Raw genomic sequence first — 57,671 nt, forward strand, 5'->3', positions numbered from 1 at the left:
GTTAAAAATGGTGCAAGACAGTTAGAATGCACAATGAACGGTATTGGTGAACGGGCGGGAAATGCAGCACTAGAAGAATTAGTCATGGCATTACACGTCCGTCGCCAATATTTCAACCCCTTCTTAGGACACCCGATTGAATCAGAAGAACCGCTAACAAATATTGATACCAGACAAATTTATAAAACATCCCGCTTGGTTTCTAATTTAACAGGCATGTTAGTACAGCCAAATAAGGCAATTGTGGGCGCAAATGCATTTGCTCACGAGTCTGGAATTCACCAAGATGGTGTGCTAAAAAACAAGCTCACCTATGAAATTATGGATGCCCAATTAATTGGATTAACTGAAAATCAAATTGTCTTGGGTAAACATTCTGGCAGAAATGCTTTCCGCACTCGTTTGAGAGAATTGGGCTATGAACTCACAGAAACTGAATTAAACAAAGCATTTGTTCGATTTAAAGAAATTGCGGACAAAAAGAAAGAAATCACAGATTGGGATTTAGAAGCTATTGTGAATGATGAAATCCAGCAAGCACCCGATCTATACCGCTTAGAACTCGTGCAAGTTTCCTGTGGTAGCAATGCTCGTCCCACCGCAACAGTGACACTACGGACTCCAGAAGGAGAAGAATTAATGGACGCAGCCATTGGTACAGGACCAGTGGACGCAGTTTATAAAGCGATCAACCGTGTGGTTAACGTACCAAACCAGTTGATTGAGTTCTCCGTACAGTCGGTAACAGCTGGCATTGATGCTCTTGGGGAAGTGACTATCCGCCTGAAATACGAGGATAGAGTTTATTCCGGTCATGCAGCCAATACAGACATCATCGTAGCTTCAGCTCAGGCTTACGTAAATGCGCTGAATAGATTATCCGCAGCTTTGCAAAATAAACAACAACAACAAGCAGTTGTGAATAATTAATAATATAATGTTCGACTGATGACTTACTGATGACTTAATGATACACAAACTCTACCCCACCCCGAGGTTCGCTCAACGGGGAGAACCCCAACACGCGACTTCTCTGGGCCTAACGGCACCCTCCCCTTAGCAAGGGGAGCCACTGCGATGGACGGGTTCTCCGGCATAAAGCAAGTGGCGTGAGGGTTAGGGAGGGGTATTTTTATGAAAAATATTTAACCGAATACGATACAACTTGTAATTGATAATTTGTAATAACTTGTCCAATTACAAATTACGAGTTCCGAATTAGAATCAGGCGAAACGTTAAGAGCTTTAGCTTAATCCTGAGGGGTATCCTGAACCCGAGCAAAAGGTTGAGGTTCCCTTAAACGTTGTTGGATTTGATTACGGCGATAAGTTGAAAGTTCTTGGTAAATTTTTTTACGAGATAAATTGACGCTCCCAAGGGGTTCGTGTTCTGGCAAAGTATGCCAAGGATTGAAAGACATTCCCTCATCCAAGCGCTTTCTCTCCTCAAAATCAAACTTTTGGCTGGGAATTCTAATAGTAGCTACCTTAATCAAAGGTGAATCTTCCTGTTTCCACTCTTGCATAGGATTTTCAACCGGAGTTTTATCCTCGTCTACATAAAGCTGAATCAGAAAATCAAAAGTAGCTTCTCTCCCTTCATCGGTCAGATATCTCACCATTGCTTCTCGTAGATAATTATCAGCATCAGGTACTGCGTCGGGAGGAACTTCTGGGCTTTGAGGTTTGACAGAAAATTTAATGGGTTTAGAGCCAAGTTTATAAGGAGTGATACTCCAGTATTGGATGAGAAGTGGATTGCTAACTTTCTTACTGTTAATTTCTTGAATCACCGCAAATGAAGGCTGCATCGCTTGTATTAATTCTGGGTCAGCTTGTCCGCTGGCTACCTTAGCTATATCAACATAGCCTTTGACATCTCGAACAAAAAAAACAGGATGATTTATGAGAACAAAATCTTGAGTTGTCGCTTCATCATCCAAAACTTTTTGCCCTTGAACGTTCATTAACTTTATTGCAAAACCACGAGAATCAGGTTCCTTATCTGCTTTCAATTTACCTCGCTTTTCAGGCTGTCCGCCATTAGATAAGCGAACCCATATGGGATAGATTTGAGGTGCTGCAAATACACCTACTTTGACTGTGGTAGGAATATCATCTTCAACAATGAATTCTCCCCAAACTAAACCGTGACTTTTCGCGTGAACTTGTCTTAAGTCGGGTCCCTTTTGTCGTTGAAGTTCGAGACTAGTTGCTAAAACGTCATCAGTCATTGCCTCTTGCTCTGTAGCAGATAGTTCGGACATACTCATGCTTTTATCCTCATAGATACGCTTAGAGCGACAAAAATTCAGTTTTCAACTTATAGAGAAAATAAAACCATCCCGCAAATATGCTCCCCAAATATAGGGGATTTATGCTAAAAGTACAACCCTGGCATCAGTTTAGCACAACAACTTCCAGCGAGCTGTGCGTTCTAATTACCCATCAAGAACCCACAGAAGAGGATAGATAAATTTTTGGTGAGTATATACATTTTTTCTTTCCTAAGTTAGAACTGATACAGCAAAAACTATTTTCTTAGCCGGGATACTCCCGGTAACAGTTGTCATATTGCTGTTTCAATTAATAAAATAAGAAGAAGAGCTATTTAGTTTGGCTTTATCTATTGCAACTCAAGAAAGAATAAATATATACCTTAGAAGCCTTTTACCAGATGTAGAAAAATCAGTTAATAATCTTAGTTTAAAAGAAATAATGGAGCAGAAAAATCCTTTAGTGCAACAAATGTTTTACAATAATCCAAAAGAATTTATCACGTTTTTTGTTATGGAAAGAGTAGAACGTTCATTCGTAACTCTTATGGGCAATATGATAGAAAAGATAGTGGAAATTTTAGTAGAAGGTCAAAGAGGAGAAATTATTGGCACTAAGAAAGATTGGAAACCGTATGATTTGAAGTTTAAACTGAGTGATGGAAAAGAGTACTGGGTTGAAATAAAATCAATTATTAATCAAAATAATAGCAATAAGAGAAGTATAGATATACACCGAGCAAAAGCGCTCGCTCAAGGGAAAGAGTTTCGCTTATGTATTTATTAGCGCACAAACTTAACTCGTAATAGTGACTATATATTAATTGGAAAGGATTTTTGGAGTTTTGTTGGTGGAGATCCAGAGACGGAGTCATTAGTATTTGAATTAATTAAAAATACTGGCAAAGATTTCTCTTTTGCAAAATTGGTAGAACAAAGAACAGAAAAGCTTTTTAACGACTATAGAAAGTAGAAGCTAGCTTGTAAATTCCCTCCATCAACTGTTGCTCTGTTAGCTCACCGTAGCCAAAAATAAACTCACCTTTTGAATGTGGACTAAGATAATGAGGTGCAGCAGACATCATGCCTACCCCAACTTGAGCAGCTTTTTGAATAATTTCTTCATCACTAAAAGGCGTGTAGAGCTTTACCATCAAATGAATTCCTGCCTGTTCTCCTAAAATTGTTGCTTTTTTGCCAAAGTGAATGTTGAATGCTTTCACTAGGGCTTGACGGCGCTTATCGTAAACAGAGCGCATTTTTCTAATATGTCGTTCTAAATGCCCTTCGGCGATAAAATCTGCCAGCACTTGCTGTTCTAGTATTGGTAGATGGCGATCGCTTAACCATTTAGCACGAACAAAAGGAGAAACCAAAGTTTTTGGTAATACTAAATAACCAATTCGTAAAGAAGGAAACAGCACTTTTGAGAAGGTACCAATGTAAAGGACTGAATCACTTTTATCTAATCCTTGTAAAGCTGGAATAGGGCGATCGCCATAGCGGTATTCGCTATCATAATCATCTTCAACAATTAATGCCCCCGTCTGCTGTGCCCAAGTCAGTAATTCCAAACGCCTTGGCAAAGAAAGTATTGCTCCAGTGGGGAACTGATGAGAAGGTGTAACATATACAAGGCGGATTTGTTCTTGTGCGTAGGTTGCCAAGTCTTCAACAACCAAGCCAAACTCATCCACACTAACGGGTAAGAGTTTTGCACCCTGCGTTTCAAAAATTAACCTTGCACTCAGGTAACCAGGGTCTTCCAAAGCAATAACATCCCCAGGCTCAAGAAACAAGCGCATAATTAAATCGAGTGCTTGCTGCGTACCATTAACGATTAATACTTGGTCTGGAGCGCAATTAACAGCACGGGAACGGGAGAGGTACTGGGAAATAGCTTGCCGTAAAGGTTGATATCCCAGAACATCCGTTGAATAATCAAGCCATTCCGAATTAGAGCAAGAGTAACGAGACAGCAGCTTGCGCCATAGTTTTATAGGAAACTGGTCAAAAGCAGGTCGTCCGTAGCGGAAGTTAATAAGTAATTCAGGCTCGGGAACTCTTGGAACATTCTCTATCTGAAGTAAACCGATTCCATATTTCGAGAGTTTAACTGGTGGACGAGTTATTTTCTCAGGAGACTGAATTGGCGTTGAGTGTAGTAAATCATCGGGAAGTTGAGAGCAGACAAATGTACCGGAACCCACAACAGTCTCTATGTATCCCTCGCTTAGGAGGCGGTCGTAGGTTTGGGTAACGGTAGTGCGAGAAATTCCCAAAGATTTGGCAAGTTGGCGCGTAGAAGGAATACGTCCTCCTGGTAACAGTCGTCCCGTAAGAATGGCTTGACGCAGTTCTTCGTAAAGCTGTTGGTGAAGTGGTATTGGGGAATTGCTGTTCAGCGTAATGGCAAAATCCATAGTCTACTATTGCAATCTAAGTGGACTTATATCAAATCACAAAAGTGGCTCTTGTAAAAGACCACTTGGAAAAAGTATGAAATGTAAAGGGTAAGCGCAAACAGAGCTTTTTTATCCTTTATCCTTCATACTTGATACGTCTTTATGCTGATGGAGCAACAAATCATTATCAAAGAAGCCACTACACGGGAAGATTCACTTATTGCCCAGTACTTTTATAAAATGTGGTTGGATCTTGGTGTTTCAAATGATGATATCAATCCTGATTGGTTTGATATTACTCTTCAATTTATAGAACAAGCACGCAAGCATTTATTTTATAAAGGGTTTGTGGCAGAAGTTGATGGTGTAGTTGTTGGTTCTGCCAGTTGTCAACTCTATAACGGTCTCTACCCAATTATTGTTCAAGAGCAATACCGCAAGTACGGATATATTTGGGGAGTTTATGTTGAACCTCCACGCCGCAGACAAGGAATAGCCAAGCAACTTACAAGTATGGCGGTAAAGCATTTGAAAGAAATCGGTTGTACGCGTGCCGTTCTTAACGCCTCGCCATTAGGAAAACCAGTGTACGAGCAACTTGGTTTTTCTGATAGTAATGCCATGCAATTGGACTTGAATGACACCAATTTTTAAGTTGAAGCAAAGTGGAGTGAGTGCTTACTGATTATCTGAAAAGGTGGGCGGTGCCCACCCTACTTATCGCAGCCGTTTTCTAACAATTTGGACAAAGATTTATGAGTATATTAAACAACCAAAGCCATCAGGAAAAGTTGATGACCACACAACGCAGTCAAATTAAGCGCGTACCTCAACGAGGTCATTATGAAAGTGAGGTTATCTATCAGATTTTAGATGAAGGGTTAGTTTGCCATGTGGGATTTATTGCAGACAATCAGCCATATGTGATTCCAACTGCTTATGGTCGCGTAGGTGACCAACTTTATATCCACGGTTCGCCAGCAAGTCGAATGCTGCGTTCTTTAATTCGTGGTATTGAGGTTTGTGTGACCGTGACTTTGCTTGATGGTTTAGTTTTGGCAAGGTCTGCATTTCATCATTCTATGAATTACCGTTCCGTGGTGATATTTGGTACGGCAACTCTAGTGCAAGATCGCAACCAAAAGCTAGACGCACTGAAAGCCTTTACCGAACACATAGTGCCAGGAAGATGGGCTGAGGTACGCCAACCCAACCGTCAGGAGTTGGACGGAACTTTAGTACTTTCTTTGCCAATAACAGAAGCATCCGCTAAGGTGCGGACAGGACCACCAAAAGATGATGAAGTAGATTATACTTTGCCAGTTTGGGCGGGTGTTCTTCCTTTGCAGACAGTGGTAGGAAATGCGATTCCAGACCCACATTTGGATACCGAAGCGCCTTTCCCCAATTACCTGCAAAAATACACGAGATAGTAGGAAAAGAGCCATCCAAAATCTGAAATTTAAAATTCAGAATTGGTATGAGATACTGGACACACAGCGGAGGGGGTAATAGTAGAAGGTGTAACTTGCGACGCTTGAGCTACCAACACAATATTGCCATCCGCAGTTTTCACCCAACCCTGTGCCTCAATAATCTGAGGAGAATCAACAGGTAAATTGGGATTTGAGGATGCATTTGGTAGCTTACTAAAGATTTCTCCATCTAAACTTGCTAGTGGAATGAGGTTATTTGTACCCACCAGTGGTTCCAAAGGATTGGGGGGTAAGCTACCGCGTCCAGTTACAACAAATCTACCTAAGGGTTTGGCATTGGGGCTTTTGGGACAAGTTTGGGCAATTTGGTTACTGGCGTCAACAACTTCTGTAGGTAGTTCAATAAGGGTTTGGGTAGGTTGGACTTCTGGTTGTTCGATGCTGATTTGCCCCTGCACGCCTAAGTTGGAACTGGCTGTAATATCGCTTTTCTCCGTTTGCTGCGATCGCACTTCAATACCAAAGATACCTTGAGAATTTATTCGGACGCTACCTCCTCTACCTCTAAAAGCATTAGCAGTAATGTCGCTATTTTCTTTGGGAACGGCGATGATAAACTTTGAATTAATGTTAATATTGCCGCCATTACCCCCTTGTTGAGCAGTACCAGCGTTTGTGGAAATTTGGCTGTTGTGACGCATCAGTAAGAAGCCGCGAATGTTGAAATTTATATTTCCACCATCAGCATCAGCAACAGATTCGGATTTTATAATGCTTTGGTTGTTGAGGGTAAGTAGAGAAGCATTGATGTTAATATCACCTGCACTCGCTCCACTAATCTCTGAATCGGCTAATATTTCTGCACCATTAGTTAAAAGTAGGGAATTAGTGTTAATGTTGATATCTCCACCATTACCTCGACCGCCTGGAAGTGTATCAGATGCTTCACGAACACCTACTCCTAATAGTCCACCATTTGTCAAAGATAACGACCTAGCAGTAATATTTATACTGCCACCATTACCCGTAGCTCCAGGTTGTACATTACTAAATGAACCGCTAAAAAATTTATCACTGCCCATTCCATCAAAAGTAACTGCATCCCTTGCTTGAATAGTTATATTTCCGGCATTTCCTTGTCCGCGAGTAAAGCTATTGATTTGACCACTATTTGTGACAGCAACAGAACCTGTTGTAATATCAATCTTTCCAGCATTGCCGACAGCTTCACGAGTGTTGACGTTACTGTAAATACCTCCTGCATCTAGAGAAATCGTATCACGGGCTGTAATCGAAATATTCCCGGAATCTCCCTGACCGGAAGTGCCTGAAAATATTTCTCCATCATCTTTAATCAACAAATTCCCAGCTTGAATGTTGACATCACCGCCACGCCCTACAGCACCAGTGCCAAGGTTAGCAAATATACCACTGTCTTCTCCAGAAATTGTCAATGCATCACGCAGGTTGATATTTAAAGTGCCACCATTACCTCGACCACCCAGAAGTGTATCAGATGCTCTACGAACATCTACCCCTAATTGTCCACCATTTGTCAAAGATAACGACCTAGCAGTAATGTTTATACTGCCACCGTTACCTGTAGCTCCAGGTTGTACATTGCTAAATGAGGCACTGGGAAATCCGTTGGTTCCTACTCCATCAAAAGTAACTGTATCTTTTGCTTGAATAGTTATATTTCCGGCATTTCCTCGTCCGCGAGTAAAAGAATCTATTTGAGCGCCACCTGTTACTTCAAGGGAACCAGTATTTATGGTTATATCACCAGCATTACCTACTGCTTCTAGTTGAACTGAGTTGAAAATTAAACTATTAGTTCCTGCAAGTTTTATTTCCTCTGTAGCATCAATTGTGATATCTCCTGCCAGAGTTCCTGTTGTCCCTAAACCTGGTCTAATACCTCCAAAAAGTTCACTACCCGCCAAAATATCTAAACTTCGAGCGTTAATCGCAATACTACCGCCACCACCACCGATAACACCAACTACAGCCCCATTCGTAAGAGATATATCTCCTCGTTGTACGCTGTCTGGAAAACTTAAACTTAAAGAATTCCCATTTTCACGAATTCCAATGCTTCCCGCTTCTGCCAATCCTCCTAACTCAATTCTTCCACCATTCGCGATCGCCCATCCTCCATCCATGCTGACATTGCCACCAATCAGCAGCAAACTCTTGCCATCTGGAACGCGCAAACCAAGTACATCAATACCCGCAGGGTCTTTTCCTGCATCTGCAATTGAATTATTCTGAATAGATGCAGTTGGATTAATCTGATTAAAAAACAAAGCCGAAGGATTAATAGTCAGTAACGACGAAGGTACCTCTGGATTTGTAGCACTAAAATTACCTAAGTTTTCAAACTGAAGCCCATTCGCTGTTGTCGCTACAAAGGAACTCCGCACATCTAACTGAGCATTTTTTCCAAACAAAATTCCATTAGGATTAATCAAAAACAAGTTAGCATTACCATTAACTCCTAAAGTTCCTAAAATATTTGAGCCTTGCCCACCCGTAACTCGTGTAAAAATATTTTTCACATCAATGGGATTGGTAAAATAAACTCTTTGCCCATCGTCTACATTAAACTGAGTAAAACTATGAAAAAGATTGCTACCACGTTGGGCACCACCATCAATTTGGTCTGCAGGTAAGCCGTTAATGAATGTGTTAGGAGTGACGCGAGAGCTTTCTGTACCCAGGCTATTATCGGGATTAATTTGAGCGCGGGTTGGGGTAAGAAGACAAAAGGTAGAAGGCACCAGACAAAAGAAAATAATGCTGCTTCTAACTGCATAGTTTCTATTGCCACACTGCATTAGCACCGGAAAAACAAATGATAGCCTTTGTTGAAGCCAATGGTGTTTGATTATCATAAAAATAGCCTAAAAGAAGTTTTCTTTAGAACTCTTTACATAAATCAAATTGGCTTTATCTGGCTTGAGAGGTTGTAGAAGATTCCGGTCATGTACGCCCACTAGCAACAAATGCTGCTGTGCGTTTATCTACTAAAAATGGAGAGGTCTATCTAATAAAAATCTAGCCAAGACTCAAACCTAGGGAATCTGTCTAGTTGAGCCCGGTTGTGGGTCACGGGTTGCTGTCGATCGCACGCAATTCATTTTAATCTTTTCATATTCTTCAAGAAAAAGCAATTTTTACTGTTTTTTTGGCTTGAATTCCTTTTATTAATTCCCACCCACATTAAAACATCAATAAATTTCCAGATTCAGGTTCTCGGTAATAGAAAGTGTATTTAATTACTATCTTTTTGAGCCTACTTATGAATCGCCCTGTCACAATATCATGGAACGAAGTTCGTGCTGCATTTCAAAAAATATGGGGTTATGAAGACTTCCGACCACCGCAGGGAGAGGTTGTTCAAAGTTTGTTGGCGAACAAAGATGCACTGATTATCATGCCGACAGGTGGGGGAAAATCAATTTGTTTTCAGTTGCCAGCACTGCTACAAACTGGATTAACGCTGGTTGTTTCGCCTCTAGTGGCACTGATGGAAAATCAAGTACAGGAATTACGAGAACGTAATTTGGCTGCTGCCTTATTACACAGTCAATTGCCACCATTTGAACGACGCAGGACTTTGCAAGCTATAGAAAAACAGCAGTTGCGATTACTTTACCTGTCACCGGAAACTCTACTCAGTCCCCCAGTCTGGGAAAGATTGTGTCAACCGCAAGTGGCAATCAATGCCCTGATTTTGGATGAGGCGCATTGCCTGGTACAGTGGGGAGAAACATTTAGACCCGCTTATCAAAGATTGGAGACAGTGCGAGGGACGTTGCTCAAATCAAAACCAGCAGGAACAAAAATAGCGATCGCTGCCTTCACTGCCACTGCTGACCCTATAGTCAAAACAAAGATTCAAGAAATTTTACAATTAGATCGACCCTCAGTTTTTTGCGTCAATCCTTACCGTCACAATATTAATCCCTCGGTTCGTATAGCTTGGACACCAAGGGGCAGAAAGCAACAGTTATTAAAGTTTATTGAAGATAAAATAAAACAAACTGGGTTAGTTTACGTCCGTACAAGGCAAGATAGCGAAGATTTGGCTGCATGGCTGCAAGAGATGGGTTACATCACAAGTAGCTATCATGCGGGACTGGGAGGAGAGGAACGCCGTGCAGTAGAGGCAAAATGGTTGAGTGGCAAAATACCATTTGTTGTCTGTACTTCTGCCTTGTACCCGCCTTCTTTCACCGTAATTTTTTTACACCACTCACTAAACTCAATGGCGCTACTGGTGCCAGACAGGTTATCCAACAGTATGCTACACAAGTCTTTAGCATTCCTTTTCCTGAAGGTACTCTCGACCTTGACACGCCGCAAGACTATGAAGAATTTCTTAATGGTTAATGGTTAGTGGTTAGTGGTTAGTGGTTATTAATAACTATTAACTACTAACCACTATCTACTAACCAATTCTAATTTCTATCTATCCAAAAATCTCTTTCTAACTCATTGGTAACATCAATCAATTGCAAGGGATATTTTGGCTTGACTCCATTATGCACTGCTTCTGTTTTGAACTTTTCTACGTTAATTTTAATCTTGACTAATTTCCAGATGGATTCTTCCCGTGTGTACTGAAGGTCAAAGTCTAATATTGAAGGATGCCCCATAGGATCTGGAACCTGCCCGCACAATTGAAGCCAATTATTTTCGTTAATAGTTGGAGGTTGAACGAAATCGATGCGACCTGTAACAATACCAGACAAACTAAATTTTTTCTTAAGAAAGTCTTTGAAGGCAACCTCTAATTGAGCAATGCTGGTTTGCTGTTGCCAAAGAAAGGAGATAGAATCATAAAATTTTGCAAAATTATTTGTTTCTATAGTTTCATAAAAAGATAATAATGTATCGTGTGCTAGTTGTTTGGCTTGAATTTCTGTTGGTAATACGGGCTTTTTACGTATACCATTTTCAATCAACCCAGCAGGCAAAAATTCCTCATGCCTTTTCATCATACTAAATTGAGGTTTTTCTAAAGCGTAAATTTTCCAAAATCCATTTTTATTAATAAAGTGAATTTTTAAGGGAATTTTAGCGCCCGACTTAGTGATTGCAGAACCTGCTATCCATCTTTGATTACCGTTAAAAGAACGCGATAACCACAAACCTCGCTTATAATTTATTAAAAAGTTAGCTTGCAAAAATTCAACTAAATCTGCTTGAGAGGTGTTAACCTGGAATTCTATAGCAGTACTTTGATAGGCTTCTTTAATTTTTCCCTGAGCAATTAAGGAAAAAAAAGTGTTGGCTACTTTTGGCAGTTTTTTCGTAGCCAGAAAAATGGTTCCGATGCTAAAAATAGCCAGTAGTATAAGAAATCCCACAATCAGGGCAATAGTAATTCCTATATAAGATAATATCTGAGACATATACAGTTGACTTTCCTACACATACTGAAGCTAATCTAAAAAAGCTTGCCTCACATCAGCACTTTTTCGGAAATTTTGGTCTTGTACCCTTTCATTAAAATTTTGATACATTTTACTCCTCTTGCTCTAGGTGCTCCTCCTGCTTGCCTAAATGTATCAAGAATTAAAGTGAAATGGTATTACACAGTATACGTACCAGTTTAACCCGCCCCTAACAACTCTTGAAATCAATCATCGTTTGCCAGTAAGCGTCTGGTAACCCTATATCAAAAGTTTTGCCTTTCACAACATATCCTGTTATACCTTCATCTTGAAGCAATCTCGCAAGACAAGATGTGAGATGAAATTCGCCCCGTTCGCGAAAGTTTTTATGAATGTGTTCTTCAAGAAAATCAAATACTGTCGGCGTTAGTACGTATAACCCAAATATACAAAGAAAGCGCTCGTCTGTGATTCCTTCTACACGCAGATTCTGGCGTGCGTATTCTACAGTAGGTTTTTCGCAGACTTCTGTGAGGGTCAAAATCTCATTGAAGGATTGCCAAACTCCTGTCACACAACCCGCTTTATGAATTAACGTTGCGGGCAATTCAATTAAACCAACAACACTTTGGTTGGCTTGTTCGTAAACATCTAAAACTTGACGCGCACAGGATTTTTCAGTGTTTGATGAGTAAATATGGTCACCTAGCATCAGAAGAAACGTCTCATCTTTCACCCATTCTCTGGCACAGAAGACCGCATGACCGTAGCCTTCTTGCTCCTTTTGGGTCAAAATGGTAATCTTACTGCCTAAATCTTCAAGATACCGACAATATTCTTGATTTTGAGACGAAAGTTTGTTGAAAAGTTCTTTTGTAGGTGGTTTTTTGAAAAAATCTCCAAAAGTGTCTCGATCGCCCGGTTGTACAACAATCCCAATTTCTTCGATTCCAGCGCTGATGGCTTCTTCAACGATCGCTAGAATCACGGGTTTTGCCCTACCATCTTTACCGATAATTGGGAAAAGTTCTTTTTTAACAACTTTGGTGGCTGGAAATAAGCGAGTACCAAACCCGGCTGCTGGAATCACAGCTTTTCTTACTTTATCTTTTTGCATAAATCGTTAGTTTTAAACATTGCATTTGGGGAAAGTCACGTTCTATGATTTCGAGAACTTTTTGTTGGCTCTCTTGGTTTTTGACGATAAACTGTGCAGTCCCATCCCCCTGGGAACCAACTCCCTTCCCACCAAAAATGTGGGTTTGAATTGGTTCATATTCAAGCAGGTTATGTAATACGGGAGCCATAAGCTGCTCGGGACAAGCAGGAATCAGATGCCGATCGAATTCTGCTTGTGCTTGTTTCATGAAAATACCAATTTGTTCGGCATCGCCCCTTTGTAAGGCTTCAACCGCCGCTTGAGTGATTTGATAGCTGATGGAACCAAGATATTTTTGTACGTTGAGTTGTACTTCATTTGTAGCAAAGGGATAGCACTTATTGAGTTTGCTCAGGATTTCCTGAGTATTTTTACTGCCACCAAGGTCTACTATGACAAAGAATAAGTTTTGTGGTGTATCTAGCTCCATAACACGAGTGCGATCGCCATCAAAGATCATAGCAATGGGGTGATTGCCGTAGGCACAAGCCTGATCCATCCGCCCACAACAAGAAGGTGTCATGACTTCACCCAAGTAAGCTAACTCCATTTCTTCTTGGATCGTCATTTTTAAGTCGTAGGTTTGATTAAATGCTTTAGCCACAAGTACGCAAATAGCTGCACTTGATGACAGCCCCTTCTTAATTGGTAAATCTGTCAAATAATTATCAATTTCCAATCCACCTACATGGCGCTTGGTCAGCTTATCTATCACTTGGTATGCAACACCAGCCACATAACTAAAAAATCCACCCCTCTGTGCTTCCATACGTAAAACCTGCTTTTCCATTGGCAAAGTTAAGGTTTTACGAGTCCCATCATTGAGAGAGGTTTGCAAAATTAGGTGAGAGGGATGGGGCGTGACTTCAGCATAAAGCCCCTGGTTGGTTCCAACAAGCAGGGTGTAACCCACTTCAAGTAAGGGATTGAAGCGGCGATATCCTCCCGCCCAATCACTATGTTCACCGAACAGACAAAGGCGTCCAGGAACAAAAATTTGCATCAACTTTTATCCTAATCAACGGCTTTCTCGAAAAATTAAAAATAAAAAGTTAAATTTGTATTTAAAATTATACAGGTAGTGCGATCGAGCACGCTTGACCGTAACATCAAAAAAAGAATCGGAGATCAATATCCGTAAGTGTTGCTAAACAGATACCTGTAAATTAGGGTCAGTTGACAAACTGTCACTCACTAGATTCCGCATCTTATTCTGGAGGAGATATTCTTTATTTGTGCAAGGAGTGATACCACTTCACCATATGTTTGCCACAAGTTATCTTCGCAATTCTCCTAAGTAAGGGCACTTTGCGATGTTCAAATGTTGCATCAAACAAGTGAGTTGGTATAATATTATACAGAATTTCCGCTTGAGTGAGCAAAACTCTCAAGCGATTTTTCATGTACAAATGAAACCAATGAATCTCTAAGTAAGAATAAATTGCAACAATTGGAAGACTAAACCAGAAGGCTGACAGTCTGGGTAGAGGTATGACTGACAGCGCTCGCCCCTTCCTGGAATCTCAAGTGTGAATGAAGAATCGGGTAGGCAATTGATTTAAGATTGCAAGTGCGGGGCTCTATATCTAATCGGAATTTCAATAATGAGTTGTGCCCCTTGGTTTGGTTCTGAAATGCACTTTAATGAACCGTGGTGTTTTTCCACAATAATTGAGTAACTTATGAATAACCCCAAACCAGTTCCTTTGCCCACAGGTTTAGTTGTGAAAAAAGGGTCAAATAATCGCCGTCTGACGACTTCTGTCATTCCAGGCCCATTGTCTGCAATGCAAATAGCTACATACTCTGAATTTACCATTTTCGTACAAATCCAAATAGTAGGGATTTGGCATTCGCTGTTATTAAGTTCTCCTTTGCGGTTCCCAGTCCCTACTCTTAAAGCATCAATAGCATTGGAAAGGATATTCATAAATACCTGATTAATTTGTCCTGCAAAGCACTCCACTAGGGGTATTTCTCCATACTCTTTAATCACTTGAATTACGCCTTCTTCCATCGTTTCTTGTAAACGATGTTGCAATATTAGTAACGTACTCTCAATGCCCTCATGAATATTTACGGGCTTCATAATAGCCTCATCAAGTCTTGAGAAATTCCGTAGTGACAAGACAATCTGACGAATTCGATTTACCCCCAGTTTGATAGACGACAGGATTTTAGGTAAATCCTCCACTAAGAAATCTAAGTCGATATTTTCTTTTGTAGCAACAATTTTTGGTGTAGGATTTGGGTATTCCTGATGATAAAGATCTATGAGATACAATAAGTTTTCAATGTATTCACTGGTATGAGTAATATTACCGTAGATAAAGTTAATCGGATTATTAATTTCATGTGCTATACCAGCAACAAGCTGACCTAAGGAAGACATTTTTTCAGTTTGAATAAGTTGAGCTTGTGTATCTTTAAGTTCCAGTAAAGCTTTCTGGAGTTGTGTGGCTTTTTCTTTCAATCGCTGATTGTTTTCTTGTAATTCTAGTGTCCTTTTTTCTACTTTCACTTCTAAGGTACGGCTGTACTCTTCCAACTGTTCGTTAGCCTTTTTGAGCTTTTCACTGGTGACCGATAAATTAGCATAAAGACGAGCATTTTCCAAGGAAATAACTACTTGTGAAGACAGTAATTTTAAAACTTCCAATCTATCACTTGTAAAGGCACCATAAGTCAAATTATTTTCCAAGTAAAACAAACCGATAAGTGTTCCTTTATAAATAAGCGGAGTACATAATATCGACTTGGGCTTATTTTTTATAATATAAATATCTGTGACAAATTTTTCCTGACTTGTAGCATCATTTAAAACGACATTTTCCTTAGTTATGCTTACATAATTAATGATAGATAGGGGAACGAGTTCAGGGGAAATTTCAGTTTTCTTATTTAGGAGATTTTTTTTCCAGAGTAATTCTTCATTAGAATTTATATTTCCCACAGCTTCTATGACAAATTTGCTATCTTTTTGCAAGATAAGTAATCCATTTTCTGCCCCAGTATTTTCTATAACAATTCTGATTAAATTATCGAGCAATTTTTCCAAAATAATTTCACTCGATACAGCCAAAGAAGCTTTCATAACTGTAGCTAAATCCAATTTCCCTACAGTGGCTTCTGAAGTTGAAGTTGTTGTCCTAACATCTACCGATGTGGTTTTTCGATTCAGCTCTTGTTGTAACAAATTCGGGTATCTTAACTCTAAGTCTTGAACTTTAGCTTTAGCTCCCCAACGAACATAGCCATAATGTGCTTTCGTTATGTAAACCACGGCAATTTCTGTTTTACCATGGGCTAGGTAGAATTCTGCTGCTTTTTCATAAGCCAGTGCTTCTTCTTGAAGATATCCATGTTCTCTAGCTCCGGTTATTGCGCGATCGTAAAGCTCCATTGCTGACCAATTTTGCCCGAAAACTCGTGCCTTTTCTGCCTCCACTAAATCATATTTGTGTGTAAAATTCATCGGGGCATAGAAAGCCCATAAACGCATTTTTGCTTGATTTTTTTCCACTCGCTCGAGGTATTCTTGTTGCTTGTTGAATTCAACGTTAGAATACTCGGCAAGGAGAGCCAGTGAGTCGTAAAATTTATGGTATGCAACATACACCAATCCCACAGCAGATTGTATATGTTCTTCTGCTAGCGATGCAACAACAACTGCTTCAGTAGAATTTTTGAATAGGTAGAGGAGAATTGTTTTTGCTAGATAAAAATTAAAAAGCGAAAAACTATCTCTACTGCTGTACAATTTAGGCAGACTGTCTGTTTCATTAAAACTTTGACCAATTAACTGGTACTTATCTGCTACCAACCCTCGTAAATTAAAATTAAGTTGTCTCCAAATATTAGCGTAGTAGATAGAAACTTGAATTTTTAATTTAGCCAGTAAATCAATCAGTGGTGATTGCTTCTCCTCGACCGCTTCCAGTGTCTCCTCAACTGCAAACAAGTAAGTGCAATAATTAGCAGCGCAATAGCTGGCATAAACGATATCTCCGGTTTCTAGCCCGCTTTGAAGTGCCTCGATTAATGGAGCAAGACTTTCCCTGATATGCCTTTTCCAAGGTCTAATAAAAATGTTAAATTGATTCATAACCAGGCATTTGAATTCTTTGGCATCATATTTCTCCAACAGCTTTAGAGCTACTAGACCAGAGTGGTATCCAGACTCAATATCCTCCAGCGCACCACATAGCAAGAGACCATACCAACTATACGTAGAAGCGGATAGTGCTGAATACCCGCCTTCCATACAGAGGTTGACTTGAGTGAGGATAATCAGTGGAAAAATTTGGGGCGTGGTTTGATAGGCAGGAGGGCTTAGAGTTATCAGCAACCGCATAGCCGCGAGTTTATAACTATCGGTTATTTCTGAAATATCCTCTAAATCTTCTAATCGCGGTAATGCCACCCCCTCACAACGATCGCTATCGGTGCTTGATAAACAGATGCCCATCCTTTCTAGAGCTTGCACTCCAGTTTCTACGGCTTTGAGCATCTGCTGTTGAGCCGCATACATCTGAATTTTTAACTCGTAAACCTTTACTTGGTCAAGTAAGGAGGTAGCTTTTTGCAGTACAATTTCTCCTAATGCTTCGGCTTGGGAGAAGTTAGTGTTCAAGTATTCCACTTCTACCGCTTCCACATAGAGAGCCAGGGTCAAATTATACTCTTGAGTCCATGAGTCACCTGCCAATAGTCCCATACCTACATGAAAATATCTTCGTGCAGCTTCATAAGCTGTTGCCGACTTAGCATACTGTCCCACTGTTAAATTGAGTGCTGCTAATTCGTGTTTTTGAGCTTGAGAAGTTATTAAATCAGCGCCTATGTTTAGATGATTCACAATTTCAAAAAGATCTTCTGACTTAGGCTCTTCATCTAAATTTTCTAGTAGCAATTGACCAACTTGAAGGTGAAGTGCTTGTTTCTGCTCTTCTGGAATTAAGGCATAAGCTGCTTGTTGCACGCGATCGTGCAAGAACTTGTAATCAATTCGTAATTCACTGACCGCCTTTTCTAAATCCTCCTGATGAAACATCAGGGGAATTTTATATTCAGAATTTAAAGGTAAAACTAATCCCTGTTTAAGTGCTTCAAATAATTCAAAAGCTGTATCTTTAAGAGATTTTTCATTAACAATGGAAAGAATATATAAATTGAATTGATTGCCGATACAAGCCGCTAATCTTAAAACATTCTGAGTTGAAATGGCAAGCTTTTGAATTTGACCGACCATTAAATCAACTACATTATCGGTTATTCCCACCGATTGAATTTGTTCGATATTCCATTGCCAAACATCATTGCTAACATCATATACTAACAATTTTTCTGAATAGAGAGATTTGATAAGCTGAGTTAAAAAAAATGGATTTCCATCTGTTTTTAAAAGCAAAATATCTGCTAAATTTTTTGTTATTTCAGCATCTAAATTTAGAGTTTCAGCAAGTAATTTATTGACAGTATTGCTATCTAAAGTATTCAGGATAATAGTTTTTACAATAGTGCTAGATTTTTGAATTTTATCCACTGTCAGCATCAATGGATGAGTTGCACTGACTTCATTATCTCGATAAGCCCCAATTAAAAGCAAATATTGACTATCGGGGTCTGTTATCAGTAGTTCGATTAACTTTAATGATGCTGAATCTGCCCATTGTAAATCATCTAAAAACAAAACTAATGGGTGTTCTTTTTGACAGAATACATGAATAAATTGTTGAAAAATCCGATGAAATCGATTTTGTGATTCTGACGCTCGAAGTTGGGGTACTTGTGGTTGCGAACCGACAATCAGTTCTACTTCAGGAATAACATCTATAAGGATCTGTCCGATAGAACCAAAGACATTTAAAAGTTTTTGTTTCCAAAGAGCAATCTTTTCAGAATTTTCTGTAAGGATTTGCTGTATTAATGACTGGAAAGCTTTAATTAGAGGACTATACGGAATATTCCGCTTATATTGATCGAACTTACCACTGATAAAATATCCCCGTGCCTCTACAATGGGTTTATGAACTTCATTGACAACTGAAGTTTTGCCAACGCCTGAATAACCGACGATTAGCATCATTTCAGTTTTGCCTTCTCTAACTTCCTTAAAAGCGTTCATCAGTGTGTTAACTTCTGTTGAACGACCGTATAATTTTTGTGGTATGAGCAACCTATCGGTTTTATCCCAACTACCCAGTAGAAAGTTTTCAATAAAGTTTTTGGTTTCAAGCTGAGATAGACAGTTTTCTAAATCTGCCTTTATTCCTAAAGCAGTTTGGTAACGCTCTTCAGCGTTCTTAGCTAGTAATCTCATGATAATGTTAGAGATAGGTTGAGGAATGAAAGGATCTACCTCTATAGGCGGGATTGGTTTTTTAGCAATATGGCAATGAACTAATTCCATTGGGTCGGTGGTTGTAAAAGGTAACCTCCTGGTTAACATTTCGTAAAAAGTAACACCCAGTGAATAGAAGTCGGTACGGTAATCAACTAACCGATTCATTCTGCCAGTTTGTTCTGGTGACATATATGCCAAAGTGCCTTGGATTTCCTTAGGATTGCTGCTTTCTGGAGTTTCTCTTTCCAAATAGGTAGAAATGCTAAAGTCAGTGATTTTAACCTGCCCTGTAGCATAATTAATAATAATGTTTGAAGGTTTAATATCTTGGTGGATGATTTGGTTGAAATGCAGATTGTGCAGGCTTGAGGCTAAGGAAATTACTATATGAAGAATTTCTTTTAATTGAAGAGTTTGTCTTTCCAGTAGTTGTTTCAGGGACTGTCCCCCAAAATCTTCTAAAATTAAAGCCCATCTGTTTTGATATTTTTCCAAACTATAAGCTTTAACAATTCCCTGACAATTAAGTTGTTTTCTAATTATATATTCTTGTTTGAACCGAGTGATTTCTTCCAGTTTAGGATACTCAGACTTCAGAATTTTTAGAATAACAGAGTTAGACCCAGGCTCAAGAGTGGCTCTATAAATAACTGTTTTGTCACTAGTAGCAATTTTTTCAAGCGAGTGGTACTGTACTATCTTTGTCATGCGATTTTTGCCTAAAAACAGAGTATGAGTTTTATAAAGCTAGAACGTGGGGCTGTTATTCAAATTGGGAGATAAAAATTAGGTTTCTTGAGTTTTGTCAACGAAATCTTAGTTTTTACAGAAAAAGAAATCGGGTCGTGTGGGGTGGCTGAACTGCTCTATACATAGGGTATCCTTTGAACTCAGTTATCGCGATCGCTTGAGTATCTGTCTTACTTATCTTTCCCCTTGCGGGCATAAAAATCACATACCTGAGCGATTAACACTAGAGCCAACCAAAAGGTCACTGTTGAATTTAGTGGTGTAATGACAACCACTATAAAAAGAAAAAGGAAGAAGGTATAGTTTTTCACCTTCTTCCTCATGTTTGTGTTGTCAGTGTAAACTGAACTTTTAGCCGACTACAAAATTGACTAACTTTCCAGGAACGATAATGACCTTCTTAATTTCTTTGCCTTCGATGTGACGCTGCACAATTTCTGATTCACGGGCATACTTTTCCAACTCCGCTTTATCAGCTTGGGCTGGAACTTGAAGATCCGCACGCTTTTTGCCATTAACTTGAATCACCAAAGTGATTTCATCGGCTTGCAAGGCAGATTCGTCGTAGGTAGACCAAGCTTGAGTATGAATTGATTCAGTATTACCCAACTGATGCCACAATTCCTCAGCAATGTGAGGTGCAAAAGGTGCTAGCAACACTATCAAAGTTTGAATACCTTCTGCATAAATTGGTGAATCTTTACAACTGGCATCAGCTAAAGCGTTACTCAATTTCATTAATTCAGATACAGCAGTATTGAATTGGTATTCACCTTCCACATCTTCCGTAATTTCTTTGATGGCAATGTGAATCGCCCGCCGCAAATCTTTTTCTGCTTTATTTAATTGTGTTTGGTTACTGCTAACAGGTCTTGGTTGATTGATAAAATCTGTTACCAATCGCCAAACCCTGTTCAAGAAGCGGAATTGTCCTTCCACATCTGCTTAGGGGGACGGTAACTTTCAACATTTCAACTTCCCGTTCAACTCGCCCCTCGGCTTTCGCTTCCCAATAAACCCTCGTTTCTTCTAAAATCAGTCCCAGCATTGTTTCCACTTCCTCTCTATTCAACGAAGAAAACTTGTAAACGGTAATAGTGGTGATAATATCTACTATCTCGTTTTTAGGCAGCCAGAAAATTACCTAAAGATGTAGGGTGGGCACTGCCCACCACCAGCCTTGCTTAATCTAACATTTGAGGGAAAGACTTATTAAATAATTTTGTGGTGTGGCTTGCACGATAGGAGTGGAGATTACTTTGTTGTATACCGTGTAAGTTTTTTTCTTTTATTAATTTTCTTTTGTTGATTTCCCTAATTCATAAACCGTTACAACCCCTACTTTCTTCTTACAATAAATTTTAATATATTATAGAAAAATTTTTTACGAAAAATTCTAACTAAAATTATGTCTGTAAGTTTCTCTAGTGGATTACCTGATAGCATCCGATATTTGTTTATTGATGGAGGGTCTTTAGATTCATTAATCAACCGATTTCAAAAGAATTATTTGGAGTCACTCCAATAGAAATAAATTGTAATCAAATTCCTGATGGTAAGTATCAAAAAATTTTTTATTCTGTTATGATTTCGAGGTAGGTAAGTGCAGGCAGGCTGTGGATTGTAGCTGGAAATTGAAAGCGCCTGCTGTAAGTAGCGAACTATAGACAAACGCTACTCATGTAGTTTTAGAGTATGAATCAATTGCGTGGGCAAACGCTAGAACCCTCATCAGGCAATTAATAAAAGCTATCCTATTAGAAAAAATCTGGTTATCGCTTCTTGTACAAAAGCTCTAGAATCCAGACATGGCAAAAGTTTTCGGAAAGTGGCACAAGAGGGATACTATTGTTTGACACTAAAAGTTCAAGCGTGCCCGCTCGCCCCCCACGTACAACTGCAACAAAACCCAGAAAGTTACATAGGACGCGAATAGAGTGCGTCTAACCTAGTACTTCGTTTGTAGTCTTGAAATGAACTTTTGCAACCTTCTCTAAAATTTCTCTGCCGTTTTCTTCAATCAACTGTCTTGCTACGGTAACAGCTGCTTTAGAAGAGCCTTTTGGTAACTTTATATGGTACTGTTTTCCCAAACTGTCTAGCTTATTGAGAAACCGTTCTCTCGCTAAGATTGAAGCTGCTGCAACAGCTATATGACTTTCAGCTCGATGAGCTTGAATAACTTTTAATTTCTTACCTTGTTGTTGTAGTTTTTCAAGCAAAAGCTTTTCATCAGCGAATTGATCAACGATCGCTGTTTGACATTTAACTTTAGATAAAAGTTCCTCTATTGCTTTAGCATGTGCCCAAGCAAGTAAGTCATTAAGTGATTTTTTCTCGTTTTCGAGTTTGACATATATCTGGTTATATCTTTCAGCAGAAATTTCTACAATCGCAAACTTGTCCTGGCAAATTCTTCGGATATCTTTAGCAATTTCCTGAATTTTATTATCGCTTATAGCTTTACTATCTCTAACGTTAAGCGTTGTGAGTTGACTTGCAATTTTTTCGTCTATATATGTGCTAGCACTGACTAAAGGACCAAAATAATCACCTTTACCAGATTCGTCACTTCCAATAATAGGTAATGCCAACTCATTAGGGAGAGTTGAGCTTACTGCTTGAGAAAGAGGAAGGCTTTTTTCTTCAGAGAAGCTTTTTATCAAGAGAGAGTGTTCACTTTCATCTAATTGGGAACAGTCAACTTTTACCTTGCCTTGCTTATTTTGATAAATTCTAATAATGCCCGACCACTCTCCTTTCTGAATTGAAAATTGTAGACCATAATTGATTTCTTTATAGGCTGAAACTATAAAATCGCTAGTTGAGATTAACTGGCGGAGAACTTCATATTTTTGAATAGCTTTTTCAATTTCACTCACGATTACTCCAAGAAGTTGTTACGTTCTGATGAGCTTTTATAGATACTAACTAATTATGAATTAAATAGTATTTTTCTTCATCTTGTAAGATATTATTATTCTCTACTAACTCCGGATGAGATTTATAAAACTCTTGAGTTCTTTTAATGAAGAATTCATCTAAATTAGAAGAATTAATTACTTTCATTGAGCTTCTATTAACTTTAGTTTTACATACTTCTGCCTCAATAAATCGATTTGAGCTATATCCATTAGAAAGTAATAAATCGAAGATAATTTTTCCACTAAAATTGAGCCTGATTAATTCTTCCTCAATAATTGGCAGGTAAGAAATAGGATTGACATAGGTTGTGCAGAAAATTGCAACAACCTGCTCAGAAATCCTCTCAATTCGATATAGCTCCTTAATATCTATCATTTGTTAGCTTCCTAATCAGTTAGCTATTGTATACGCTTTATCTATTATTTTCACTACCTTTTCAATGATTTGAGTAGCTATTTCTTTTGTCAGGATGAACCTACTGCTGTCAGTGAAATCGTTAGCATGAAAGAGAGTATGCCTTTGATCAACAAAGTAGTTGTAGCAATGCTCTAAAGCATTACAAATTTTATCATTTCCAATTTTAACTTTGAAGTCATTAGTAACTACAAATTTTGTGCCTAACTCCTTGCGAAAGATTCCACTGAAAGAGTTATTATTATATTCAATAAAATATCCTTCATTATACAGAAACTTCCGCATCACACCTTCAAGTGCTCGTAAAGCTGGGAAAACATAGCAGCTATAATCAGGCAAAGGAATTGAGATATCTTTGAGAGTGTAGCTTGTACGAAGCATCTTAAGTATTCCCTCACCTAAGCTAGAGTAAGCGTTTGGCAACGAATTTTTTAACTCAGCCTCGATAGTACTCTTATCTACGTTTATAGTGTTAGGGCTTTCTTCCCCCTTATAAACAATTTCTAGAAAACCATTTAAATCAGTATATTGTGAAAGAAAATAGCTTACCTGATAATAGCCATATAGTGGTTTCCCTTGAATCAATAACTTGTTAGTAGTTCGATAGTGAGTTAACGTTAATGAGTCATTGTATTTACTAGTTGCTCTCATAGTTTTCTTGGTTTGATCTTCTGAATTTTTTACTACTGAAACCTCCGTTACATCTGAATCTTCATTTTTAAGTTCTTGAAGAAATTCAATAAGTAACTCAAAGGCATCTTGATTTATGTTTTTTACAGTGACCCAAATAGATTTTCTATCGTCATGAACCAACTTATCTTTAAGATAAAGAGCCAACTCTTCACCTTTGTCACGGTATCTGCCAATGTTTGTCTGAATGGTTGTAGTCCCGTTCTGATTGAACAAGAAATCTACCATAATATCGCAGCTATCTTTGGTGTACTTCGCTCTATGGCGAGAGGTAGTCTCCACAGAATATTGACCTCCTTGGGTGTTGTTAATTACCCAAAACTCCTCAATACACTCCTTAAGACGAGTTCGGTCTAAGTTGAGATCTTTAAAGTCAGACGGCACAGGCTACCTCCGAACTAAGGCTTTACTATAAGATTAAAATATCTGTTTTAACATCAAAAACCCATATTCTAGTCTAGCCATTCCTAATTAACCCTGTTTAATCACTCTTAGCATAAAAAATAAGAGCCAGTTTCCCCACTATAGACAGAGCAGTAATTTGAGAGTTTGTTTTTTAACAAAATAGCTTAAATTACAGTTTTTGGTAAAAGCCTTATGCTGTAAGAATTTCATATTATTCTCTTGCAAGAGTGATAAAAGAGGGTTAATGAGAAAGTATCATGTGACTGATTACCTCTCTTGAATAGTTTAATTGTACTATAAGTTAACAGTCCCTCTATGCGGCGTCAAAGAAAGTATCAATCAGCGATACACATCAAGTAGAGTGCCTTGACTAAAGCGATGCAGATCGAAACGAACCATCTGAAATACAAAAAAAGTAGTTAAAAAGCTGGTTACCCGGAAAGCTTACCATCCCAACAGCCAAAAGAGAAATTAGCCAAGCGCGAGAATCCGGGCTACATCCAAACATTTGCCATCTTATACTAACCCCTTATATTAGTTTCATTACTAAATATATTTACAAACAAAATAGGTCACTCATTTTCCTGCCTACCTTCTATAGATGACATCAAAATATTAACTAAAGGATGGTCAACAACCTCTTTTCATTGTCTCTGTATATTGTTACCTTGAAAGATTCAAGGCGCTCACCACTTAAGAGCCACAAAATTTCCTCCTCTGACGCACAAATTTTATAGAATGCGCTCGGCAGATAATACAAATCATAGTCTGGAGACGCGCCATGGCGCGTCTCTACACAATTTATATGTATCTAGATTAACGTGAAATGGTATTAATATCCAATTTACATTATCTTTAGATATGAAATCGGACACATCTTTTCAAAGTTATTAATAGCCCATGATTACAAAAGACAGAAACAATCTCAAGTGACTTCTAACGTTAACCTTCTTTTGACCTGACTTTCTACTCGTGTAAACTCCTGTTATAAAATTTCATTATTCGACAGTTCCTCTACTTCAAATTTCCAGAGTATTCCTTGGTTATTCGGACGCTGAATACAGATTTTTGAACGGTTAGCAAGTATCTTTAAATGTGTAAGAAACTGAGGAATAGCTTGGGCAATTTGTGAGTAATTTTCTCTGTTATGGCAAAGAATCACGAGTGCCATTGTACTGCCACTCATCTCGATAGACCATTGGCAAAGTGATAATAAGGCTTGCTGTGTAGAGTCACAGATTTCGTAAAAGCGTTTGCTAGAAACTTGTTCTAGATGTCTGTGCAACAATCGATCGAATAAGGTAACCTCAACAGGAGGCATATCATCTGGAGGAAGAAAGGGTTGATTCATAATGAAGTCCTTCCAGCATTTTATTTATGTGAGCGACTTAGTGTTTTTTCAACGCAGAGTTTTCATCTAATTTGAAATGAATTGAAGAGGGATGAAATGATTTCGTTAACCCCGAAATGGCACGATAGCCGTATACTAACTATCAAATCCGAATTTTTCTGCTCAAACTGTATCAGTTACATCATTTAACCAATTTAGTTGGTCCGATAGCGTAACATAACGTGGTTTTATTTTTTAATTAGAGTTGCGATCTGCCGAAGGCAGTAGCGAAGCTATTGCACTGACTAAAACATAGTGCTTTTGTAGCAATTTTCTATGAAGCTGCACAAGATTTTTACCCCTCCTAACCTCCCCTTATAAAGGGGAGGAAATTGGATTTTTGGTTTCCCCCCTTGATAAGGGGGGAATAAGGGGGGTCAATTCAACTTGTACACCACCACCTTAACCTTGATAAGGGGAAGCCACTGCGAAGAACGCGGGTTTCGGTGACAGTCCCGCAAGTGGCATGGATGAAGGGGGGTAAATTCAACTTCTATACCATTACGGTAGCCGATGCTTTGGGGAGGTGCCGCAGGTGGTGGGCTTCTTTCTACGCATTTTCATCTGGAAACGGTATTAGATATAAGACTATTTTATAAAAAGGATGATACAAATCATAGTGTAGAGACGCTTCAAACAGCGCGTCCCGACATATGTGTATATTCCGATTAACGTGAAATGGTATGACATGACATGATATGGTGGGCAGTGCCCACCCTACTATTAATTAGAAATTTTAATCATTTGAAGAGATTTAGAAAAAATTTCTATGGATGTGGAACAAATTATCAATGCTTTGCGTCTTTTAATAGAAAAGACCCACCCAGTTCCCCTGTTGTAGGGGATGCCGGGGGGTTTCATGTATACTGCAAGGAACAAAAGAAAAAGAAAAAGAAAATTGGTAGCTGCACTATTGGCTTAAAAATCTTGAGTCTAAAGCATCATTGAAAGTGGTTCGGAGGTTAAAACGTAAACGACAACTATTTGTTGCTGCACTTTAGTTGTTTTACGTCAGAATCAACTGGGATGACATTGGGGGCTTTCCATTTCTTCCGTGGGTGAAGGAGTGTGGCTGACTGATATGTAACAAGGGTACTTCTTGCCAACAAGATTGACAGAACCAGTAAACTCCTTGATTACGCACGTGTCGCAGCACTGAATGACCGCAGCAAGGACAACTGTGAGTTGTCGTTCTCATATTGATTCTCCTTGTCAGGTGAAAGCTGTTACCGACAGCTTTATCAAGCAATTGATTTCAAAGAGGTTTTTAGCAAAGGAACTCGTCCGTTCCTCTCATTGCGATCCCTGATAATCTTTTCATAAACTGCTTCATAGCCATTTACCATTTGGGTTACGGTAAAGTTATTTTCCACGTATTCCCGGCAGGTTTGACGATTTAATTCCAAAGCGGCTGGAATCATTGCTGCCATTTCTTCATAGCTTTGGCAAACCATACCTGTTTTACCGTGGGCGATGACTTCCGGTACAGAACCCATATCGATCCCAATGACTGGGGTACCAGTTGCCATTGATTCAATCATCACTAAGCCAAAGGGTTCTCGCCAAGTGATGGGAAAGAGAGTCACAGATGCATTGCCCAAAAGTTCTACTTTGGTACTATGGTCTACTTCACCCAGATATTCGATCTGTTTACCATCAATCTGTGGGGCAATCTCTTTCTCAAAGAATTCTTTATCAACGACATCTACTTTGCCTGCCATTTTTAAATGCCAACCCGTCTGTTTGGCAATGGCGATCGCGTGCTGCGGTCCTTTTTCTGGAGAAAAGCGTCCTAAGAATGCAAGATAATTCGGTTGTTCTGGTTGCGCTACAAATTTATAATCTGCGATCTCAATGCCGTTGTAAACGGTGCTTGCGTAATTGAGGTCTATTTGGCGCTGTGCATTACTAATGCTGATATATGGTTGCGTTCTGTGCAGGCTATATACTTTGCTGCTATCACGAGTAAATGCACCGTGCAAAGTATGAACTGTGGGAGTTGATACCGTGCTTGCCAATGGTAAAGCCCATACTCCTATATGGGAATGAATGATGTCGAATTCCGCCGCTCGTTGGTAAACCAGGCTAGCTTCTAGCATTTCGTACATCATCCCTTCTTTGATGTCCGGGTCCAAGCGCAATGCACGAGGACAAATTGCTTCTAAACTAGCCAATGTTTGCGAATCGCCCGAAGCAAACAAGGTCACATCATGACCCCGACGAACAAGTTCATCGGTCAGACGACTCACTACGAGTTCAATTCCTCCATAAGTTGAAGGTGGAACCCGTTCCCACAAGGGGGCAACTTGAGCAATTTTCATATATTTCCTTGGTTCAGCTGGTTAAGTGGTCGTTGGACAAGGGTTGAGATGCTTTTGCGTAAGGTTTTCATTCCTCCTTTTCCTAAGTTGGAATTAACCAAGCTCGCTTTATACAGCGCTTCTTTGGTTAACTTAGCACCCTTTATGCGCCACCTCCAAATTGATGCTGACCAGCTAAAGTGCAGCTTCTGTGTACTTTATTCTTAAAATTTCTCAATTCGCATCTATCCTAGGACGTATATAAATTAATTTTATCATTAATTGGGATCGTGGTTTTTTGGGAAAAAAAGCTTGGGGATCAATATTGTGAAGGGTTAGTAGTTAGTAATTAAGGGTGCTTATGACTACTAACCACTAACTAATAACCACTAACTCTTAACATCCCTCTCCAAAGGTGCATATTTACCGCCTAAAGCTTCCACCACAGCCCGCGTATTTGACTCCATCATTTTGATATAAGTTTCACCTTCACTTCCTGGCGCACCAATAGAATCAGAATAAAGTTCCCGAGGTGCCAATTTTACCCCCGCTTCTTGGGCAACAGTTTTAATCAAAGCTGGGTTGATTGTGGTTTCAGCAAAAATTGCAGAAACACCAGTCTTTTTGATTTCGTCTACAAGGCGCTGCACCGTTTGTGCGCTGGGTTGTTCCTCTGTGCTGATACCAATTAAAGTGCCTGCAACGGGTATTCCATATGCACGTGCATAATATTGAAAGGCATCGTGTGTTGTGACTAGTTTGCGCTTATTTGCTGGAATCGTCTGAATTTGCTCCTGTATCCAACTATCCAACTGCTTTAACTCTTTTGTCAGTTGCTGTGCATTTTGAGTAAATTCTTCTTTGTCTTCTGGTGACAATTCAATCAAAGCGTCTCGAATAGCGGTGACCATTGCGATCGCATTTTTGACATCACCCCAAACATGGGGGTCTGGTACTTTCCCTTTAGATTTCTCATCCAACTGCAAAGGCTTAACGACTTCCCCCACAGGGACTAGGCGTGCTTTTACGGAGGCTGATTTCATTAACTTAATCAGCCCTGGTTCGAGGTTATATCCGTTATACAAAACTAAGTCAGCTTCTTCCATCACCCTAGTATCTTGGGGGACTGGTTCATAAACATGAGGGTCAGTACCGGGCTTAAGTATTCCAGTTAGCTGAATTTCATCTTTTCCTACTTCCTCCGTAAGGTCAGCAATAATAGTGCTCGTTGCTACCACTTGTGGTTTCCCTCCATTGGAAGTGGTAGGGTTAGAGTTTTGCTGACTACAACTAAATAAAGTGAAAGACAGCAGTATTCCCATACCCAACTTGGATACCTGACTTTTCACCTGATGTGGAAAAATTAGCGCTCGACCTAACCCCCTAACCCCCTTCCCTACAAGGGAAGGGGGAGAATTCAAAGCCTCTCTCCTTGCAGGAGAGAGGTTTGGAGAGAGGTTTTCCAGATCCTGTGAAAAGTAAGACTTGGATACAAGGGGAAATGCATTTTTAAGAAGGCTGCTGCCTTCGTCCTGAAGTATTACTTTCATTTATGACAGGTATTATCCCTAATTATAGATGTTTTCATTATTCTTTCATTTTTATAGTAAGCTCAAGCTAGGAACTATTTAAGCACTGTTATGGAAAGTATCTCTTTTCAACAAAAATTACGGCTTTTTCAGAAAAAAACAAGCGAAATCCCCGTTACACAGACGCGTCATGGGGCATCTGTACAAAATACCAACACTCACGAAGGTATAAGTATTGCTAATTTAACGGTCTATTACCGTTCGGTAGAAGCTTTAACAAATGTAAACTGTCTTGTCAACCCAGGGAGACTGACAGGAATTTTTGGTCCCAATGGTGCGGGGAAAAGCACGCTGTTGAAGGCAATGCTGGGGTTAACCCCCAGTCATGGGATCGTGCAGTATCAAGGAAAACCTCTAACGCAGCAATTGGAGAAGGTAGCCTACGTACCACAGCGAAGCCAGATAGACTGGGCATACCCCGCTACTGTTTGGGACGTGGTCATGATGGGAAGGGTTAAGAAAACAGGCTGGTTGCGCCAGTTTTCAAATGTCAGTCGGCAAGTTGCGAAAAGTGCGCTACAACGTGTCGGGATGAGCGAGTATTGCAACCGTCCTATTGGAGAACTTTCTGGGGGACAGCAACAAAGGGTCTTTTTAGCCCGTGCATTAGCGCAAGAAGCAGAAATTTTCTGTTTTGATGAACCTTTTGTAGGTATTGACCAAAAAACGCAAGCAGTCATTTTTGAAGTTTTCCAAGAACTTTCTGCGGCTGGAAAAATTGTCCTTGTTGTTAACCACGACTTGGGTGAATCTATTACCCATTTTGATGACCTGATTTTATTAAATAAAACTTTAATCGCCACAGGTTCCCGCCAGCAGGTGCTTACCGAAGAAAATTTGTCCCGTGCCTACAGCGGTCAGGTCGTATTTTGGCAAGAAGCAGCATGAAAAAGTCACAAGTCAGAGGTCAAAGGTCAAAAGAATTTTACTAATGACCAATGACCAATGACTACTAACTAATAACTAATAACTAATAACTACTAACTAATAACTACTAACTAGCATCTATGATTCAAGCATTACTTGAACCTTTACAATACGGCTTTATGCAAAGGTCGCTGATCGTGGCTATCATCGTAGGCTTTTTGTGTGCTGTTGTCGGCAGCTACTTAATGGTACAGCGATTAGCTTTGCTGGGTGATGCTATCAGCCACTCAGTTTTACCGGGATTGGCGATCGCGTTTTTGCTAGGAACTAATATTTATATAGGGGCATTTATTGCAGGTGTCGTTAGTACAATGGCAATTGCTTGGATTAAAACGCGATCGCCCATCAAAGAAGATGCTGCAATGGGAATAGTATTTTCCGCATTCTTCGCACTTGGGATCACCCTGATTACTGTTATTCAAAAAGATAATAAAATTGACCTCAATCATTTCCTTTTCGGAAATATTCTCGGTGTTTCTGTTGAAGAAGTGCGTGACACTGCTATCATTGCAGCTTTAGTGTTGCTAGTTGTCTTTTTGCTCTATAAAGAACTTTTGTTTTATACCTTCGATCCTTTAGGGGCAAAAGCAGCAGGATTGCCAGTTAATCGTCTCAACTTTGGTCTGATGCTACTCATTGCTTTAACAATAGTAGCTAGTATGAAAGCTGTAGGTGTCATTCTAGTACTATCACTACATCCAAGTCCAAACGAGATAAACGTCGAGCCACTTGGAGGCACAAAGCGACAATTCAAGCTCAGAAAGCTCTCTCACTTGGCAAGTCAATTTTGACTGGACGTTCCACATTTGTCTACCCGACTGCAGAAGACGAGGAAGGCGAAGAATCGTAACCTAGATAGTCAAAGGTCAATAGTCAACAGCCCATTAACTAATGACTAATGACTAATGACTAATGACTGAAAAGCTATTTTTCTGCGATTATGCTAGGAAAGTTTTTTCAGAAACCAACAAAACAAGAAAACGAACGCGTTCCACCCGGTCAGTACTTGGCTAAAGGTTTTCCCGTATTAACCTATGGAGCCACACCTCAAGTCAATATAGAGGAATGGGAATTTCGGGTTTGGGGTTTGGCAAAACCCACAACCTTGACATGGTCAGATTTCATGGCGTTACCCCACCACGAATTCACAGCAGATTTTCACTGTGTCACCCGTTGGTCAAAACTTGATGTCAAATGGACTGGCATCAAAATAACAGATTTCATGAAACTCATTGAGGTAGACCCCAAAGCAGCCCATGTCATGGAACATTGCTACGGCGGATACACCACCAATATCTCAATGTCAGACTTTGTACGGGAAGAGAACTTCTTTGCCTTTCAACTCTTTGGTGAACCGTTACCTCCAGAACATGGCGGTCCCATGCGGCTAGTTGTGCCTCACCTCTACGCTTGGAAAAGTGCCAAGTGGATTAACGGCTTGGAGTTTCTAGAAAAAGAGGACTTTGGTTTTTGGGAGCGCAATGGCTACCACCGTCGTGGAGAACCTTGGGCAGAAGAACGTTACAGCAGTTAATAAGTTGTAGAGACGCGCCATAGCGCGTCTTTACACAGATTCCAACTCTTGGCTTCAACTAAAAATTCTCTTCAACAGAGACAATTTGTCCTTGTAAGGCGGGTACAGCAAATTGGAGTTGAATAAGAAAGATCTGTGTAAAACACTTTTGTAATGGGAAAAGGTATCAAAACTCGCTTTGCCGTGGTACTTGCCAATACCACTGTCACCCACACCACCAAATGGCAAAGATGAAACACCATAATGCACAATCGTGTCGTTAATACAGACTCCACCAGATGAAGTTTCTTGGAGAACTCGTTGTTGCAAGCTTTTATTATTAGAAAATAAGTACAAAGCCAGTGGTTTTGGTTTGGAATTAATTAAATCAAGTGCTTCTTGTATGTCTGTATATTCAACGATAGGAAGGATAGGACCAAAAATTTCTTCCTGCATAATTGGATCTGTTAGGCCGACATTATCAAGCACCGTGGGAGCAATATAGCGCTCTGTAGGATTTGTTTCTCCCCCAAGGCGAATTTCCCCATCTTTTATCAGATCGACCAACCTATTAAAGTGTCTTTGATTGACAATTCTGGCATAATCAGGACTAGTTGCTGGATTATCCCCATAAAATTCTATCAGGCGTTTTTGAATTTCTTCTAACAAATTATCTTTGATTTTTCTATCAACTAAAAGATAGTCCGGGGCAATACAAGTTTGACCTGCATTTAGAAATTTACCCCAAGTGATGCGTGTAGCAGTGTGTTCAATGTTGGTGTCAGAATCCACAATGCAGGGGCTTTTTCCACCCAATTCTAAGGTAACGGGTGTTAAGTTTTTTGCAGCTGATTCCATAACAATCTTGCCCACAGCCGTTCCACCTGTAAAAAAGATGTGGTCAAACTTTTCAGCAAGGAGTTGTTGGCTGGTTTCTACACCTCCTTCTATCACAGCTATATATGCTGGGTCGAAATATTTATTGATAATTTTATTTAAAACAATCGAGGTGTGGGGTGCAAGTTCTGAAGGTTTGATAATGACACAGTTACCTGCAGCGATCGCACCTATTAGCGGTGAGATAATTAAATGAAATGGATAATTCCAAGGACCAATAATTAAAACAACACCTAATGGTTCTGGATAAATCTTTGCTGATGCAGGGAAGAACTGAACTGAAGCAGCGACTTTCTGAGGCTTGCTCCAAGTTTTGATATGTTTGATAGCATTATTAATTTCTTGAACAGTTCCAATCTCTGTGGCATAAGCCTCAAATTCTGGTTTCCCCAAATCTGCTTTCACTGCTTGCAGAATAGCTTCTTTATTCTCATTGACTGCCTGTTTGAGAACTTTTAGCTGTTCTAATCGAAAATTAACGTCTTTGGTTTTCCCTGTTTTAAAAAATTCCCTTTGCCGAGCGATAATGTCAGCAATTGATACTTGAGCAATCATTTTTTTTCCTCAGGAGGTAACTTAAGACCAGTATTTAGGGTTGAATGGGTAGACGTACAGTAAATATACTACCTTTACCTACTTCTGAATTAACAACAATCGTACCTTGATGTGCTTCAACAATTCGCCGAGAAAGGTATAACCCCAATCCACTACCAGAACTCTTATGGCTTCCTTGGCGAAATCGTTCAAACAAAGTTGCTTGTTCTTCAAGCGGAATCCCCGAACCCGTGTCTGCTACCTCAACAGTTATGCATTCATCAGGTGCGATCGTTTTGATACGCATAGTGACTGACCCACTATCCGTAAATTTGATAGCATTGCCTATAAGGTTGGTAAAGAGGCGATTGAGTTCGAGGCGATCTGCCATAACCGTACCAATACCCAAGCCCTCATCCAACTCTAGTTTGAGTGCGAGTTGCTTGTCTGCAGCTAGGGGGCTCAATTCTCCAACAACCTCATCCAGTAGCTTTGGTAAATCTACTGGTTGAAATGCTAAGGTTTTGCGACCTGCTTCAAAACGGTAAACCTCCAGCAAGGTATTAACCATAGCCAACAGGTTGCTGTTACTGCGAGCCATAATCTCAATGACTTCCTGCATTTGAGCTGAAAGGTTTCCCAAAGCCCCCTGCTGAAACAGCATCAGTATCTTATCGGCTGCTACTAGGGGTGTGCGTAAGTCATGGGTGAGGCGGGAAACAAAATCTTGCCGTTGGCGGTCAATTTCATCACGTTCATCTATGGTATGTTTGAGGCGGAGAAGCGATCGCACTCGTGCCAGTAACTCATCTACCGTCACAGGCTTGCGGATAAAATCATCAGCCCCCAAATCCAAGCCCTGAGCAACATTAGGTGAGTCATGGGCAGTAATCAGCAGAATCGGGATAAAAGGCAATGACTTATTTGCCCGGACTCGCCTAGTCACTTCATAACCATCCATTCCAGGCATCATCAAATCCAGCAGTACTAAATCGCATGTTGATGTTTCAATTTCTTCCAATGCCAAAACACCATTGTCTGCCGTGGCAACCGTATAACCTTCTTCTTCCAAGATAGTCTTAATCAGAAATACATTATCTGGAGAGTCATCCACAACAAGAATTTTGTCGGGTTTAGAAGATAGGGAGTTCATATCAAAAACAGAGCAGTAGTAAAACTAATGTAGTTTAAGCAGAGCTGCATTTGTAAGTAGGTCGGTACAAATTAAGAATCGTCCTTTGTCATTAGAAACCACTGCGTTACTCTGGTTTCCAGAGTTGTAGCAAGTGGCGTTCATTAGAGACGCGCCAAACGTAGAGACGCTTCAAACAGCGCGTCTGGACAACGTGATTATTTACACATCAGCCTTTACTCAACCGTATTGCTTTATAAGGAGGGGATAAAGGGGGGTAAATCCGACTTGTAAACCACCACGGTAGCTCAGTAGGTCACTGCCCACCACCATATCATCCCCAAGTACTACCCTCCTGTGTAAGTATCATGCTGTAGTTCATCAGGGACAACCCTTAGCTTTGTTGTAAGCAAAACCCAATGTAAATAGAGTAAAAGAATTTGCTTTTTCAGAATGTAATGCCAGAATGTGAAATTGCGATCGCTCAGCACCCATTCCCAAACCTGCTTTAACAGCAGAGCAAGAACAACTTCAATGGCACGCAAGAGCGGCGAACGCATGCACTGCCACTACCAACCTAAAAGTATCTTACATTTAATGTGTTTGGGCCACTCAATTTATCTCTTACGTGTTTTTGTCAATTTGATTTTTAACGAATTTTTATATGTTTGCCCTAGAACTCAGTTTAATTTTTATTAGATAAAAAAAAATGATAGTTGATTTTTAAAGAGTTTTTAAAGTCACTTCATATAGCAAATAAGGGGGTTGACAAAACTTAAAAAAAAATAATATATATATGTCATATAACGATATTCGTTATTGCAATTCTTGTGACACTTTCGATTAAACAGATATCGCAAGCTTGACCAAACTTTAGAGCGGAATACAGCTTGCTACCTTGTTCTTTTTTGTCCAAAACAGGAGAATAATATGCTTTTCACCAGGCAAATACTGTTAGGTACTTTGTCAGTGTTGTTAATTGGTTTGACTAGTTTTCCACAAAAAAGTTCCGCCAGTTTTCAACAAGCATCACAGACTTTAGCAATCCTTCCTATTGACGGGCTCTTAGACCTTTTGAAAAAACCCGGTATATGTCCTGTCAAGTTACGAGTGATCAATGCTGCTGTTGAGACTGGAGCGCCAGTTGATGTCATTATCAACGGTCAAAGAAAACTGAGCAATGTGCCTTTTCGTCAAGCCAGTAAATACGTAGATCTGCCACCAGGAAGTATTGATGTCAGTTTTGTGCGAGCTGGTACAAACAATCAACTGGCTTATAGAACCTTTACCGGAGCAGCCAATGGAGCCTATACAGTAGCGATAACAGGTCCAATACAAGGTCCCTCTGGTCAACCATTATTTAATGAATCACCCTTTGTGATTCAAGAGGATTTAACTCAGCCTAATCCTGGTAAATTTAAAGGGCGTTGGTATCGCTTCTCTGAAACTAACGCTGTCATCGATTTCCGTATTAGCAAATCCTCCAGCCCAAATCTGGATGAAACTCGTCTGACAGACCTTATCCCCAAAACTGCTATTGCTTACCCAGAACTCTCTGCTGGTAGATATAACTTCAATCCAGTTTTACCCGATCAATTTCAGCCCTTAGTTAATGATGCCTTTAACCCGCCAATCCAGGTGGAAGTAGTCAATCAAGATGTTCCCGCCGGAGTCATTTTTGATGTGATTGCGACTGGTAATCCCCTAGGTCAAGGACCTAACTCACTCACACTCACCACTGCTTCCACACAAGTAGCACCTCCTAATGCTAATGGATGCAATCAGATTGTGGAGTAAGCGAGATAAACTCAGGGAGTGTCAAGAAACACTTTTGAGTGAGAGAGTGAGGGAGTGAGGGAAGAGTTGCTTCCATGCATAATGGGTGGCACGCCGCCTGTGGGAAAATAAAAAACCTGTCAAAATTTCTTGTGGTGCGGGATTGACGCCCGCCACTCATACAGGACATCAACTCGCCATCCGTTGTGCGTCAACTCGTCCGGCAATACCATTACCCAGCTCGGTAGGGTGGGCATTGCCCACCACCATCTCATCCCTACCCTTCTGTATAAGCATCATGCTGTAGTTCATCAGAAACAACTTTTACCTTTGCTTTAAGCAAAACCCAATGCAAATAGAGTAAAAGAATCTGCTTTTTCAGGCTTTGATGCAGGGATTTGAAATTGCGATCGCTCAGCACCCATCCCCAAACCTTCTTTAACAGCAGAGCAAGAACAATTTCAACAGATTTATTGATGATTATTTCCAGCATTACGATAACTCCAGTGACTCAACTGAGTACACTGTCGCAATTTTCTGTTGTAGTTATTTCCTTGACTTACACTGACTTAGCTTGACTTGTACGGATGTAGCAGTTTTCAGTTGTGTCAAACACAAGTAATTGTAGGAGTGCTCTTGCTCTGCTCCCCTACATCTATATTGCGTCCATTCGAGAATCACTATACGTCTTAACTAACGATGAAATTCCAGAAAACTCTAGCTATACTGAACTTTAAGCAGTTTTAGATAACGGATATGTCGTTACCAGAAGACTTCCTCACCCAACTAGAGCAATATAGCGAATTATCAAAAAGAGAAAAGGAAGTCTTTCTGGAAATATTTGGTCGTGGAAAGAGCCGAATCCAAGTTGCTCAAGCGCTTAACATCTCTGACAGTAACCTCAGTAGCAGCTTAACAGGGATTTACAAGAAGTTTCGCATCAGTGGCAGTGGACCCGTTAAAGAAAACCGCTTGCGGGAGTACTTAGGCAACCGATACGCACAACAACCCTCTGGTGTCTTCACGACGCATATTTTAGATAGTAATATCAATGCTTTAGTCCAGGAAATCCGCGAACAAATTAAATCCAGCATTAGAGAACGGTGTGGCACCATGCGGGTACTGGATATGAACCAGCCAATAGAGTTAACTGGAGAGCGTGGTATCTATACCAACGTCAACATTTTGGAGAAAATTACGGGACGCAGGCGACTGGACATTACAGAACTGCTGCAAAACTGTGATGGCGAAAACTTTGAACGATTTGGACTGAGCGGAGTCAAAGAAAAGCGAGTATCTGGGTTGGAGGCGGTGCGGCAGCACACTAAGCTCATGGTTTTGGGTAAACCGGGAGCAGGAAAGACCACCTTTATGAAGTATCTGGCGATGCAATGCATTGAGGGGCATTTTCAGGCTGACCGAGTTCCCTTATTTATCAGTCTTAAAGATTTTGCAGAAGCCCCTAAACAACCAGACTTGCTGAAATATATTTCCCAGCAGTTATCAATATACGGGGTGACAGATGCTGATGTAAAAGCAGACCAACTGGTAAGACAGAGTAAAGCGTTGGTGCTACTAGATGGGCTGGATGAAGTCCGGGAAGAGGATACTAAGCGCGTGTTGCGTCAAATTCGAGAAATTTCCGAACAGTTTCACACCAATCAGTTTGTTATCACCTGTCGCATTGCTGCAAAAGAATATACCTTTGAAACGTTCACCGAAGTAGAAGTGGCAGATTTTGACAAGGAGCAAATTGCCATGTTTGCCCGAAACTGGTTTCGGTTAAGTGACCCAGTAAAAGGTAAGCGTTTCATTGAAAAACTGAAAGGGGACGAGCAAATTCACGAACTGGCAACTAATCCCTTGCTGCTGACCCTGCTTTGTTTGGTATTTGGTGAAGCTGGAAATTTTCCGACTAATCGTTCCGAACTTTACAAAGAAGGGTTGGATGTTTTGCTGAAAAAATGGGATGCCAAACGCAACATAGAACGGGATGTAGTCTATAAAAACCTGTCTTTGCAACGCCGGGAAGACTTGCTGAGCCAAATTGCCCTAACCACCTTTGAGCAAAAGGACTATTTCTTTAAACAAAAAACTATTGAGGCGTACATTGTCGGTTTTATCCGTAACTTACGCGATGCTGACACCGATCCAGAGGTTTTGAAACTGGATAGCGAAGCTGTTTTGAAGTCCATTGAAGCCCAGCACGGGCTACTGGTAGAACGAGCAAAGGGAATTTATTCCTTCTCTCACCTAACATTTCATGAGTATTTTACTGCTAGGGGAATTATTGCCTACTCTACTTGGGAAAATTTAGTTAAGCATATTGCGGAGAAACGCTGGCGTGAGGTCGTCCTGCTAACAGCAGGCATGATGCCAAAGGCAGATGAATTAGTAAGATTAATGAAGAAGAAGATTGATGGTTTGTTGACAAATGATGACAAATTGCAACAAGTGCTTACCTGGATTTATGAAAAATCTTGTATGGCTTTATTACCATACCCAAAACAATATGTAAAAGCGATATATTTGTGGCTCGCCAAACGGAGTGTTGCCTTTGACAATAATTTAATAAATAATTGCGACCGCTTGTTATGGTTATTATTATTCGATCTTGCTCTCACTGAAATTTCTGATTTTGGCATCTATAAATATTTTTCCAAAATTTCTGTAGAAGGTATAGGTATACCAGTTTTTGATATGACTTTATATATTTCTTTAGATAGAAAAAACTGTGGTTTCTTAAGAGAAACGAAATCTAATTTTCAATTTAACTTTCAGTTGGAATTTAAACTCAAGCCTCCTAAATCAGAAATGCGAATATTACTAGCAAACATTAAGAAGTTACTGCCAAAACCCAATCTTGATAAGAAGGCAAATGTAGAATGGTGGGAAGCAAATGGTCAAATTGTGATTGAGCAATTGAGAACGATGATGATTGAGCATCGCAATATAGGGCATGATTGGCAGTTAAGCGATGTACAAAAACAACTGTTGCAGCAGTATTACGATGCCAACGGTCTGCTGGTAAATTGCCTAAATAGTGACTGTTATATAAGCTATGAAGTCAGGCAAGAAATTGAAGAAACCTTGCTGTTGCCTGTGGCAGAGATTGAAAAACGGCAACGGATTTTGTAGCCCATATACTGGATAAACTACCTATTACGCCCACTCTCCATCTTATTGTCTCAAGATATAGTCTCGTCAAGCACCTGCTGGAATTCTTCTACAGAACTAATCGTAATCGCTCTAGTGAACAGCGTGTCCAATACGGATAGATCCTCAAGTCTATTGATGACTTCCACAATGGGCTCAGGAGCTACTCCAAACCGCGTCTGCAAAATTTTAATTAAGTACTCTCTTGTGATTAGCAGCCTACCTTCTTCTTGTGCCAGTCGCTCAATACTTGTTACGTACCGCATTTTCTGTACCTCCTCGTAACTTCCAATCTTTTTGTAACTTCCTCCAAAAGCTAGCGCTTGTCTCTTTAGGAAGTAAAATAAACGTTTTATGATTTTCTCTTAAGATAGGCTCTCGTCAAGCACCTGCTGAAATTCTTCTAAAGAACTAATTGTAATCGCTCTGGTGAAAAGAGTGTCCAGCACAGATAGATCCTCAAGTCTATTGATGACTTCCACAATGGGCTCAGGCGCTACTCCAAATCGCGTCTGTAAGGTTTTAATCACAAACTCTCGTGCTTTTTTGAGCATACCTTCTTCTTGTGCTAGTCGCTCAATGCTTGTTACGTACCGCATTTTCTGTACCTCCTGGTAACTTCTCAATTCTTGTTTAAAACTATGAGTCAACTCGTCCGGCAACACCATTACCCAGTCAATAAATCGAAATAACCCCAGAACATCTTCCCGACTATATCCCTGTTCAAATAATCTTCTTACTAGGTTCAATTTCCACTGTAACCGACTTTCTGGGTTGCGATGCGTTGCTTTGGTTTTTAGATGCGCCATCACAACTATACTAAAGGGATTAGTGCTTTGTTCTAGCGCTTCCCACTGCGCTTCATAGTCCAAAAGTTTCACTGTGGGAAACTCCAGACTGACGCGGCATCCTGCAAGTGAGTATCCGTAACTTGAAGGTCGCCAAGATGCTTCTTCGTCAGCTAAAACTGCTAAACTAATGACTTTCTGTTTGTGGCGGTCAAACAAACGGTAATTGTAGGTGTACATCCGTTGGGCAAACTCCTTATCGTACTGTCCTTGGACTTCCACATGAACTAATACCCAAGCCTCTTTGCCATCAACTAGCCAAACCTTCGCCACTTTATCTACGAGTCGCTTGCCAATTTCTGCATCCGGTTCTAGCTGTTGCAGTTCTGTGTCCAAAAATTCAGGAGGTCGAGTCCAATCAATTGCGACGTAAGCATCAGGGAAAAAGAATTCTAAAAATTGAGGAAAAAATTTTTCAATAACTTCTTTCCAAGGACTATCATAATCAGTGCGTTGTTCGGTCATGAAATTGTCAATTGTCACGTTTACAAGAGAGGTTGTAAATTGAATAGCGCACCCTTAAGTTAGAGCAGGCGATCGCTTCGCTACAGCATAGCGGCAGATCGCCATCTCTAATAGTCCAAATTCAGTATATACCAATAAGCTTCAGTTAAATTATGTATAAAGAAATACTTACATGGAGACGCGCCATGGCGCGTCTCTACGTTGTGTTCCTGATAAGGTTTTTGGTCTTATCTAAACCGTATTGCAGTATATACTACATTCTCCGCTTATTTTCTCTGCCTTGTCTGTGTCATTTACAGATTAATATGGTGGGCATAGCCCTACCTACAATATTGAACATTTTTCATGAACAATTTAGGATTGCTATAGTTTCTTGAAATTTTACAGTCCAAAAGTTTACTATGTGTCACTTCCACTCATCCCTAATTTGGGCTCATTCAAAACAAAAAATACCGTTGAGCCATTGGCAAAACCGTTGCAGGTTCACAAGTCAATAATTTCCCATCTGCCCTTACTTCATAGGTTTCCGGATCGACTTCAATACGGGGTAATGTATCATTCAATTTCATATCGCGCTTGCTCAACTGACGTGTTCCAGAAACAGCAACGACTTGCTTTTTCAAACCCAACTGGCTTTTAATCTCCCTTTCATTCGCTGCTTGAGAAACAAAAGTCAACGATGTGGCGTGACGCGCACCTGCAAAACTGCCAAACATGGGACGCATATGCACTGGTTGCGGAGTGGGAATACTGGCATTGGCATCACCCATGACCAATGACCAATGACCAATGACCAATGACTAAGGACTAGTTTGAACTTGCGGGTTTGATGTAACTTTTGTTACTGGACTGTGAGGACGTGTTGTACCTGTGGTGAGAGAGTAGTTAATCGCTAGGAGTTGCAACCACAAAGCAGGGTAGCGTGGTTCCAGCCAAGGACCAACTCGACGCAGAAAGCGTGGGAACCATCCATTTAATAAAGCGCTAACAAAGGTGTGACGCCCAAAGTCAAAATAGTTGCCCGTCCACCTGATTAAATCTTTGATCCCCGCAAGTTCCCAAATCCAAAGTAGTAATGCTGGATTGTTTTTCGCTGCTTTTAATGCCAGTTGGTTAAACGTCCACCAATCAAATCTATCTTTGATGAAGTTATCTGCGACTTCCGGTGGTTCATCTGCTAACAAGCCAAAAAAGTTGTTGAGCATGGAATTAATTCTTTGGGGTGGTAAAAATTTTCCAGTAGGAACCATCATTCCTTTGGAGAACATCCAAGTGACAGCAATATTATTTTGGAAAGCACGAATTTTATTGAGATGCTGCACCGTTAATAAGTCGTATTTGAGGGCAGTATCTAAAAGGGTTGTTAAGCGTTCTAAATTGCGAACCAGAGAACCAAAACCAGTGAAAACGAGGGGAGACTGAAGCGATGCTGCATCTCCTATCGCTATTAAACGGTCAAAAGCAACCGTGCGATCGCGACTCCCCACACTAAAATGTCCCGGTATGTAACCAAAGGTTGGCTTTTTCCACACCAGTTTGTCTATATCACAGCGTCGGTACTCAGGCAAAATTGTAAAAAAGTCTTCGTACATCTCCAGTAGAGAACCGGGGTTTTTGGAATTGACTTCGTGGTAGTGAAATAGATAAATTGTCAATTCCTCATTTGCTCCAGGAAACAATTCCCAAATCAACTGGCGTCCCCGTGAAATGTCCCCATGACTGTTAAGAACATCTCCATACTGAGAATCCCACACTCCAGGTTCAAATCCGCGCTCGATAACGGCTCCTACTGTTGGACATACACTATCAAAAGCACGACCCCCATTTAATTGCCATGCGATAGGTGAAGCTGTTCCCATTGCATCCACAAAAACTCGTCCGGTGGCTTGTTTGCCAGTATTACTAGGTAAATGCTTGACACTGATGGTAACTTGTGAATCATAGATATCTGCGCGTACAAACTCCGTTTCATCCCAAATTTCGCCACCTGCAGCACGTAGCTTTTGCCCGCAAACTTGCAATAATTTTTCAGAATCCAATCCTACATTTAGGACTGTCGGTGTATGTAAAATCGGTGCTTTGAGATGCTTGGGGTTATTACCATCAAAAAATTTGTTAAATCCGTCTTTATACTCCCGTGCAATATTCGATTCCATTTCGGAAGGTGTTAGTAAACCTAAGTTGACCAAACTTTGAATTTCATCACGAGAAATATTCCATTCTCGATTCATCCGTCCAAAAGGTAGCCTTTCTATGAGCAACACTCGGTAACCCAATTTTGCCATCACAGCAGCATGGATAATGCCAAGCGCCCCGCCGATGTAAATGAGGTCATATTGGGGAGAGGGGGGGAGAGTTTCTCCTTGTCCCCTTGTCCGTTGAGTATGGGAAAAAATAACCTGTTTGGGTTGTCCTGGATTGCGAACACCTTCACGCCATCGTTGTTCCCACCAGTAAACACGCTTTAGGTCATATTCTCCATTAGGCATTTTTTGAAAATATTTGACAGTAAGAGGATAATATGGTGCAAGCCCTTCAAAAATCGATGTTCTTGATAAATCAATGACTGGTGGTTCGGGATAGTCGTTTGGAAAGCGGTTACGAATCTCACGTGTGAGGTGTTTGAGAATTTGTTGCTCTCTTGGGAACGATTGGTTTGCCCAGCGAAACACTTTTAGATAAGTTGTTCGCTGTACTGACCAAACAAATACAGACAATTCCGTCGGTAATTTTTCTGGATTTGTCTCAATACTACTTGTAGTATCTGAAGTTCTCAGCCGAAAGCCTCCCTGAGTCAGCAATTTTTCTCCTATTTCTGGCTCAAAGGAAGTTTGTAACCAGTTGCAAACAGCCGCTGTGTCGGGAGTGGGAATTTCTAAGTACAGTAACTCTCTCATTTTTCCTAAAATCTCCAATAAATTTATGCATTAAGACAGATTTAACAAAAGGCTAAAGTACGGTAAACTCCGCCCTATTAGTTCAATGAGAATTCAGTAAAGAAATTTTAAGAGTTTCTCAGATTTATTATTCATTTTGTTTTTCTGTAAACATACGCCATGAATTATCCCATCCCAGACAACCCTCAAGAACTTTTTGATTTACGACAAAAGCCTGCTGTTAACGAAGAACAAGTCGCGGCGGCGATCGCTGGTGCGATCAAAATCGTTCGCGCTCAGGGTCAGTCATTAGAAGAGTTTACTGCCCAAGTGCTGGCTGACGATAGTTTGCTTGACATACAGCAAAGACGCTGGTTAAGCAAGGTCGTTGCCCAAGTTTGGGACAGTTTTTCTCAAAATGGTTAGTGGATAACGTTTATTACATTTATGAGTTAGTTGTTAGAAATTACCACTAACCACTAACCACTAACCACTAAGTTGTTAAAGCTGCTTCAGCTTGCGAGTGAAGCAATAAACCGTATTCCAAGCCTTCAACGACAGCTTGATAAGAAGCTGCTAGAATGTTGGTCGAAACTCCCACAGTAGTCCAGCGTTGGTAACCGTTGCCTGATTCAACCAAAACACGGGTTTTCGCTGCTGTTCCTGTATGCCCGTTCAAAATTCGCACTTTATAATCCGTCAGTTCAAAGGCTGCAATTTGTGGATAGAAATTCATTAAAGCCTTACGTAGGGCTGCATCTAAAGCGGCAACAGGGCCGTTGCCTTCTGCAGCTTCTAAAATATCTCTACCATTAACCGCGACTTTCACAGTGGCTAGGGCACTGGTTGTTTCTTCGCCCTGAACTAAGTCACAGTGAACTTGGAAGCCTCTAATTTCAAAAAATTGTTGGCGGTTTCCTAAAGCCTCACGCATTAATAACTCAAAACTCGCTTCTGCTGCCTCAAATTGATACCCTTCATTTTCTAAAACTTTAAGGTGTTGCAGAATTTGTCCAGTTGTGGGGTTGTTTTTATCCAGCTCAATGCCAAAAGTACGAGCTTTTGCTAAAACATTACTCACACCTGATTGTTCGGAGATGACTATGCGGCGGCGATTTCCGATTTGTTCTGGCTGTATGTGTTCGTAAGTTAGGGGGTTGCGTTCCACTGCCGATACATGAAGACCTCCCTTGTGAGCAAAAGCTGAACGTCCCACAAAAGGGGCGTGTTCGTCAGGAGCAAGATTGACAACCTCGCTGACGAAGCGACTGGTTTCTGTTATTTGAGACAATTTGTTATCTTCAAGGCACTGATAACCCAATTTCAACTGTAAGTTGGGAATTAACGAACAGAGATTGGCGTTGCCACAACGTTCTCCATAACCATTTATGGTGCCTTGTACCATTCGCGCTCCTGCCATGACAGCAGCTAAGGTGTTAGCAACTGCTGTGTCTGAATCGTTATGGGCATGAATACCTAAGCGGGGAATTGTCCTTTGTCCTCCGTCAGAAGTCATTTGTTCTTGATTCATGACAAATGATAAATGACTATTGACAGATTGGACAATTTGAGTAATTTCCTGGGGTAAAGTACCGCCATTGGTATCGCAAAGAGTTATCCATTCAGCACCAGATGCGATCGCTGTTTCTAATGTTTCTAAAGCATAATCTGGATTGTGCTTGTAACCATCAAACCAATGTTCTGCATCGTATATGACGCGACGCCCTTGATTGCGAAGATAGTCAATGGTGTCGCGAATCATTGCCACATTTTCTTTCAGTGTTGTTTTGAGTCCTTCAGTCACGTGTAAATCCCAAGATTTACCAACAATTGTCACCCAACGGGTACCCGCAGACAAAATTGCTTGTATCATTGGGTCATCAGAGGGAGTTTTATGGGGGCGGCGGGTAAAGCAAAAAGCAACAATTTCTGCTTGAGTTAGGGGTTCTTCTTGAAGATGCCAGAAAAATTTTACATCCTTAGGATTTGCTCCAGGCCAACCACCTTCTATAAAGGGAATTCCCAGTTGATCTAGTCTGCGGGCAATGCGTAACTTATCTTCTATAGAAACTGATAACCCTTCGCGTTGAGTTCCATCACGTAGTGTGGTGTCATAAATCCAAAGTTGCGATGAGGAATTTGCAATCATATGATGGGGAATAATTGACAACTTGCAAGGCACAATGTAGATGATATGAAGGATAAAGTATGAAGGATGAAGAAAAATTTATACTTCCTACTTTTTTAAGAGTTATGCAGTTTCCCCATATTTGCCGATGGCTTTTATCTTAGTATAGGTTGGTGGAAATCAAGCTACCATTCCCAGCAGCTAGAAAGCCAAAAATAAAAGTCTCTTAACTTTTGACTTTTAACGCAGCAGTACTAGTTCTCAAGTGGCAGAATAATATACTATATTTGTCTGCTTCTACATCAGAAATAAATTGTTACAATACAACCAACAACTAACGCAGTCATCGTAATAAATGCCTAAAGTACAAGCTCAGGGGAAAACAATTGAGTGCCAGCGCGGAGAAAATCTGCGGCAAATCTTGCTGCAAAATGGTATTGACCTCCATAATGGCGGTGCTAAGGTAATAAACTGTCGGGGAATAGGCACCTGTGGTACCTGTGCAGTTCTTGTAGAAGGCGAAGTATCCCAGGCTACATGGCGCGATAGAGCGCGGCGATCGCTACCTCCCCATTCTCCTACAAAAAACCTGCGTTTAGCTTGTCAAACAAAGGTTATTGGAGATGTAAGAGTGACAAAATTTGACGGTTTTTGGGGACATGGTTCTCAAATAGTTTGGACACCAGAAGGGTAAAACGGAGAAAAACAACATGGGTAGATGGACACCACTCATCCTTATGGCTGGAGGCTTGGCGATTTTGCTAGGTACACTACTGGGCATTAGCTTTCCTATGGGCGGACAAAACAGTGCTACAGGACCCGCACCAGTACAAAGGAACAGAGCATCAAAAGTCTTACCAGCTAATATCAATGTCAATAGCTCTGGTACCAGTAATGCTCCTGCAAATAACAACAACAATGCCAACAGGAGTAGTGTAGCTCAGGTTCAGCAGCCCAACAACAACACTCCCAATCAGCCAGCTCAAGAAGAAACAGAGAATACAGCTGATGAGAACCAGGTAACTGATGAAACTCAGCAAAATGAGCCCATTAGAGCTTTGTGGTAGCAGCAGTCAGTCATTGGTTCAAAAAATACTAAATTATATGAGTGAACGGTTATGAGCAATTGGTGATTAGTCAACAGTCCGCAGTCAAAAGCAATAAGTTCTTGACTATTGACTATTGACCATTGACTATTGACTCTTGACTATTGACTCTTGACTATTGACTAATGACTAGGGACGTATTAATTATTGGTGGCGGCGCTATTGGTTTGGCGATTGCCATTGAACTCAAATTGCGCGGGGCAAAAGTTACAGTCCTGAACCGTAACTTTCAAACCGCTGCAACTCATGCAGCAGCCGGAATGCTCGCACCCAGTGCCGAGAGAATTTCAAATCCAGCGATGCTTGAATTATGTCAGCGATCGCTCTATTTGTATTCAGACTGGACGCGCAAACTAGAAACATTCACCGCTTTAAACACCGGCTACTGGTCTTGCGGTATCCTGACACCAGTCTTTGGACAGAGGCGGGGTAGTACAACAGACATTTCCCCATCCCCCACAGCCCCCAAGCCCTCCTCTGGGAGTTACTGGTTAGATAAAGACACCATTCATCAGTACCAATCAGGCTTGGCAGAAGAAGTGATAGGTGGTTGGTGGTATCCTGAAGACGCACAAGTGGATAATCGTGCTTTAGCACAAGCACTCTTGGCGACTGCCAAATCCCTTGAGGTTGAAATTAAAGAAGGTATTGCAGTTGAGGGAATTCAGCAACAACAGTGCCAGGTAGTGAGCGTACAAACAAACGCAGGTGCGATGGACGCCGAACACTACGTTTTAGCAACTGGTGCTTGGTCTAATGCTCTATTGCCAATACCCGTGCGTCCTCGAAAAGGTCAAATGTTGAGCGTGCGAGTTCCAGAAAATTTGCCTTCTTTGCCTTTGACACGGGTTTTATTTGGAGAGGAAATTTACATCGTCCCGAGGCGAGATAGGCGAATTATTATTGGTGCAACCAGTGAGGATGTCGGCTTTGCCCCCAATAACACGCCAGCAGGAATTCAATCCCTACTACAAAAAGCAATCCGTTTATATCCCGAAATACAGCACTATCCCATTGAGGAACTGTGGTGGGGATTCCGCCCTGCAACTCCAGATGAATTACCGATTCTTGGCACCAGTTCCTGTAAAAACTTAACCTTTGCCGTTGGTCATTACCGAAATGGTATTCTTTTGGCACCTATAACAGCGGTATTAACTGCCGATTTGATTTTAGAACAGAAATCCGATCCCCTACTTTCTCACTTTCACTATTCGCGCTTTCACGCAAAGCCATCTACTACCTCAATGCTGACACTCCCCATTCAGAAAGTCCCCGATTCCCCAACTCAGGCACTCCCTCTACAGGACACACCACTTCAAATTGCAGGCAAAACCTTTACTTCTCGCTTAATGACAGGAACTGGCAAATATCGCAACATTGAGGAAATGCAGCAAAGCGTTGTAGCCAGTGATTGCCAAATTGTGACTGTCGCAGTGCGCCGAGTACAGACAAATGCACCAGGACATGAAGGTTTAGCCGAAGCACTGGATTGGTCAAAAATCTGGATGTTGCCCAACACAGCAGGTTGTAAAACTGCAGAAGAAGCAATTCGGGTAGCGCGTTTGGGACGGGAAATGGCAAAGCTTTTGGGACAGGAAGATAACAATTTTGTCAAATTAGAAGTCATTCCCGATCCTAAGTATCTGCTACCAGATCCCATTGGGACTTTACAAGCAGCAGAACAATTGGTCAAAGAAGGGTTTGCAGTCTTACCCTACATCAATGCCGATCCTATGTTGGCAAAGCGTTTGGAAGAAGCAGGTTGTGCTACAGTCATGCCTTTAGCATCCCCTATTGGTTCCGGACAGGGTTTGAAAACATCTGCCAATATCCAAATCATTATTGAAAATGCCAATGTCCCAGTGGTGGTAGATGCGGGTATTGGAACTCCCTCAGAAGCAGCACAATCAATGGAGATGGGCGCAGACGCTTTGTTGATTAATAGTGCGATCGCTTTATCACAAAATCCAGCAGCAATGGCACGTGCTATGAATTTAGCAGCAGTTGCAGGTCGTTTAGCTTACCTTGCTGGTAGAATGCCGATTAAAAACTATGCCAACGCCAGTTCTCCTTTGACTGGAACCATTACCAACTAGTAATTTGTCCTGAGTCATGGGTCATTGGTTACTAGTATTACAAAGGACAAATGACTTTGGACAAAAGACAATGTAACGATTTGTCTCCCTTAGTGGAGAGCGTTTCTCAGGTTTTTGTAACATTAAATAAAAAAGTGGGATAAGGAATTTTACTCATGCCCTATACAACGGAAGAAGGCGGTCGTCTAAATAACTTTGCTCGTGAACCCAGAGTTTATCAGGCAGAACCTCCTACTCAAAGACAACAGCTAAACTACGTTGTCGTAGGAATCATCGCAACAATTTTGGTTGGCGGTTTGATTTTCCTTGCTTTTTCTGTATCATCGCTCAGTTCATAAGAAACATTTTTAGTAACTGCGTTAACTTTTTTATGATTTCAGGTTCCTTATCCTGTAGGAACCTTTTTTTTGCTTGTTAAAATCACAAGAAAATTAAGGTATATTTATATACTTAACTTCATATTAAACTTTAAGCTTTAACTGAATTTATCCTGAACAAAGCAACAATTACTTGAAAATCATAGTCATGGTTAGATTTACCAGCTGCTCGCATATACCCCAAAAGGGTAAGTCCACCGCACTTTGGCTCCCTTAGCCGCCATGAACGTGAATGAAACTGCACACTCTGATAATTCCGCTTGGAACCGACAAGTCTATCACCGCCTAAAACTTGCCCTAAGCATAGGTTTGCGGCGACAAATCTTTTTGGCGGTATGCGATGATTTAAACCTGAGAAACCAGGTGGCGGCACGCTTACATTCAACGTTGGCTTATCCTGTTGGGCAAGTGTTGTATCAGCCATCTTCCACCCAGGAAGCCAGCACATCAGCCTACCCGCGATTAGTCACCCTGCGCTTGAATTTAAGCGAACCCAATCCTTTAGCTCAAATAAATCAATGGTTGGCTAGTTATCCCCCGCCTGTAGTTGGAGCATCAAAGGATACTCCAGGCAGACCATTACCAATACCATCATTTCAGATAGTCGGTGTTGAGCAGCTTACTAGGCAATCAGTAGCAGTACAGCGTTTGTTCTTGCACTATCTGCGCTTATCCGAACAGCATCTGTCAAATTTTGAATCCAGTCTGCTGTTGTGGACATCCCGTCCTTGGCTGCACGCTATCCAGCATTCAGCACCACAGTTTTGGCGCTACCGTACTGGTGTGTTTATATTTGCTGGAGAACCAACGCCTACAAGTCAAAATAAAAATTCGCCAGAACGTTTTTCTAGTTCTAAAAATCTAGATTTAGACGCTCTAGAGCAATCGTTCCTTGAAGAATCAGTTCTTAAGGAGGATTTCGATTTTCAGAAGCAGATTCCAGCCAATCGCGGGCTAAAACCCCAGGAACCTGCTGGTGCTAAATCAGACATCCTGTCAAATATACCTTTTCAGGATGAACCAACCGAAAGCATTAGTCTCACCGATACCCCAGCAGCAGTACGGATATCGCATATCAGTAAGGAATTAACAGAGTTAGTACAGGCAACTCTCAGTGGTGCGATCGCAGAAGACGAAAACCAAAACTTACAAGTGCGGCAACTCCTAGAAGAAATAGAGGAATTACACGCGCAACAAGCTTCTGGGGTCAAAATAGCAGCTGCATACCAAAAATTGGGAAATTTATATCGTTTCCGGATCGAGCAAGGACAGTCAACCTTAGAAAACCTCATGGTGGCGATTCTGGCTTACCAGGAAGCCATCACTCATGATGAAAGCTCACCCCAAGTGCCAGATATTTTGAATGACTTGGGTACCTTATACTGGATGCTTTATCGCACCCCACCGAATTCAGAAGAGGGACAAGCTTACATAGAGCAAGGTATCGAATTTTATCAGTTGGCTTTAAAGCTGATATCACCAGAAACACATCCAGACACCTATGCTCGCGTTCAAAATAACTTGGGTACGGCTTACGGGGATTTAGCTCGTTTTGCAAACCCAGCAGAAAACTGGCAACAAGCCGTTTTAGCTTACAGTGAAGCACTGCGTTTCCGGACAGCAGAGATGGAACCGTTGAAATATGCTGCTTGCCAGAATAATTTAGGTACTGCTTACTGGCATTTAGCGCAGTACAACCAGCCCGTTGAGCATCTTAAAAAAGCTATTGCCGCTTACAACTTGGCACTGACTTACTACAACTCAGAACAAGAACCGCTTAAGTATGGCATGATTCAAAACAACATTGGTACAGCGTACTGGAATATTGCACAGTACGAACAGCCAGTAGAAAACTTAAGCTTAGCCATTGGGGCATACCGCGAAGCATTGAAGTATCGTACTCCCGCTAATGTTCCTCCCGCTTGTGCTGCCACCCAAAATAATCTTGGTACTGCTTATTGGCATCTGGCAAATCAATCACAAACTCCAAGAGAGGAAAAACAAACACTATTGGAACAATGCGTTAGTTCATATAAAGAAGCCCTTACCCTCGCACATTCCTTAAATGGTATGTCGCTCAGTTTTGATGTGTTTGCCACTCATAATAATTTGGGTTTAGCTCATTATCAACTTGCAACAGACCAGTATTTCAGTTTGGATAAAGCCGCTCGTTCTCAACATTTAGAAGCATCGTTAGACAACCATTTACAAGCGTTAAATGGATTGAGCAAACAACCTGATGCTTATCAAACCACTTTTACTTATGTTGTAAAAACAATCCGTGCTTTCCATAATGAATTGGGGATACAGGGACAAAACTTAGCTTTATCTAAAGTTCCCGGTCAGTTATTGCCAGATATTTTGCCTAAGTTATAAGTTGTTATTACTTAGTGGAACTTAGACAAAAATCAAGCCCAAATAAAGCCTAAACTAGCTTTATAAGCGGTAAACACGTCACGGTTGAGAGTCAACCAATCGAACAATCGATAAGACATAGCCGTTCTAAATGTTCTCTCTGCGTAGGTAAAGGTGTTCAAAGGTTTGGAAGCCCACCTACGTCTTAACCCTCCTGTCATCTGATGCCAAGATTGGGACTGTCCTTTTCCCTATGGATGTTAGACAGTTTGCAGGATTCACTGGTACAGATGGGTGAATTTGGCTTACTGAGTCTCTTAGCAGTTGGCGGCGGTTTGTGGCTGTTAAAGCAAAACCGCACCAACGATAGTTCCGAACTGCTAGAAGGTATGCCCGTAGATAGGGCAACAGTAGAAGTTGCTATTGCAAAAACCCAAGCAGTGGTTAACCAACTAGCACAAGAAGCAGAAAACAGTGTAGAAACACGCTACATCGCGTCTCTACAGCAAGAACAAGTTGCAAATCTCACGGCAGAGTTAGATAGGCAAGAGATAACTGCTGCTGTCACTGGTGGAAAATCAGTGGGAAAAACCGCTTTGATTGGCGTGCTGGAGTCTAGTTGGCAAAATGTAGGGACGACCTATGTCAAGTCTTTACATTTTCAAGAGACACCCCCTTTGTTTGTAGAAGCAGGCGAGAAATCAGATGCAAATGTTTTAGTCGAAGCAAAAAAATCTGATATCGTTTTATTTTTGACAAATGGGGATTTAACGGACTCAGAATTTCAAACATTGCAGCAGCTAAAGGGTGGAAATCAAAGCACAATCCTGGTTTTTAACAAACAAGACCAGTATTTGCCAGAGGAACGCTTAAGCGTGTTGCAGTCGTTAAAACAGCGCGTACCATCATTTGTCGTGGCAACAGCAGCCTCTCCCCTTCCTATCAAAGTACGCAAGCATCAAGAAGATGGTTCCGTACAAGAATGGCTGGAGGTACCAGCGCCAGATGTCCAGCAGTTGAAAGAGCAGTTGCACGATATTTTGGCACAACAAGCACAGCAACTTGTGTGGGCAACAACTCTGAGAAAAGCTCTGTTGCTCAAAGCTGAGGCGAAAAACTCACTCAATAGTATTAGACGCGATCGCTCCTTACCAGTCATTGAACAATATCAGTGGATAGCAGCTGCTGCGGCATTTGCCAACCCAGTACCAGCCCTTGATGTCCTGGCAACAGCAGCAATTAATGCCCAAATGGTAATGGACTTGGGAGGCATCTACCAGCAGAAATTTTCCTTGGAACAAGCACAAACAGTCGCCAGCACAATGGGCGGTTTGATGCTGAAACTGGGTTTAGTTGAACTCTCTTCCAAAGCGATCGGGACAGTACTTAAGAGCAACGCTGTCACTTTTGTTGCAGGTGGTTTGGTACAGGGAGTAAGTGCAGCTTATCTCACCCGGTTGGCAGGATTAAGTTTAGTCGAATATTTCCAACAGCAGGAAATAGCCACAAATTCAGGAACTGCGTTAAATCTCGACAAGTTAGGGCAAACCTTACAAGGTGTATTTCAGCAAAGCCAGCAAATTGGTTTCTTGCAGGGCTTTGTTAAGCAGGGTGTAAAGCGTCTTTTGCCAGAAGCGTCTCAGGGTGAACTGGCTACTGTTAAGTCAGCTGCTTAGTGGCTAGTTAAACTTTGTGCGACTTTTTACCAATCAGCTTAGCGATCGCTTAACCGAAGAACTGGCGACTGCGAGAAAACTCAAAGTTCGACCAATCACGGTGAGCGATCTGCCCTGCGGGCAGGAGCGAAGCTATCGTGAATTTGAAACAGCAATCAACGCAGGCACAGTGAAATGGGCAGTGACTCAAGAAGGAGAATTATTTATAGTGCCAAAATATGTACAAGGGCACGAAATATCTCACACTGTACTAACAAATGGGGAACCTGTTTTGGCTGCGGGCGAGGCAGATATTACTGGTTTTGATGGATACTACTACTTGCTAAATATCAACAATCACAGCGGACATTACCAACCAAGTTTAAATAGTTTAAATATTGGAAGAGACGCTTTCAAAGCCAACGGTGTAAATATTGCTGATTAAGTAGGATAAAGTAACTTTTATGAGTGAAGAGGAAGCTACAAAATTATTAAATTGCCTCATAGAAAAACAAGCGACTCAAGTACAAGATTGGCTAAAAAGTATTTGGCAAGGAAAACAGCACATTCCAGAAAATTTTAACTGGGCAGGGCTGGCTGCTGTGGCGTCTGACAAGGCAAGAGGAAGCGTGGCTTCTTCGGGGGAAGGAGAATCACCCAATTTGGAATGGGCAAAAGTAGCAGTTTCGGTTTATGATTTTTTGGCTGCAACCCATCCTGATATGAAACATTCTTTTTCACGTGATGCCATGATGCTAAGAGCATATACGATATCAAAAATGGGTCATATTCCTGGAGATCCAATTTTAGATGGCTCTTGCATTGTTAATTGGTTCTTAAATAATCTACGATTTTCACCTAAAGAAGCATTGAGCATAGCCTTGTCTTGGAAAGATTTAGTGACACATAAGTACCAAGACTTAACTCAAAATCAACAAAAATTTGCAGCCTTAATAGAGGAGGTTAGAGAATTAAGGCAAATTAAAAATCAGTTGTTAGTTATTCAGTTATTGTCGCAGAATAATCAGTTTAATTTAGATGAAGAAATGAATACTTGGCTATCAATACAACAACAATTACCATAAATCCTATAAACCTAGTACAAAAAGGCTGAACTATGAAAGCTAAAGAATGAAATTAACAAGCTTATGCTGTGAGCTTTATAACGACTTACTTTATCAATTAATATTTAAAACCCGTCCATATCAATTTCAGAAGGGACAGTTACTCGCTGAGGAAAATCAGCAGCTTGCTTATCTATAAGTTCTAGTAATGCATTATTACAACGTTCCGCTATTTCTGGATATTTATTGGCGTACCATCCTAGTGATGTTACAACACAAGGATCGCTGAGATCGATACCGTATTTCATCAGTTCTTGGGTTTCTTGAAGAGCAAGATTAAAAACTGCATCAAGGTCTACAAACGGTTCAGACATAATTCCAATCCTTGTCAACAGCGACAAAATAGATAATTCAATATATTTAATATTAATACATTTGTACCTAAATTACCGATCCGCTAACCTTTGAATGTGGGCAATAATTTCCTCTTTACTAATAATCCGATCTACTGGCACAAGCCAGCTAGGGTAAATATATACTGTATAACCTAACTGTCTTGTTTTTCTCCCGTCCACTAATTTTCCCCAACGATCTGGATATATAAACCAACGGGTACTCAAGCGTCTTGGAGGTATTGCACCCCACGCAAGCCTAGTCTCTGTACAATACCAAATAATTGCAGATGGTGGGTTAACCCACTGTTTACTTTCAACTTCACCACACATCCAACCTTTGTAACCAGAAGGTAGCACGCGGTAATCTTCAACTCGGCTTGCTACGCTCTTTACAGAGATCCAAAATAACTTTTGTTGTCCATCGCTACTATAAACCGGAATGTCTTCATCAGTACCAAATTCTGTTATAGCAGGCTCTCCAGTATTGATACCACGATTTCTTAAGCCTTTACAAACTATTTCAACTGTTTTTTTACTTTCAGAAAATAATTTTTCCCAGTCAGATGGGGGCATAATAAAAACAGATTTAGTAAAAAATGCCATTAAATTTTATCAAAGCGTGTCACAATTGTTAAATGAATTATAGAGCCAAAATATTTTCCTTTTTCGCTGGTTCGGGGTTCCTTGATTTAGGTTTTGAAACGAGTGGTTTCAATGTAGTTTATGTCAATGAAATTTTCTTGCCTTTCATGGAGTCATACCGCTATTCACGTTTAAATCTCAACCTGCCATTACCAGAATACGGTTATCATCAAGGGGAAGAAGGCGACGTAACAAAACTGACTGAAGAAGTAAAAGTTCTTCGCTTGCGTGAATTGGTAACTGATTGCCGTAAATCTAATAACACCGTAGGATTTATTGGTGGTCCTCCCTGTCCTGATTTTTCAATTGGTGGAAAAAACAGAGGGCAATTTGGAGATAATGGCAACCTGTCTGCTGCATACGTTGAATTGATTTGTCAGACTCTACCTGATTTTTTTCTCTTTGAGAATGTTAAGGGGTTATGGAAGACAAAAAAACATCGTTTATTTTTTGAAAGCCTCAAGCAGCAGTTAAAAGAAGCTGGTTATGTACTAACAGAACGGTTAATTAATGCGATTGAATTCGGTGTGCCTCAAGATAGGCAGAGAATCATTCTTTTGGGATTCCGACGTGAATTAATCCAAGATATGGGAATAGAACTTGACAAAGAAAATATTTTACCTATGGGAACTTTTCCTTGGGAAAAATATATTTTATATCCTCAAGAAAAAGTTTTTTCCTATAATTGGAGTAAATCTAACCTATTTCAAGAAGATTCTGTTCTACCTTGCCCTGAGGATATTCCCCAAGAACTAACAGTCGAGTATTGGTTTAGGAAGAATGATGTGCTAAACCATCCCAATGCTCAACACTATTTTCAACCAAGAGCAGGGCTTAAGAAATTTGCCATTATTAATGAAGGAGACGATTCCAAGAAGTCCTACAAGCGTCTTCACCGATGGCGTTATTCTCCTACAGCTTGCTATGGTAACAATGAGGTACATTTACACCCGTACAAATTGCGACGAATTTCTGCGGCTGAAGCTTTAGCATTACAGTCTTTGCCAGGAAGCTTTGTGATGCCGGAAAATCTGTCACTGACAAATATGTTTAAAACTATTGGCAATGGTGTACCTTATCTAGCATCAAAGGCTTTAGCTCAGAGTATCCTAGACTTTTTATCTACTACAGAATGGTCATACGAACAGAGAGAAAGCAAGCAATTAGAATTACCGCTAGCCTTAATCTAAACTTCTATTTTAAGTAGTCACTGCTGAATAACAACTTCAAGTGGGGGTACTTATACCCTTTCTAGGTGAAGATGCATAGAAAGAACCTCACGGCTGCGATATCTCCATGAAGCATCGGTTACCATGATGGTGTACAAGTTGAATTTACCTCCTTATAAAAAGGGGAAAAATAAATCCAATTTCCTCCTCTTTATAAGGGAAGGTTAGGAGGGGTAAAAATTATGTGCAGCTTTATATCAAATTGGTATTACACAACAGTTAATTAATAATAGAAAAAAATACAGTATGCGATAAGACGTAGGTAGGGTTATGCGACACGTTAGCTAGTGGTGGGCAGTGCCCACCTTACAAAAGAAGAAATAATCATTGTGCGATAAGACGTAGGTAGGGTTATGGGACACGTTAGCTAATGGTCTATCGCATTAATTTTGCTGGGTAATATCATGTTCGGTTAAACACTTGTAATATAAATACCCCTCCCTAACCCTCCCCTTAGTAAGGGGAGGGTGCCGTTAGGCGGGTGGGGTAGAATTTGTGTATCGTAAGTAATGAGTCGAACATGATATAACACAATTATTAGAATTAAAAAAAACAGAAAATTATCACAAGAAATTGAAAAATCATAAGGCAATATTGAACATATGACTGCTTCTCAAAATAATGAAATCGAAACAATTAAGAAAGAACTATCAAAGCAAATTTATAAGGTTTCACATCAGACAGGGTCGTTTAAGCTGCGTTCAGGACGGATAGCAGACGAATACTTTGATAAGTATCAATTTGAAGCAGACCCCGTCTTACTTGATTCTATTGTCCGGCAAATGGTTAATCTTATTCCAACTGATACTGAGGTACTTGCAGGTCTTGAACTTGGTGGCATTCCAATTGTGGTGCTATTATCGCATTACTCTGGATTACCCACCGCTTTTGTCCGAAAAGAAGCCAAAAAATATGGCACTGCTCGTTTAACGGAGGGTACTCATATTGGGGATCGAAAAGTGCTGATAGTCGAAGATGTGGTCTCCTCTGGTGGTCAAATTGCAATTTCA

General features: G+C 40.6%; 44 protein-coding genes and 6 pseudogenes (1 of these 50 running past the window's edge). 22 read left to right on the forward strand and 28 right to left on the reverse strand.

What is annotated here, in order from left to right; genetic code table 11:
- On the forward strand, positions 1–930 hold a 930-nt coding region (locus ACYRY3_RS14545; protein ID WP_460202363.1), incomplete at its 5' end, for a 2-isopropylmalate synthase.
- 320 nt (positions 931–1,250) lie between these two features.
- Here the strand turns inward: ACYRY3_RS14545 and ACYRY3_RS14550 are convergent.
- The gene (locus ACYRY3_RS14550; RefSeq protein WP_460202364.1) at positions 1,251–2,273 is read right to left on the reverse strand and encodes a catalase family protein; all 1,023 of its coding nucleotides are present in this window, start codon (positions 2,271–2,273) and stop codon (positions 1,251–1,253) included.
- Between the two features lie 343 nt (positions 2,274–2,616).
- On the opposite strand from ACYRY3_RS14550, the gene ACYRY3_RS14555 reads away from it, so the two are divergent.
- Positions 2,617–3,063, forward strand: coding sequence for a PmeII family type II restriction endonuclease (locus ACYRY3_RS14555; RefSeq protein ID WP_460202365.1), 447 nt, complete (start codon positions 2,617–2,619; stop codon positions 3,061–3,063).
- A gap of 166 nt (positions 3,064–3,229) precedes the next feature.
- On the opposite strand, the gene pdxR is transcribed toward ACYRY3_RS14555, so the two are convergent.
- Complete coding sequence (pdxR, locus tag ACYRY3_RS14560) at positions 3,230–4,699, reverse strand: MocR-like pyridoxine biosynthesis transcription factor PdxR (RefSeq protein ID WP_460202366.1); 1,470 nt, start codon at positions 4,697–4,699, stop codon at positions 3,230–3,232.
- A gap of 144 nt (positions 4,700–4,843) precedes the next feature.
- Here pdxR and ACYRY3_RS14565 point away from each other — a divergent pair, with 144 nt between their 5' ends.
- Both ACYRY3_RS14565 and ACYRY3_RS14570 read left to right on the forward strand, forming a co-directional pair.
- Positions 4,844–5,335 carry a GNAT family N-acetyltransferase gene (locus ACYRY3_RS14565; RefSeq protein ID WP_460202367.1) on the forward strand — a complete coding sequence of 164 codons (492 nt, stop codon included), beginning with the start codon at positions 4,844–4,846 and terminating at the stop codon, positions 5,333–5,335.
- Positions 5,336–5,436: 101 nt separating this feature from the next.
- Positions 5,437–6,114 (forward strand): pyridoxamine 5'-phosphate oxidase family protein, encoded by a 678-nt coding sequence (locus ACYRY3_RS14570; protein ID WP_460202368.1) that lies wholly within the window; start codon positions 5,437–5,439, stop codon positions 6,112–6,114.
- 29 nt (positions 6,115–6,143) lie between these two features.
- Here ACYRY3_RS14570 and ACYRY3_RS14575 read toward each other — a convergent pair whose 3' ends face one another.
- Positions 6,144–9,014: a two-partner secretion domain-containing protein gene (locus ACYRY3_RS14575; protein ID WP_460202369.1), complete on the reverse strand. Its 2,871-nt coding sequence runs from the start codon at positions 9,012–9,014 to the stop codon at positions 6,144–6,146.
- A 407-nt stretch (positions 9,015–9,421) separates the two neighbouring features.
- Between ACYRY3_RS14575 and ACYRY3_RS14580 the strand changes: the two are divergent.
- Positions 9,422–10,339, forward strand: a pseudogene (locus ACYRY3_RS14580) (RecQ family ATP-dependent DNA helicase); the annotation flags it as partial.
- A gap of 244 nt (positions 10,340–10,583) precedes the next feature.
- Here ACYRY3_RS14580 and ACYRY3_RS14585 read toward each other — a convergent pair.
- The 13 genes and pseudogenes from ACYRY3_RS14585 to ACYRY3_RS14645 all read right to left on the reverse strand — a co-directional run bounded on the left by ACYRY3_RS14585 (position 10,584) and on the right by ACYRY3_RS14645 (position 29,223).
- The gene (locus ACYRY3_RS14585) at positions 10,584–11,540 is read right to left on the reverse strand and encodes a hypothetical protein (RefSeq protein WP_460202370.1); all 957 of its coding nucleotides are present in this window, start codon (positions 11,538–11,540) and stop codon (positions 10,584–10,586) included.
- A gap of 211 nt (positions 11,541–11,751) precedes the next feature.
- Complete coding sequence (locus ACYRY3_RS14590; RefSeq protein ID WP_460202371.1) at positions 11,752–12,639, reverse strand: sugar phosphate nucleotidyltransferase; 888 nt, start codon at positions 12,637–12,639, stop codon at positions 11,752–11,754.
- Positions 12,626–13,684, reverse strand: a complete 1,059-nt coding sequence (locus ACYRY3_RS14595) for a mevalonate kinase family protein (protein WP_460202372.1) — start codon at positions 13,682–13,684, stop codon at positions 12,626–12,628. Before ACYRY3_RS14595 ends, ACYRY3_RS14590 begins: the two co-directional genes overlap by 14 nt.
- A gap of 555 nt (positions 13,685–14,239) precedes the next feature.
- A complete protein-coding gene (locus ACYRY3_RS14600) occupies positions 14,240–19,735 on the reverse strand; it encodes a trifunctional serine/threonine-protein kinase/ATP-binding protein/sensor histidine kinase (RefSeq protein WP_460202373.1) in 5,496 nt (1,831 codons plus the stop codon).
- Positions 19,736–20,128: 393 nt separating this feature from the next.
- Positions 20,129–20,722 (reverse strand): annotated as a pseudogene (locus ACYRY3_RS14605) (class I tRNA ligase family protein); the annotation flags it as partial.
- Positions 20,640–20,909, reverse strand: a pseudogene (locus ACYRY3_RS14610) (DUF2887 domain-containing protein); the annotation flags it as partial. The pseudogenes ACYRY3_RS14610 and ACYRY3_RS14605, both read right to left, overlap by 83 nt.
- Before the next feature lie 811 nt (positions 20,910–21,720).
- On the reverse strand, positions 21,721–22,659 hold the full coding sequence (gene rnhC, locus ACYRY3_RS14615) for a ribonuclease HIII (RefSeq protein ID WP_460202374.1): 939 nt from the start codon (positions 22,657–22,659) through the stop codon (positions 21,721–21,723).
- A 49-nt stretch (positions 22,660–22,708) separates the two neighbouring features.
- On the reverse strand, positions 22,709–23,077 hold the full coding sequence (locus ACYRY3_RS14620) for a type II toxin-antitoxin system RnlB family antitoxin (RefSeq protein ID WP_460202375.1): 369 nt from the start codon (positions 23,075–23,077) through the stop codon (positions 22,709–22,711).
- 15 nt (positions 23,078–23,092) lie between these two features.
- Positions 23,093–24,190, reverse strand: coding sequence for a type II toxin-antitoxin system RnlA family toxin (locus tag ACYRY3_RS14625; RefSeq protein ID WP_460202376.1), 1,098 nt, complete (start codon positions 24,188–24,190; stop codon positions 23,093–23,095).
- 1,006 nt (positions 24,191–25,196) lie between these two features.
- Positions 25,197–25,562 carry a hypothetical protein gene (locus ACYRY3_RS14630; RefSeq protein WP_460202377.1) on the reverse strand — a complete coding sequence of 122 codons (366 nt, stop codon included), beginning with the start codon at positions 25,560–25,562 and terminating at the stop codon, positions 25,197–25,199.
- A gap of 1,045 nt (positions 25,563–26,607) precedes the next feature.
- Entirely contained in the window at positions 26,608–26,799 is a 192-nt protein-coding gene (locus ACYRY3_RS14635) for a hypothetical protein (protein ID WP_460202378.1), read from the reverse strand.
- 43 nt (positions 26,800–26,842) lie between these two features.
- Positions 26,843–27,922 (reverse strand): glycosyltransferase family 4 protein, encoded by a 1,080-nt coding sequence (locus ACYRY3_RS14640; protein ID WP_460202379.1) that lies wholly within the window; start codon positions 27,920–27,922, stop codon positions 26,843–26,845.
- 368 nt (positions 27,923–28,290) lie between these two features.
- Positions 28,291–29,223 (reverse strand): metal ABC transporter substrate-binding protein, encoded by a 933-nt coding sequence (locus tag ACYRY3_RS14645; protein ID WP_460202445.1) that lies wholly within the window; start codon positions 29,221–29,223, stop codon positions 28,291–28,293.
- A gap of 318 nt (positions 29,224–29,541) precedes the next feature.
- On the opposite strand from ACYRY3_RS14645, the gene ACYRY3_RS14650 reads away from it, so the two are divergent.
- From ACYRY3_RS14650 to ACYRY3_RS14665, 4 genes and pseudogenes are all read left to right on the forward strand, one after another.
- Complete coding sequence (locus ACYRY3_RS14650; RefSeq protein WP_460202380.1) at positions 29,542–30,378, forward strand: metal ABC transporter ATP-binding protein; 837 nt, start codon at positions 29,542–29,544, stop codon at positions 30,376–30,378.
- A gap of 119 nt (positions 30,379–30,497) precedes the next feature.
- Positions 30,498–31,124, forward strand: a pseudogene (locus ACYRY3_RS14655) (metal ABC transporter permease); the annotation flags it as partial.
- Entirely contained in the window at positions 31,106–31,267 is a 162-nt protein-coding gene (locus ACYRY3_RS14660) for a 50S ribosomal protein L32 (RefSeq protein ID WP_460202446.1), read from the forward strand. The pseudogene ACYRY3_RS14655 and the gene ACYRY3_RS14660, both read left to right, overlap by 19 nt.
- Before the next feature lie 90 nt (positions 31,268–31,357).
- Positions 31,358–31,951, forward strand: coding sequence for a sulfite oxidase-like oxidoreductase (locus ACYRY3_RS14665; RefSeq protein ID WP_460202381.1), 594 nt, complete (start codon positions 31,358–31,360; stop codon positions 31,949–31,951).
- Positions 31,952–32,005: 54 nt separating this feature from the next.
- Here the strand turns inward: ACYRY3_RS14665 and ACYRY3_RS14670 are convergent, their stop codons facing one another.
- The 3 genes from ACYRY3_RS14670 to ACYRY3_RS14680 form a co-directional block, all read right to left on the reverse strand.
- Positions 32,006–33,382 carry an aldehyde dehydrogenase gene (locus tag ACYRY3_RS14670; RefSeq protein WP_460202382.1) on the reverse strand — a complete coding sequence of 459 codons (1,377 nt, stop codon included), beginning with the start codon at positions 33,380–33,382 and terminating at the stop codon, positions 32,006–32,008.
- Positions 33,383–33,416: 34 nt separating this feature from the next.
- A complete protein-coding gene (locus ACYRY3_RS14675; protein ID WP_460202383.1) occupies positions 33,417–34,514 on the reverse strand; it encodes an ATP-binding response regulator in 1,098 nt (365 codons plus the stop codon).
- A 326-nt stretch (positions 34,515–34,840) separates the two neighbouring features.
- The gene (locus ACYRY3_RS14680; protein WP_460202384.1) at positions 34,841–35,053 is read right to left on the reverse strand and encodes a hypothetical protein; all 213 of its coding nucleotides are present in this window, start codon (positions 35,051–35,053) and stop codon (positions 34,841–34,843) included.
- A gap of 370 nt (positions 35,054–35,423) precedes the next feature.
- Here ACYRY3_RS14680 and ACYRY3_RS14685 point away from each other — a divergent pair, with 370 nt between their 5' ends.
- The gene (locus ACYRY3_RS14685) at positions 35,424–36,290 is read left to right on the forward strand and encodes a DUF4397 domain-containing protein (protein ID WP_460202385.1); all 867 of its coding nucleotides are present in this window, start codon (positions 35,424–35,426) and stop codon (positions 36,288–36,290) included.
- 256 nt (positions 36,291–36,546) lie between these two features.
- On the opposite strand, the gene ACYRY3_RS14690 is transcribed toward ACYRY3_RS14685, so the two are convergent.
- Entirely contained in the window at positions 36,547–36,762 is a 216-nt protein-coding gene (locus ACYRY3_RS14690) for a hypothetical protein (protein WP_460202386.1), read from the reverse strand.
- 263 nt (positions 36,763–37,025) lie between these two features.
- Here ACYRY3_RS14690 and ACYRY3_RS14695 point away from each other — a divergent pair, with 263 nt between their 5' ends.
- The gene (locus ACYRY3_RS14695; protein WP_460202387.1) at positions 37,026–39,407 is read left to right on the forward strand and encodes an NACHT C-terminal helical domain 2-containing protein; all 2,382 of its coding nucleotides are present in this window, start codon (positions 37,026–37,028) and stop codon (positions 39,405–39,407) included.
- 50 nt (positions 39,408–39,457) lie between these two features.
- Here the strand turns inward: ACYRY3_RS14695 and ACYRY3_RS14700 are convergent, their stop codons facing one another.
- The 4 genes and pseudogenes from ACYRY3_RS14700 to ACYRY3_RS14715 all read right to left on the reverse strand — a co-directional run bounded on the left by ACYRY3_RS14700 (position 39,458) and on the right by ACYRY3_RS14715 (position 43,635).
- Positions 39,458–39,691: a hypothetical protein gene (locus tag ACYRY3_RS14700; protein WP_460202388.1), complete on the reverse strand. Its 234-nt coding sequence runs from the start codon at positions 39,689–39,691 to the stop codon at positions 39,458–39,460.
- Positions 39,692–39,790: 99 nt separating this feature from the next.
- The gene (locus tag ACYRY3_RS14705) at positions 39,791–40,738 is read right to left on the reverse strand and encodes an RpnC/YadD family protein (protein WP_460202447.1); all 948 of its coding nucleotides are present in this window, start codon (positions 40,736–40,738) and stop codon (positions 39,791–39,793) included.
- A 437-nt stretch (positions 40,739–41,175) separates the two neighbouring features.
- A pseudogene (gene ureC / locus ACYRY3_RS14710) lies at positions 41,176–41,511 on the reverse strand (urease subunit alpha); the annotation flags it as partial.
- 27 nt (positions 41,512–41,538) lie between these two features.
- Complete coding sequence (locus ACYRY3_RS14715; RefSeq protein WP_460202389.1) at positions 41,539–43,635, reverse strand: NAD(P)/FAD-dependent oxidoreductase; 2,097 nt, start codon at positions 43,633–43,635, stop codon at positions 41,539–41,541.
- Between the two features lie 159 nt (positions 43,636–43,794).
- On the opposite strand from ACYRY3_RS14715, the gene ACYRY3_RS14720 reads away from it, so the two are divergent.
- The gene (locus ACYRY3_RS14720) at positions 43,795–44,040 is read left to right on the forward strand and encodes a hypothetical protein (protein ID WP_460202390.1); all 246 of its coding nucleotides are present in this window, start codon (positions 43,795–43,797) and stop codon (positions 44,038–44,040) included.
- Between the two features lie 67 nt (positions 44,041–44,107).
- On the opposite strand, the gene cimA is transcribed toward ACYRY3_RS14720, so the two are convergent.
- Complete coding sequence (gene cimA / locus ACYRY3_RS14725; protein WP_460202391.1) at positions 44,108–45,763, reverse strand: citramalate synthase; 1,656 nt, start codon at positions 45,761–45,763, stop codon at positions 44,108–44,110.
- A 334-nt stretch (positions 45,764–46,097) separates the two neighbouring features.
- Here cimA and ACYRY3_RS14730 point away from each other — a divergent pair, with 334 nt between their 5' ends.
- The 5 genes from ACYRY3_RS14730 (at position 46,098) to ACYRY3_RS14750 (ending at position 51,697) form a co-directional block, all read left to right on the forward strand.
- A complete protein-coding gene (locus ACYRY3_RS14730) occupies positions 46,098–46,436 on the forward strand; it encodes a 2Fe-2S iron-sulfur cluster-binding protein (RefSeq protein WP_460202392.1) in 339 nt (112 codons plus the stop codon).
- Positions 46,437–46,452: 16 nt separating this feature from the next.
- Positions 46,453–46,809 carry a hypothetical protein gene (locus ACYRY3_RS14735; RefSeq protein WP_460202393.1) on the forward strand — a complete coding sequence of 119 codons (357 nt, stop codon included), beginning with the start codon at positions 46,453–46,455 and terminating at the stop codon, positions 46,807–46,809.
- 164 nt (positions 46,810–46,973) lie between these two features.
- Positions 46,974–48,944 (forward strand): glycine oxidase ThiO, encoded by a 1,971-nt coding sequence (gene thiO, locus ACYRY3_RS14740; RefSeq protein ID WP_460202394.1) that lies wholly within the window; start codon positions 46,974–46,976, stop codon positions 48,942–48,944.
- A gap of 155 nt (positions 48,945–49,099) precedes the next feature.
- On the forward strand, positions 49,100–49,282 hold the full coding sequence (gene psb34, locus ACYRY3_RS14745) for a photosystem II assembly protein Psb34 (protein WP_460202396.1): 183 nt from the start codon (positions 49,100–49,102) through the stop codon (positions 49,280–49,282).
- Positions 49,283–49,543: 261 nt separating this feature from the next.
- A complete protein-coding gene (locus ACYRY3_RS14750; protein WP_460202397.1) occupies positions 49,544–51,697 on the forward strand; it encodes a tetratricopeptide repeat protein in 2,154 nt (717 codons plus the stop codon).
- A gap of 32 nt (positions 51,698–51,729) precedes the next feature.
- On the opposite strand, the pseudogene ACYRY3_RS14755 reads toward ACYRY3_RS14750, so the two are convergent.
- Positions 51,730–51,906, reverse strand: a pseudogene (locus tag ACYRY3_RS14755) (IS701 family transposase); the annotation flags it as partial.
- Here ACYRY3_RS14755 and ACYRY3_RS14760 point away from each other — a divergent pair.
- The 3 genes from ACYRY3_RS14760 to ACYRY3_RS14770 are packed head-to-tail and all read left to right on the forward strand — an operon-like array spanning position 51,901 to position 54,416.
- On the forward strand, positions 51,901–53,352 hold the full coding sequence (locus ACYRY3_RS14760; RefSeq protein WP_460202398.1) for a YcjF family protein: 1,452 nt from the start codon (positions 51,901–51,903) through the stop codon (positions 53,350–53,352). The pseudogene ACYRY3_RS14755 and the gene ACYRY3_RS14760 overlap by 6 nt on opposite strands.
- A 16-nt stretch (positions 53,353–53,368) precedes the next feature.
- A complete protein-coding gene (locus ACYRY3_RS14765; protein ID WP_460202399.1) occupies positions 53,369–53,776 on the forward strand; it encodes a hypothetical protein in 408 nt (135 codons plus the stop codon).
- Positions 53,777–53,795: 19 nt separating this feature from the next.
- Positions 53,796–54,416: a hypothetical protein gene (locus tag ACYRY3_RS14770; protein WP_460202400.1), complete on the forward strand. Its 621-nt coding sequence runs from the start codon at positions 53,796–53,798 to the stop codon at positions 54,414–54,416.
- Between the two features lie 104 nt (positions 54,417–54,520).
- On the opposite strand, the gene ACYRY3_RS14775 is transcribed toward ACYRY3_RS14770, so the two are convergent.
- A complete protein-coding gene (locus ACYRY3_RS14775) occupies positions 54,521–54,769 on the reverse strand; it encodes an amino acid adenylation protein (RefSeq protein WP_460202401.1) in 249 nt (82 codons plus the stop codon).
- Positions 54,770–54,841: 72 nt separating this feature from the next.
- Positions 54,842–55,363 (reverse strand): hypothetical protein, encoded by a 522-nt coding sequence (locus ACYRY3_RS14780; protein WP_460202402.1) that lies wholly within the window; start codon positions 55,361–55,363, stop codon positions 54,842–54,844.
- A gap of 62 nt (positions 55,364–55,425) precedes the next feature.
- On the opposite strand from ACYRY3_RS14780, the gene ACYRY3_RS14785 reads away from it, so the two are divergent.
- Both ACYRY3_RS14785 and pyrE read left to right on the forward strand, forming a co-directional pair.
- Entirely contained in the window at positions 55,426–56,622 is a 1,197-nt protein-coding gene (locus ACYRY3_RS14785; RefSeq protein WP_460202403.1) for a DNA cytosine methyltransferase, read from the forward strand.
- 641 nt (positions 56,623–57,263) lie between these two features.
- A protein-coding gene (pyrE, locus tag ACYRY3_RS14790; RefSeq protein WP_460202404.1) for an orotate phosphoribosyltransferase crosses the window boundary here: on the forward strand, positions 57,264–57,671 show its 5' portion. Its footprint extends 147 nt past the window's final position; 408 of the gene's 555 nt are visible here — the first part of the coding sequence; its start codon is at positions 57,264–57,266; the stop codon falls past the right edge of the window.

The sequence above is a fragment of the Scytonema sp. NUACC21 genome (genome assembly GCF_054684315.1).

Coding starts and splice junctions, on each gene's coding strand:
- ACYRY3_RS14715 (WP_460202389.1), bottom strand. CDS start 43,635: ATGAGAGAGTTACTGTACTTAGAAATTCCCACTCCCGACACAGCGGCT.
- ACYRY3_RS14780 (WP_460202402.1), bottom strand. CDS start 55,363: ATGCCCCCATCTGACTGGGAAAAATTATTTTCTGAAAGTAAAAAAACA.
- ACYRY3_RS14585 (WP_460202370.1), bottom strand. CDS start 11,540: ATGTCTCAGATATTATCTTATATAGGAATTACTATTGCCCTGATTGTG.
- ACYRY3_RS14700 (WP_460202388.1), bottom strand. CDS start 39,691: ATGCGGTACGTAACAAGTATTGAGCGACTGGCACAAGAAGAAGGTAGG.
- pdxR (WP_460202366.1), bottom strand. CDS start 4,699: ATGGATTTTGCCATTACGCTGAACAGCAATTCCCCAATACCACTTCAC.
- ACYRY3_RS14635 (WP_460202378.1), bottom strand. CDS start 26,799: ATGAGAACGACAACTCACAGTTGTCCTTGCTGCGGTCATTCAGTGCTG.
- ACYRY3_RS14595 (WP_460202372.1), bottom strand. CDS start 13,684: ATGCAAATTTTTGTTCCTGGACGCCTTTGTCTGTTCGGTGAACATAGT.
- ACYRY3_RS14695 (WP_460202387.1), top strand. CDS start 37,026: ATGTCGTTACCAGAAGACTTCCTCACCCAACTAGAGCAATATAGCGAA.
- ACYRY3_RS14675 (WP_460202383.1), bottom strand. CDS start 34,514: ATGAACTCCCTATCTTCTAAACCCGACAAAATTCTTGTTGTGGATGAC.
- ACYRY3_RS14645 (WP_460202445.1), bottom strand. CDS start 29,223: ATGGGAATACTGCTGTCTTTCACTTTATTTAGTTGTAGTCAGCAAAAC.
- ACYRY3_RS14785 (WP_460202403.1), top strand. CDS start 55,426: ATGAATTATAGAGCCAAAATATTTTCCTTTTTCGCTGGTTCGGGGTTC.
- ACYRY3_RS14775 (WP_460202401.1), bottom strand. CDS start 54,769: ATGTCTGAACCGTTTGTAGACCTTGATGCAGTTTTTAATCTTGCTCTT.
- ACYRY3_RS14620 (WP_460202375.1), bottom strand. CDS start 23,077: ATGATAGATATTAAGGAGCTATATCGAATTGAGAGGATTTCTGAGCAG.
- ACYRY3_RS14630 (WP_460202377.1), bottom strand. CDS start 25,562: ATGAATCAACCCTTTCTTCCTCCAGATGATATGCCTCCTGTTGAGGTT.
- psb34 (WP_460202396.1), top strand. CDS start 49,100: ATGCCCTATACAACGGAAGAAGGCGGTCGTCTAAATAACTTTGCTCGT.
- ACYRY3_RS14760 (WP_460202398.1), top strand. CDS start 51,901: ATGCCAAGATTGGGACTGTCCTTTTCCCTATGGATGTTAGACAGTTTG.
- ACYRY3_RS14640 (WP_460202379.1), bottom strand. CDS start 27,922: ATGAAAATTGCTCAAGTTGCCCCCTTGTGGGAACGGGTTCCACCTTCA.
- thiO (WP_460202394.1), top strand. CDS start 46,974: ATGACTAGGGACGTATTAATTATTGGTGGCGGCGCTATTGGTTTGGCG.
- ACYRY3_RS14705 (WP_460202447.1), bottom strand. CDS start 40,738: ATGACCGAACAACGCACTGATTATGATAGTCCTTGGAAAGAAGTTATT.
- ACYRY3_RS14680 (WP_460202384.1), bottom strand. CDS start 35,053: ATGCGTTCGCCGCTCTTGCGTGCCATTGAAGTTGTTCTTGCTCTGCTG.
- ACYRY3_RS14590 (WP_460202371.1), bottom strand. CDS start 12,639: ATGCAAAAAGATAAAGTAAGAAAAGCTGTGATTCCAGCAGCCGGGTTT.
- ACYRY3_RS14600 (WP_460202373.1), bottom strand. CDS start 19,735: ATGACAAAGATAGTACAGTACCACTCGCTTGAAAAAATTGCTACTAGT.
- ACYRY3_RS14735 (WP_460202393.1), top strand. CDS start 46,453: ATGGGTAGATGGACACCACTCATCCTTATGGCTGGAGGCTTGGCGATT.
- ACYRY3_RS14565 (WP_460202367.1), top strand. CDS start 4,844: ATGCTGATGGAGCAACAAATCATTATCAAAGAAGCCACTACACGGGAA.
- ACYRY3_RS14650 (WP_460202380.1), top strand. CDS start 29,542: ATGGAAAGTATCTCTTTTCAACAAAAATTACGGCTTTTTCAGAAAAAA.
- ACYRY3_RS14685 (WP_460202385.1), top strand. CDS start 35,424: ATGCTTTTCACCAGGCAAATACTGTTAGGTACTTTGTCAGTGTTGTTA.
- cimA (WP_460202391.1), bottom strand. CDS start 45,763: ATGATTGCAAATTCCTCATCGCAACTTTGGATTTATGACACCACACTA.
- ACYRY3_RS14770 (WP_460202400.1), top strand. CDS start 53,796: ATGAGTGAAGAGGAAGCTACAAAATTATTAAATTGCCTCATAGAAAAA.
- ACYRY3_RS14550 (WP_460202364.1), bottom strand. CDS start 2,273: ATGAGTATGTCCGAACTATCTGCTACAGAGCAAGAGGCAATGACTGAT.
- ACYRY3_RS14665 (WP_460202381.1), top strand. CDS start 31,358: ATGCTAGGAAAGTTTTTTCAGAAACCAACAAAACAAGAAAACGAACGC.
- ACYRY3_RS14720 (WP_460202390.1), top strand. CDS start 43,795: ATGAATTATCCCATCCCAGACAACCCTCAAGAACTTTTTGATTTACGA.
- ACYRY3_RS14670 (WP_460202382.1), bottom strand. CDS start 33,382: ATGATTGCTCAAGTATCAATTGCTGACATTATCGCTCGGCAAAGGGAA.
- ACYRY3_RS14575 (WP_460202369.1), bottom strand. CDS start 9,014: ATGATAATCAAACACCATTGGCTTCAACAAAGGCTATCATTTGTTTTT.
- ACYRY3_RS14570 (WP_460202368.1), top strand. CDS start 5,437: ATGAGTATATTAAACAACCAAAGCCATCAGGAAAAGTTGATGACCACA.
- ACYRY3_RS14730 (WP_460202392.1), top strand. CDS start 46,098: ATGCCTAAAGTACAAGCTCAGGGGAAAACAATTGAGTGCCAGCGCGGA.
- ACYRY3_RS14750 (WP_460202397.1), top strand. CDS start 49,544: ATGAACGTGAATGAAACTGCACACTCTGATAATTCCGCTTGGAACCGA.
- ACYRY3_RS14690 (WP_460202386.1), bottom strand. CDS start 36,762: ATGCTGGAAATAATCATCAATAAATCTGTTGAAATTGTTCTTGCTCTG.